Here is a 52,861-nt window from a genome sequence, read left to right on the forward strand (position 1 = left end):
CCACGGAGTCGCCCACCTCGGTGGTCACCTTGCTGCTGGTGTCCAGCTGCTCGTAATTGCCACCGCTGCTGCCGGTTATGCTCACCGTCAGGCTGCTGCCATCCTTGTACACATCGTCGCTCGGGGCATCGACCGTCACGCTGCCGCTCAGCTCGCCCGCCTTGATGGTGATGCTGGAGCCATTGGACAGGGTCAGAACCAGGTCACTCTGTGGGGCGTTGTTGACGCTGGCGCTGTAGGTGATCTGGCCCCCTTCGTTGACCTGCGCCGGGGCGCCCAGGGTCACAGTGGTGGTGTCGACAGTGTCGTTAATCTGGGTGGTCGTTGAAGGGCTGGTGATGATCTGGTTGAAACCACCGCCCAGAGTACCGGTAATCGAAACGGTGATCGTTGACGGATCGACATAAGGGCTGTCTGCCGGAGCAGCAACAGTGACCGAACCGGAACTCTGCCCGACGGGAATGGTAATCACTGCACCATTGGACAGCGAAATAACCAAGTCAGAACCAAAAACAGGTTCATCAAGTGTCGCGGTAAAGGTGATAAGCCCACCTTCGCTCACCTGTGTATCTGCACTCAAGACAAGGTTGGCGGATGTAAACAGAGGATCATCTTCTCCTGCAGCGCCAAGCGGTGGCTCGCCAGTGGCGTTATAGGTGGTATCGAAAGTGGCTTCGGCAATGGTTGCAGAACCGGTACGGTCGATGGTGACAAACCCGCCGTTGCCACTGGCTCCGGCGACACCACCAATACCGCCACCACCAGCGGCAGGTGCACCGCCTGCTGCAGAGGCTTCAAAGGCCTGGGTCGGGTCAGCGCCGCCCAAAATCGCCTGTTGCAAGGCATTGATCTCATCAGGAGTACCGGCGGCACCGTTTTGCGCCAGCTGGGGGGCATCCCCCTCTTCTGCGGGCTCACTCTGCTCGCTGGCCGGTTGCACATTGAATGACTGTCCGCCACCCATAAAGCTGGCACCATCCGGCGACATGATCACTGCACCTTTCGGCAATACATCACCTTCAGCCAACAATTTTTGACTGCCATCGGCAGCAATCTGATAAGCCTGCCCTTTGAGTTGGGTAATGGTGATGCCCTGTTCCATGGTAACGGTGTTAGTAATCATGTTCTCTCCTGAATCCTGATTTGAATGCAATAAGCCACAGCCTACTGTGCATATAGATGGCAAAAATAACCAGCTCGAAAATTCGAAAGGATAGACTGATTTGAAGCTGAATCTTTCAGCCAGGCAGGAGGGTATGAAATGGCAAGGTCGGAAGGGTAAAAACCTAATTTATCAATACATTACAAAACAGTGACAGGAGCATGACAAGGCATGCTCCTGTTTAGATTAACCCTAGGCGCCAGCCCAGAGGATAATAGCCAGCAGCTGTGGCGAGATAATCCGCAGGAACATCACCAGCGGGTAGACAGTGGCGTATGAAAGTGCACTGGCACCACTGGTCGGGTGCATGGCGTTGGCAAAGGCCAGCGCGGGAGGATCAGTCATGGAGCCTGCCAGCAAGCCGCACAAGGTGAGGTAATTCATCTTGCCGTAGAGGCGTGCCAGCACACCGACCACCAGCAGCGGGATCAGGGTGATCGCTATGCCGTAGAGCATCCAGGCCGGGCCATCACCGTTGATCAGGGTATCGATAAAACCGGCCCCCGACTTGAAGCCCACCACGGCCAGAAACAGCACGATACCGATCTCCCGCAGCGCCAGGTTGGCACTGGGGGGCATGAACCAGTAGAGCTTGCCGATGCTGCCGATCCGCGACAGGATCAGCGCCACCACCAGCGGCCCCCCCGCCAGACCCAATTTGAGGGCAGCCGGGAAACCGGGCAGATAGAAGGGGATGGAGCCGAGCAGCACACCGAGGCCAATCCCGATAAATACCGGCAACATCTGCACCTGTTGCAGTTTTTGCTGCACGTTGCCGACCACATTAGTAACCGCCTCGATCGCCTCCAGGCGTCCCACCAGATTAAGGATGTCACCAAACTGCAAACTGGTCTGGCTGGTTGGCACCAACTCGATACCGGCGCGGTTAAGACGGGAGATCACCACGTCATAGCGCTGTTTGATGTCAAGATCGCGGATCTTCTTGCCCAGAACCTGCTCGTTGGTCACCACTACCCGCTCGACACGCAGATCGGTGCCCCGGGTCGAGAGCGAGGTCTCCACTTCCTCCCCCAACACCAGCAACACCTTATGCAGCGCATGGCGTTCACCCACCAGGTGGAGCAAGTCACCCAGCTCGATGCGGGAATCAGGCCGCGGCACCATCAGCTCCTCACCCCGCTTGAGGCGAGAGCAGATCACATCCGACTCATCGAGACTCGGGATCTCGCTCAACATCAAGCCGTGCATATTGGGGTTGCGCACCGCGATGTTGATGGTCTGCAAACTCTCCTTGGTTTTACCAGTCTGTTGCTCGAACTGGGCGGCTTCATCGTCGATCTTGATGCGAAAGAACACCCGAACCAGCCACATGGTGAGCAAAATGCCACAGATGCCGAATGGATAGGCGACCGCATAGCCCATCCCCATCAGGCCGGTCGAACCGGGCGCAGCGCCCAGCTCGGCCAGGATCTGCTGGCCCGCACCGAGGGATGGCGTATTGGTAACGGCACCGGAGAAGACCCCCAGAATGACCGGCAACGGCACATCGAACAGCTGATGCAATCCGGCGGCCACCACGCAGCCAAGGATAACCAGCAGGGCGGCAAAGGCATTGAGTTTGAGACCCGAACTGCGCAATGACGCGAAGAAGCCCGGCCCGACCTGAATACCGATGGTATAGACAAACAGGATCAAACCAAATTCTTGAATGAAGTGAAGGGTTTGTGCATCCAGTGCGAGATTGGAAGCACCAGCGAAATGACCCACAATGATGCCGCCGAACAGCACTCCCCCTATCCCCAGACCAACGCCATAGACTCGCCAGTTTCCCAGCCAGAGCCCTAGCACTGCCACCAGCGACAACATGCTGATGGAAAGCGCGATATCACTCATTTCGTGCATCCTTTGCGAATTGAACTGTCCCTAGCTTGTCAGCAAACGCTGACGCCAACTGTGTGATACCGCACGAATTTATCCTTTTTACGCGCTAAAAATACCAATTAAGGGCTACTCAAGCGACATAGCCATAAATGGCCATAAAGTGACAAACACTGCCGCCCAACACAAAAAGGTGCCAGATAGCGTGGTTGTAGGGGATCTGCTTGGCCACATAGAAAATGACACCGAGGCTGTAGATCAGGCCGCCGAGTCCGAGCAGCAGCAACCCCTCCCCGGCCAGATGGATGTAGAGCTGGTAGATCACCACCAGTGACAGCCAGCCCAGCATCAGGTAGGTAAACAGCGACAACTTCTTGAAGCGGTTGATGAACACCAGCTTGAACACCACCCCGGCCAGCGCCAGGCCCCAGATCACCACCATCAACCCTTTCGCCAGCGGCGTATCGAGGGCCACCAGCAGGAAGGGGGTGTAAGTACCGGCAATCAGCAGATAGATGGCGCAGTGATCAAACACCTTGCACCAGCGTCTGGCCCGCCCTTCAGCCATGCTGTGATAGAGGGTCGATGCCAGATAGAGCAGCACCAGACTACCGCCATAGAGGCTGTAACTCACCAGCGCCTGCGTGCCCTGCCCCCAGCCCTTGATGAGCAACAGCACCAGGCCGATCCCCCCCAGCAACAATCCCAATCCGTGGCTGAGCCGGTTGGCTAACTCTTCACGGGGAGAATAATCTGTCACGCCACTCATATCGTTTACTCCAGCTTTAATGGGCTCACTCTACCCAGCACCATTTCAGAGTACAAGTGTTCGCTTAAAAAATGGGGTGGCTGCCACCTGCCAACCTTTGGTGTATGCTCTGCCGCCGATGCCCGAGACAAGTGGCATAGACACCTACCCGGTGACCTGGTCTGGAGAACCTGATGAAGTTGACTGAGCTGTTTACACAACCGGATGCCGCCTTTGGCGACGCAATGAGCGCTATGCTGGCACATTTTCACCACTCGGATGACAGTCAGGCCCCCTACCAGCACGACCAGTTCACCCACCAGCTAGATCAATCCCGCATGCCTGCGGTCGGCCTCTCCATCGAGCACTATCTGGCACGGCTGGCCACCCTGGTGCCCGGTGCCTCTCACCTCACCTCGCCACGCTACATGGGCCATATGACAGCACCACTGCCAGCCTATACCGCCGAGCTATCGCGTCTGCTGGTGATGCTGAACCAGAATCCGATGAAGATGGAGTCCTCCCGCCTGCTCAGCTTTCTGGAGCGGGAGGTGCTGGCCAAGCTGCACCGCCTCATCTATGGCAGGGACGATGCCTTCTACGGCGAGCAGATGCATGCCAAGGATGCCGCCCTCGGCGTCATGACCAGCGGCGGCACCATCGCCAACGTCACGGCGCTGTGGCTGGCCCGCAACCGCGCCTGCGGCGACAATCTGTTCGCCCTCTATGAGCAAGGCTATCGCGGCGCCGTCATTCTGGGCTCCCGGCTGATGCACTACTCCTTCGACAAGGGAATGGATCTGCTGGGACTGGGTGCCCGCAGCGTCTGGCGCCTTGAGACCGACGAGCAGAACCGGCTCAGTCTGGCTGTACTGGAGCAGGCGCTGCTCCAGTGCAAAGAACAGAAGCTCAAAGTGCTGGCGCTGGTTGGCGTGGCGGGCAGCACCGACTTTGGCTCCATCGATCCGCTGCCGGAGCTGGCGGCCATCGCCGAGCGCGAGCAGATCCATTTTCATGTGGACGCCGCCTGGGGCGGCCCGACCCTCTTCTCCCCCCGCTATCAAAACTTGCTGGCCGGGATCGAGCGGGCCGATACCGTCACGCTGGATGGTCACAAGCAACTGCTGGTGCCGCTCGGTACCGGCATGCTGCTCTGCCGCCAGCCCGATCTGATGATGGCGGTCAAGCGAGAGGCCCCCTACGCCATTCGTGCCACCTCGTTCGATCAGGGGCGCTTCACGCTGGAGGGTACCCGCCCGGCCAACGCCCTCTATCTGGATGCCGCCTTCCAGCTGTTTGGCCAGCAGGGGTACGCCCACCTCATCGAGGCCAACTACGACCGCGCCCGACTGATGGCCGAGCTCATCGCCAGCGACCCTGCCTTCGAGCTGATGTCGGCACCGGTGATGAACCTGCTCTCCTACCGCTGCATCCCGCCCCACCTGCAGGGCAAAGCGCTGGATGAAGCAGCCAACGCGCAGATCAACGACTTCAACGTGGCCCTGCAAAAAGCCCAGCGGGCCGAGGGGCACAGCTTTGTCTCCCGCACCCAGCGGGCGGTGGAGCGCTACGGTGCCCAGCCGGTCACCCTGCTGCGGGCTGTGCTGCTCAACCCGCTTATCGAAGAGCACCACATCCGCGAGCTGCTGGCGGATCAAAAACGGCTGGGCGAGCCCCTTGCCCGCCAGCTATTTGGCTAGCGCCGTGCCAGGGAACTGGACGTAAATTAGGCGGTCTTATTCATTTGCCGTTGCCCATCGGGCAGGTAAACTGGACAAAATTTTGCGGTCTATTTCTGAGGGCTATGCGCCAAACATGAAGCAATTTATTGAATTTATTCCACTTATCGTTTTCTTCGCGGTCTACAAATTTTACGACATCTATATGGCCACCGGCGCACTGGTGGTGGTGACCGGTCTGCAACTGCTCTACAGCTGGGTGCGCTATCGCAAGGTCGAGAAGATGCAGCTGTTCACCTTCATCCTGGTCGGCTTCTTCGGCGGCCTCACCGTGTTCTTCCACGATGACACCTTCATCAAGTGGAAAGTGACCATCATCAATGTGCTGTTCGCGCTGGGCCTGCTGATCAGCCGCTACGGCTTTGGCAAGAACCTGATCAAGCAGATGCTGGCCAAGGAGCTGCAAGCGCCCGATGCGGTCTGGGACAAGGTCAACCTCGGCTGGGTCGGCTTCTTTACCGTCTGCGGCCTGCTCAACCTCTACGTGGCGTTCAACATGCCGCAAGAGATGTGGGTCAACTTCAAGGTGTTCGGTCTGCTGGGGATGACGCTGGTCTTTACCCTGCTGAGCGGCGTCTACCTCTACCGCCACATTCCGGCGGATCAGAAAGAGCAACTGAAAAAATAACCCTCATCAGAAAAGGATCCTCTCATGTGGTATCTCATCTACTCCGAAGATGTCCCCAATAGCCTGCCACTGCGCAAACAGGTTCGTCCTGCCCACTTGGCCCGGCTGCAAGCGCTGCAGGATGAAGGTCGCCTGCTGACCGCTGGCCCCAACCCGGCTATCGATGCCGAGGATCCGGCCGATGCCGGCTTTACCGGCAGCACCGTCATCGTCGAGTTTGCCTCGCAAGCTGACGCCAAAGCCTGGGCTGATGCCGACCCTTATGTGACCGCCGGTGTTTACGCCAAGGTCACCATCAAGCCGTTCAAGAAAGTCTTTTAAACCCGCGTCAGATGCAAAGAGGCCGGAGTGGGTGTGCAACCCGCTCCGGCCTCTTTTTATTGGGCGCTGCGCAGCGCACCTGCAAGATCACGCCCTGGCGACAAACCAGGGGTTGAGGATGTCGGGCTTGTTGTAGGCAAGGGGTGAGCCATCGAGTTGGGTGACGCTGCCACCCGCCCCCTCCAGCACCGCCTGCGCCGCACCGGTATCCCACTCACAGGTGGGGGCTAGGCGCGGATAGAGCTCGGCGCCCCCCTCGGCGATGATGCAGAACTTGAGGGAGCTGCCCATGGAGACCAGCTCAATCTCGCCCCGCCCTATATCCCCGAAGCGGGCCAGATAATCGAGAGTCTCCTGCGACAGGTGATTACGACTGCCCACCACCCGCCATGCAGTTCCTTCTCGATGAGGCAGAGTCTGGATGGGCTCGCGCTTGCCATCGGCAATACGCCAGGCACCGAGCCCCTTGCCGCCATACCAGAGCTTGTCCAGCACTGGCGCATAGACCAATCCCCAGCGCGGCGCCCCCTCTTCAATCAGCGCGATGTTGACGGTGAACTCGCCGTTGCGGGAGACAAACTCCTTGGTGCCATCGAGGGGGTCCACCAGCCAGTAGCGTGACCAGCCGTGGCGCGCTGCCATTACCTCGGGGCCAGACTCCTCTGACAATACGGGGATGTCTGGGGTCAGTCGCGCCAGCGCCTGCACAATCACCTCATGCGCCCCCTTGTCGGCAGCCGTGAGCGGACTCTCGTCGCTCTTGTACTCCACCGCAAAAGGCTCGCGGTAGATCGCCATGATGGCCGCCCCCGCCGCGCGAGCAACAGGTTCAAGGTCGGTGATATCGGGGTGGTACAGGGGATGCGCCATAACAATCTCGTCCAGCTCACAGGGCCAACCAGTGTAACCCTTTTGACATCAACTGTTTATAGCCGATTGTGCTGGGTTATATCTCGCGCTCAGGCTTTGACTATCGCCAAACTCACCCTGCGGGTACCAACATCACATCGATTCCTGCATGGCGTAATCCCGCAAGAATATCGGCAGGCACAGCATCATCGGTGATCAGGGTATGAATACGCGGGGTATCGATAATCTTGTGCAAGCTGCGTCGGCCAAATTTGCTGGAATCGGTGACTACGATGATCCGCTCGGCGACCTGACACATGCAGCGGTTAAGGCGCGCTTCATCATCGTGATGGGTACTGATGCCACGCTCGAGGTCGATGCCATCCACCCCGAGAAACAGCAGGTCAAAATGGTAGTTTTGCAGGGATTGCTCGGCCTGCGCACCATAGAACGAGAGTGATTTGCGGCGCAGGTGGCCGCCGGTCATCAACAGGTCGACCCCCTCAGCCTCCAGCAGTGCATTGGCCACGTTCATGCCGTTTGTCATCACCAGGATCTCCTGGTGCTCGCGCAGATGACGAGCTACCTCCAGCGTGGTTGTGCCCGAGTCGAGGATAAGACGACTCCCGGGTTGCACCAGTGTGGCCGCCAGTGCGCCGATCCGCTGTTTGACCGGCGTATTGAGTATGCTTTTGTCGGCAATGGTTCGCTCTGGTACGGCCTGATTGGGTTCACACAACAGGGCGCCACCATAGGCGCGTACAGCGACCCCTTGTTTTTCGAGGAACGCCAGATCGTTGCGAATGGTGACGGTCGACACCTGATAATGGGTAGCCAATTCATTGACCTGAACGCTGCCATTGCTGCGCAGCTGCTGAATGATCCGCTCCCGCCGCTCACTGGTACCGAGTCCGATCTTTTCTGTTGTTTGCATAGTCTCTTCTGCCGGAGTGCTGTGGTGAAAAACGACTTTCACTTCATTACGGTTTCATATTAACGCGCAGTACCAGAGCCAAATCAAGCCTTCATTAAGCTTTCATATAGTAATATTTGCATTTCCCATCCCCACGAACAGTTTCGATATCTTTCTTTTTGTGATCACCTTCAAGAACCTATGACTCTTTTGTTTCGCTTTCCTTTTCTTGAGATTACCGTAAAGAAAAGGAAGCGAAAGGCTATTTTCATCTACAGCAACGAAGGAAGATCAAAATGAAATCCATGCTGGCACTGGTCGAAAGACATAAACAGGGAGAACCGGTCGGGATCTATGCCGTCTGCTCCGCTCACCCGCTGGTGCTGGAGGCCGCTTTACGCTTGGCCGCCGAAGGGGATCAACTGCTGCTGGTCGAGGCTACCTCCAATCAGGTGGATCAGTTCGGTGGTTATACCGGTATGACACCTGCCGATTTTCGTGATCGCCTCTATCAACTGGCTGCCGAGTGCCACTTTCCGGCGCACAGACTCATCCTCGGGGGTGATCACCTTGGGCCCAACCGCTGGCAAGGTGAGCCAGCCGAGCAGGCCATGGCCCATGCCGAAAAGCTGATTGCCTGCTATGTTGCCGCCGGTTTCAAGAAGATCCATCTCGATTGCAGCATGTCTTGTCAGGGTGACCCGGTGCCGCTGACCGATGAGCTGGTCGCAGTGCGGGCCGCCCGTCTGGCGCAGATCGCCGAGCAAACCTGTCTGGCCACCTTTGGCCAGAGCGATCTGGTCTATGTGATTGGCACCGAGGTGCCGGTGCCGGGCGGTGCTCATGAAGAGCTGGCCGAGCTGGCCGTCACCACCCCGGAAGCGGCACGCCATACCCTGGAAGCCCACCAGCAAGCCTTCGCTCAGGTCGGTCTGGCCCATATCTGGCCACGGGTCATTGGGCTCGTTGTCCAGCCCGGGGTCGAGTTTGACCACACCCACATCATCGATTACCAATCAGCGAAAGCGGCACCACTGAGCCGGATGATCGAAGCCTACCCCCATCTGGTGTTCGAGGCTCACTCCACCGATTACCAGACCCCCGAGGCTTATCGTCAGCTGGTTCGCGACCACTTTGCCATTCTCAAGGTCGGCCCGGCCCTCACCTTTGCATTGCGTGAAGCGTTGTTTTCCCTTGCCGCCATCGAAGAGGAGCTGGTTGTCGCCAAGGCGTGCTCGGGCCTGCGCCAGGTGATGGAAGAGACCATGCTGGATCGCCCCGACTTCTGGCGCAGCCACTATCAGGGCAACGCAAACGAATGCCGACTCGCGCGCGGTTACAGCTACTCAGACCGCATTCGCTACTACTGGCCCGATGCGCGCGTCGATGAGTGCTATGCCAGATTGCTCACCAACCTGGCCGCAGAGCCCATCCCCTTGCCACTACTCAGCCAGCATCTGCCCCTGCAGTACCGCAAGGTACGTCAAGGCACGCTGGCGGCCAATCCCCATGAGCTCATTCTCGATCAGGTGCAGGAGGTGTTGCGCAGCTATGCCAACGCCTGCGGCACAGCCTGCCCCTGTCCTTCCCAGCTTGACCCTGTTGTTTAAGGAGTTGTAGACATGATCCTTGGTTATTCAGAAGAGATGCTGCGCACGGCCAACGGCCTGGCGACAGCCCGTGAAATAGAGCAACAACCGGCCACCTGGCGAGAGACCCTTGCCATGGTGGAGGAGTGCCGCAATGCGCTGGATCGCTTTCTTGCCCCTCTGCGCTCCCATGGCAATCTGCGGGTGATCCTGACCGGTGCTGGAACCTCTGCCTTTGCCGGACGAGCGCTGGCCCCTTACCTCTCTGGCCACTTGAAGGCCCGGTTCGAGGCGATTGCCTCCACCGATATAGTCACCGATCCGGCCGAGTATCTGGCCGAGGATTGCCCGACTCTGCTCATCTCGTTCGCTCGCTCAGGCAATAGCCCAGAAAGCGTTGCCGCCGTTGAGCTCGCCAGCCAACTGCTCGGCAACTGCCATCATCTGGTGCTCACCTGTAATGGCGAAGGGGCACTCTATCGCCGCTGCCAGCAAGATGCCCACTCTCTGGCCCTGCTGATGCCGCCCCAAACCAATGATCGCAGCTTCGCCATGACCAGCAGCCTCACCAGCATGATGCTGAGCTGTCTTGCCGTCTTCCTGCCGAACCAGTTCAACCAGCAGGTTTGCGCACGACTGGCTGACGTCAGTGAAGCGATCCTTGAGCAGGTTGTTCAGCGGGTACCAGCATGGAATGAACCGCTGCCACAACGGGTCATCTATCTTGGCAGCGGCAGCCTACAAGGGGTTGCCCAGGAGTCAGCCCTCAAGTTGCTGGAATTGACTGGTGGCCGACTGGTCGCCATGTTTGACTCTCCCACCGGCTTTCGCCATGGCCCCAAATCCGTCGTCAATGCACAGACTCTGATCGTCCAGCTCATCTCCAACGACCCCTATACCCGTCAATATGATCTGGACCTGCTGCGCGAACTGCGGGCTGATGGACAGGCAGCCCGGGTGGTCGCCATTGCTGACCAGCATGATCCCCGTATCGAGGAGGGTGAGCACATCTATCTGCCCCACACCCTGCAAGGTGATGACGCCCAGCTCGCCTTCTGTTACCTGCTCTATGCCCAGTTCTATGCCTTCCATACCTCGCTGAGCCTTGGCATCAGCCCGGACAATCCCTGCCCGACAGGACAAGTCAACCGGGTCGTACAAGGGGTCAATATCTACCCGTTTCACCAAAAAGGAGCCTGATGATGCCAAACATTGTATTGAGCCGGATCGATGAGCGTCTGATCCACGGCCAGGTTGGTGTGCAATGGGTAGGCTTCGCTGGTGCCAATCTGGTGCTGGTCGCCAATGACGAGGTGGCCAATGACCCCATCCAGCAGAACTTGATGGAGATGGTGCTGGCCGAAGGGATTGCGGTGCGGTTCTGGCCGCTCCAGAAGGTGATCGACAACATCCACAAGGCGGCGGATCGCCAGAAAATTCTGCTGGTCTGCAAAAATCCTAGCGACTTCAACACCCTGGTTCAGGGAGGTGTCCCCATCTCCCGTATCAACGTCGGCAACATGCACTACGCCGATGGCAAACGCCAAATCCACAAGACCGTATCTGTGGACGAACAGGACATCACTGCGTTTCGCGCCCTGCAGGACGCCCGCATCGAGTGCTTTGTCCAGGGAGTGCCGACCGAACCGGCACAGGACATTTTCAATTTGCTCTGATTAAGGACAATTGTGATGGAAATCAGTTTATTACAAGGGCTTCTACTGGGGGTTTTGGCATTCTTTGCCGGACTAGACCTGTTCAATGGCCTGACCCACTTCCACCGGCCCGTCGTACTGGGGCCGCTGGTTGGCCTGATCCTCGGCGACCTGCCCACCGGTATTCTGGTAGGCGGTACTCTGGAGCTGGTCTGGATGGGGCTGGCGCCGCTGGCGGGCGCGCAGCCACCCAACGTCATCATCGGCACCATAGTCGGTGCCACCTTCGCCATCACTACCGGGGTCAAGCCGGATGTGGCGGTCGGGGTTGCAGTTCCCTTCGCCGTTGCAGTCCAGATGGGGATCACCTTCCTCTTCTCGGTAATGTCGGGAGTCATGTCTCGCTGTGATCGCATGGCTGAAGCGGGTGATACCCGAGGGATCGAGCGGGTCAACTATCTGGCGCTGCTGACACTGGGCACCTTCTACTTTCTCTGCGCCTTTCTGCCCACCTACTTCGGGGCCGAGCACGCCAAAGCGGCCATCGATGTACTGCCAGCCCGCTTGATTGACGGCCTCGGTGTTGCTGGCGGCATCATGCCTGCCATCGGTTTTGCCGTGCTGCTCAAAATCATGATGAAGAACGTCTACATCCCCTACTTCATCCTCGGCTTCGTTGCTGCAGCCTGGCTCCAGCTACCGGTACTGGCTATCGCTGCCGCCGCACTGGCCATGGCCCTAATCGACTTCATGCGCACCACCACCCCGCAAGCTCGTCCTGTCCAGGAGGAAACTGAAGATGGCATCTAACAACACCGCAGCCCGGGTCATCTCGGCAGTCGAACCACAACCGTCTCATGCCCCTTCTGACGACACCTATGAAGATCAGCAACTGGGCGCCGAACTGACCAAGCAGGATATCAATCGCTTTGCCTGGCGCTCCCTGCTCCTGCAGGCCTCCTTCAACTATGAGCGGATGCAGGCCTCGGGCTGGCTCTATGGGTTGCTGCCCGCACTACAGAAGATCCACACCAATCCTCGGGATCTCTCACGGGCAATGAAAGGACACATGGGCTTCTTCAATACCCACCCCTTCCTGGTCACCTTCGTGATGGGGATTGTGCTGGCGATGGAGCGCTCCAAACAGAACGTCAACAGCATCCAGAGCACCAAGATTGCTGTCGGTGCACCGCTCGGCGGGATTGGTGATGCTATGTTCTGGCTCACGCTGCTCCCCATCTGCGGTGGCATCGGGGCAGATCTGGCGCTACAAGGCTCCATCATGGGCGCCGTGTTCTTCTTCCTGCTGTTCAACGTGGTGCACTTCGGTCTGCGTTTTGGCCTGGCTCACTACGCCTATCGGATGGGGGTAGCTGCCATTCCGGTGATCAAGGCCAACACCCGCAAGGTGGGCCATGCCGCCTCCATTGTCGGCATGACGGTCATTGGCGCTCTGGTAGCCACCTATGTGCGCCTCGGCACCACGCTTGAGATCACCGCCGGTGATGCCGTCGTCAAACTGCAGGCTGATGTGCTCGACAAGCTGATGCCCGCCTTCCTGCCGCTGCTCTACACCCTGGCGATGTATGCCCTGATCCGCAAGGGCTGGAGCCCGCTGCGCCTCATCGTCATCACTGTGGTACTCGGTATCGTCGGCAAGTTCGCCGGTTTCCTCTAATCCGGAGCCGGCTGTGGGCCGGCCCCTTTGCAGTAAAGGAACAGACTATGTTGGGCATCATCATTTGCGGTCATGGCGGTTTCGCCAGCGGTCTGAATCGCGCCATGCTCCAGATCCTCGGCGAACAGGAAGCCGTTATCGCCATCGACTTTCCCGAGAGCTCCACCACCGCTCTGCTGCAGGCGCAGTACGAAGCGGCGCTGGCAGAGATCGACAAGGGGGATGGCGTGGTCTTCCTGACCGACCTGCTCGGCGGAACCCCGTTTCGGGTTGCCTCTACCCTGGCATTACGCCAAAGCAATCGGGAAGTCGTTACCGGTACCAACCTGCAGCTACTGCTGGAGATGGTGCTGGAACGAGACGGGCTCAGCGCCCACGAGTTCCGTTTGCAAGCTCTCACTTGCGGCCACCGGGGCCTCACCTCGCTGGCGGATGAAATGCAAAAAGATCGCCAAGCAGAAGCAAGCCTGGTCGAGGAGGGCATTTAAATGGCTTCACGGATCCGTGCTCACCGCCTGCTGACCGAGCAGGGCTGGCTGGAGCATCAGGAGCTCATCCACCAAGGGGGCATCATCACCGCTATCGCCCCTATCACAGATGGTGATCCGGTGCGGGATGTCGATCTGCTGGTCCCGGCCCTGATCGATGGTCATGTCCACGGCGGCGCCGGGGTGGATGTCATGGACAACGACAGCAACGCCCTCGGCACCCTGTCGATGGCCAAGGCAGCGGAAGGTGTCGGTGCGTTTCTCGCGACTACGGTCACCGCTCCGCTACCCGAGATTGAGCTGGCCCTTGCCCGCATTGCCGATGGCGTTGCCAGCGGCATGCCGGGCGCCGAGCTGCTCGGTTGCTATCTGGAAGGGCCCTATTTTACACCGGCCAACAAGGGGGCCCACGATCAGGCGCTGTTTCGGGAGCTGGACGTTGCCGAGCTTAACCATCTGCAACAGCTGGCTCGCGGCACCCTGAAAGTGGTGGCATTGGCACCGGAAAAGCCCAATGCCATCACGGCCATTCGCCATCTCGCCGCCAACGACGTGCGGGTGATGCTGGGCCACTCGGCGGCGGATCACGACACTACTATGGCGGCGCTGTCGGCGGGCGCCTCCGGGTTGGTGCATTGTTTCAACGGCATGCGGGGACTGCACCACCGCGAGCCCGGCATGGTGGGCGCGGGTCTGGTCCATCCCGCTGCCTGGCTGGAGCTGATCGCCGATGGTCATCATGTCCATCCAAGCGTGCTCAAACTCTGCCACTGCTGCGCCGGTGAGCGTCTGCTCCTTATTACGGATGCGATGCGTGCCGCAGGTATGCCAGATGGTCACTACCTGCTGGGCAACTATCGGGTCGAAATGAAAGAGGGTGTGGTGCGCACCGAGGCCGGCGGCCTGGCCGGTAGTACCCTCACGTTGCTAGATGCCGTGCGCAACATGGTCAATTTGGCAGACGTCCCGCTTGCCGATGCCATCCGGATGGCATCACTGGCCCCGGCAAAGATGCTCGGTATTGCCGATCGTCTCGGTTCGCTGGCAATCGGTAAACAGGCCAACCTGCTCGCCCTCACTACTGAACTCAATCAACAACACATCTGGGTTGCTGGTCGGGAGATAGACCCCGTCCACTTCGCCCCCCTTTTCTCAGGATCTCGCGTCAATCAGGACGCTCAGGAGTCACTATGTATCTGATCTCTTCCCATGAAATGCTTAAAGATGCCCAGCGTCGCGGTTACGCCGTGCCTGCTTTCAACATCCACAACCTGGAAACCGTCCAGGTGGTCGCTCGTACCGCAGCTCGCATGCGCTCTCCGGTGATCCTGGCTGGCACCCCGGGCACTTATCGCCATGCCGGGGTCGAGTATCTGGTCTCCATCTGTCAGGCAGCTGCCCATGAGTACCGCATTCCGCTAGTGCTGCATCTGGATCACCACGAAGACGAGCAGGACATCCATAACAAGGTCGAAGCGGGTATTCGCTCGGCCATGATCGATGCCTCGTACTTTCCGTTTGAAGAGAACATCGAAAAAGTGCGTAGCGTAGTTACCTACTGTCACCGCATGGGCGCCAGTGTCGAAGCCGAACTGGGCCAGCTGGGCGGCCAGGAAGATGACCTCATCGTCGATGCTGCTAATGCCAAATTTACCGATCCGCTGAAGGCGGCCGAGTTTGTCCGCCGTACCGGTATCGACTCGCTGGCCGTTGCCATCGGCACCGCCCACGGCCTCTACAAGGAGGAGCCCCGCCTCGACTTCGCCCGCCTCGCCGCGATCCGCGAGCAGGTTGATATTCCGCTGGTACTGCACGGCGCCTCAGGTGTGCCGGAAGCGGATGTCCGCCGCTGTATCGAACTCGGGATCTGTAAGGTCAACGTAGCGACCGAACTGAAGATCGCCTTCGCCGATGCCATGAAAGCCTTCCTTGGCAGTCACCCTGATGCCAGCGACCCGCGTCAGTATCTGGTGCCCGCCATGGCAGCCATGGAAGAGGTGGTCGAAGCGAAAATCCGCATGTGTATGAGTGATAACAAAATCTGATAACAATAAAATCACAGTAACAGGTCTGGGAGATAATAGTGATGGCTCAAACATCCTTGCGAAATAAGGTATGGGAATTTGCCCAGAGTTTAGGGAAGACATTTATGTTCCCAGTATCTCTGATGGCATTCATGGGTTTATTGCTGGGGGTGGGTTCATCCATCACTAGCCCCTCAACCATAGATAACTTTCCTTTTCTTGGTGGCGAGTATACCCAGCTCATCTTCAATCTGGTGGCAACGGTAGGAAGCTTTGGTTTTACCTATTTGCCCATCATGTTTGCCATCGGTATTCCGATGGGGTTGAGCGAAAAAAACAAGGGAGTTGCAGCCTATTCCGGTTTCGTTGGCTACATGGCGATGAATATCGGGATCAACTTTTATCTCTCCAGCACCAACCAACTTGCCGCACCGGAAAATATCAAGCTGGCAGGCCAGGCGATGGTTATGGGGATACAGACGCTGTCCATGGGTGTATTGGGAGGCATTGTTTCAGGGATTGTGACCTACTTCATTCATAGTCGTTTCTACAACCTGAAACTGCATGATGCCTTCTCTTTCTTCAGTGGCCTGCGTTCTGTTCCCATTATTACAGCACTAACCCTTTCCTTGATTGGCCTTGCTATGCCACTGTTCTGGCATTACGTCGCCATGGGCATTACTGCGGTCGGAAATGTTATTATTTCCGCAGGTTCTTTTGGCGCATTTCTTTATGGTGTGGCGATCAACCTGCTCAAGCCCCTCGGCTTGCATCACATTATGCTGGCCATGGTGCGATTCACTCCGGCAGGCGGCACAGAACTGGTCAATGGCGAGACTATTTCCGGAGCGCTCAACATTTTCTTTGCCCAACTGAAATCCGGAGAACAGATCAGCCCAGCTGCGACAGCCTTTCTGTCCCAAGGATTCATGCCAACCTTTATATTTGGCTTGCCTGCCGCAGCACTTGCTATGTATATGGCAGCGACGCCTGGCAATAGAACCAAGATAAAGAGCCTGATTATCTCTGGAGTGCTTGTCTCTATCGTGACCGGCATTTCTGAACCCATAGAGTTTTTGTTCCTGTTCGTTGCACCGATGCTCTACCTGTTTCATGTATTCATGACTGGCGCAGCACTATTTGTTGTCGCGATGTGTGGCGTGACTATTGGAAATACTGATGGTAGTGCACTGGACCTGCTTATCTTTGGCATAATGCAGGGCTGGCAGACTAAGTGGTATCTCATCATTCCGATTGGATTGGTATGGTCAGCAATATATTTCTGCGTCTTCTACTGGTACATCAAAAAATACGATATCAAGACCCCGGGAAGGGACGGCATGGAGGACTCCTTGATCCAAAAACATGACCCGGTCGTTATCCTTGATGCTTTGGGTGGTAAAGAGAATATCGTCAGTCTTGATAATTGCGTGACCCGCTTAAGACTGGTTGTGCATGACATGAACAAACTGCAAGAGAATGTGCTGAAACAAGCTGGTGCCCTCTCCGTTGTCAAAATCGATGAGCACAGTGTCCAGGTAATTATTGGTGCTCAGGTTCAAACCGTGAAGGATAATCTCGATGCTCTGCTGTAACGATCGGGAGGCTTTACGCCTCCCCACTCCCTCTGCTAACGAACGACACTCCTGTTTCGACGTACTGGCAGACCGCATCAGCGATAAATGCCGAAAGTGGGACCTCAATATGATTGAGAACAGGTTTGGCCCCGTCCCTGCCAACAGCATTCCCATGTGGATTGCCGATATGGATTTCAAATCACCGCCAGCCGTGGCTCGCAAATTCCGCGAAATCATCAGCTGGGGTACCTTCAGCTACACCCACAGCATCGATGACTTCTATGAGGCGGTCGTCAACTTCCAGGCGCGCCACCACAAGGTCGCTGTGGAACGGGAGTGGATCACCCTCTCCTATGGCACCGTCTCTACCCTGCACTACACAGTGCAAGCATTTTGCCAACCGGGCGACAGCATCATCATGAACACCCCGGTCTACGATCCCTTTGCCAAAGCAGCCGAAAGACAGGGGGTCAAGGTTATCGCCAACTCGCTAGCGCTCAGCAACGGGCGGTACCAGATCGATCTGGCGAAGCTGGAAGAGCAGATCATTAGCAACAGACCCAAGGTCTACTTCCTCTGCTCACCCCACAACCCATCGGGGAGGATATGGAGCCAGACCGAGCTTGAGGCGGTTGCAGACATATGCCTTCGTTATAACGTGCTAATGATGGTTGATGAAGTACATGCGGAACATATTATTGATGGCGATTTTATCTCTTTCCTGGCATTGGATGAAAATTACCTCAATAACATGATGTTGATGAGCTCACCCAACAAGGCATTCAATTTAGGAGGGTTAAAAACATCTTACAGCATCATTCCAAACCCCAGGATAAGAGAGATATTCAAAGCACAACTGGAACGAAATTCAATTACGTCACCAAACGTGTTTGGTCTGTGGGGAATTATTACTGCATATAACGAGTGTGATGACTGGCTGGCTGAGCTAAATAGCTATTTACGAAAAAACTACAATCTGCTTGACGACTATTTTAAGCTACATCTACCAGATTTCAAGGTCATGCCAATGAATGCCTCTTATCTGGTCTGGGTAAATACAACCGGAAGCGGAATGAATGCAACTGATATTACCAAACAATGGGCAACAGAGGCTGGTGTTATCGTTGAAGATGGATCGCATTACGTAAGCGATGGCGAGTCTTATGTTCGTATAAATATCGGCACCTCTCACCAATTGCTCAAGGAAGCACTGCATCGTTTGGGCATATGGGCTGAGCAATATAGCCAGTAGTAAGAATACATAAATCACTCTATGGCGGGAGCGCATATTGTTCCCGCCAAGCTCTCTTCAGGCTGTGAGCACCTGATGCCTGCATCATGGGCACCAAACAACCAGAAACAATGCCTCATCGGTCAAACAGGCAGAGTTCCTGATGATCCCTATTCAGGGAGGCCGCGCTTCTAGCCTCACTTATCGACTCATCGACAATTGAGCCCAACACGGCTCTACGTAAGGGGAAACATATGCAAAAAACAACGATAGCCATGATGGTCATGATGGCTCTTTCGGGAGGGGCACAAGCTGAGACTTTAATCCTTAAAGGCAACCGGATGACGGTAGAGGTTGAAACTCAAGATGGAAAATTAACCACGATTGCCTTCACCAACCATCAGAATGGAGATGTGATCCGGACAGACAAGCTGTTTGCGATTAAAGGTACCGATGACAAATTGACTCCCTCAACAGATTTTGTCGTGGACCGCTTTGAAGAAGAACATGGAAGCATCAACATCACATTAAAAAATAATGATTTCATGGTGAGCAGTGCACTATCTCTTGATGATTCCCACGCTTATTCCACCGTTTCCTGGTCACTGCAAGCCTTGCATGATGGCCAGCGGATCGGAGCGTTTAGTCTGTTACCTTTCAATACCCAGGCTCCCTTCGTGTATGGCTCGATCAACAGTTCGCCGATCATCAGTGACAGTTTTTTCATCACCCCACAAAGTCCACTGATCAATACCAGGGCCTATGAAGGTGGCGTCACCCAGACAGCGCTGGTTCCATTACCCCTGGAGGCAGATAAGCCACTTACCTACACCAGCTATATTGGCACCTTTGGCCCGGGGCAACTCAGGCGTGATTTCAATAAATTCCTGAATGTGGCAAGAGATCGGCCCTATTCCCCCTATCTGCACTACAACTCCTGGCTCGACATCGGATTCTTCAACCCATATACCGAAGCAGAAGCTCTCACCCGGATCAATCAGTTTGGGGAGGAGTTGGTCACCAAACGTGGCGTGCCCATGAGTGGTTTCCTGCTTGACGACGGATGGGATGACCGCAAAGGTAATTGGGGATTCAGCAAAGACTTTCCAAATGGTTTCAGCAAGCTGAAAACTGCCGCCGAAAAATACCACGCCCAACTCGGCATCTGGTTTTCACCTTGGGGCGGTTACAACAAACCGAGGGATGAACGGGTTTCTCACGCAGCTGAATTCGGTTATGAACTAAGCGATGGTCGGTTCGCCCTCTCCGGCCCTGTCTACTACAAAAATTTTCATCAGAAAGTGATGTCACTCATTAAGGATCAAGGGGTTACCCACTTCAAGTTCGATGGCACTGGCAATGCGGACAAATTGATCAAAGGAAGCCAATTCACCAGCGATTTTGATGCCGCCATTCACCTGATTGAAGATGCTCGAACCGCGAACAAAGATGTTTTCATCAACCTAACTACAGGCACAACTGCATCCCCTTCATGGCTGTTCTTCGCAGACTCCATCTGGCGTGGTGGTGATGACATCAATTTCTATGGTCCAGGCACAATGGTGCAGCAATGGATTACTTATCGGGATGCGGAAACTTATCGCTCCATCGTCAAGAATGGCCCCTTGTTCCCGCTGAATTCCTTGATGCTGCACGGGCTGGTCTATGCCAAGCAAGCCAAGCATCTAGATAAACAATCTCCGCAAGATTTTGCCGATCAGGCCTGGAGCTACTTTGCCAGTGGAACCCAGTTGCAGGAGCTCTATATCACTCCTGAACTGCTGAGCAAAGAGAACTGGGATCTATTGGCGCAGGCTGCGCTTTGGTCACAGCAAAACAAGTCGGTCATGGTCGATAGTCACTGGATTGGTGGTGATCCAACCCAATTGGAAATTTACGGATGGGGAGCTTGGAGTGCTGAAAAATCCTTTATTACCTTGCGTAACCCTTCGAGCCAACCCCAACAGTTTTTCCTGGAGCCAACTAGCCAACTTGAAGTACCTGATAGAGAGGCTAAAAAATTCAATATCAAGCCACTCTATGGCAATAACACCACCGTCCCCACCTCCATCAACGAGGGGGTGATCATCAAACTGGCACCACTGGAGCTCATCACAATGGAGCTGACTCCCGTCAAATAAATATCAAGGTGGTTGAACACTATGCAAAAGGGACGCCGTGGCGTCCCTTGTTATTTCTAGCAGCCGGTCTCAGGCCGCGGCCTGTCTAGCGGATCAGATCCCCTGACGGGCTTCCTGCATCAGCAGGCGCATATCGCTGACGGCCTTGGCAAGACCGTCGAAAGCGGCGCGGCCGATGATGGCGTGGCCAATGTTGAGCTCATAGAGCTCGGGGATGGCGGCGATGGCTTTGACGTTGTGGTAGTGCAAGCCGTGACCGGCATTGACCTTCAAGCCCTTGCCAGCGGCATAGGAGGCTCCGGCGGCGATGCGCTTGAACTCGGCGTTGCGCTCGGCATCCGTGGTGGCGTCAGCGTAACGGCCGGTGTGGATCTCGATAAAGGGTGCGCCGCTTTCGGCAGCCGCATCGATCTGGAGGGGATCGGCATCGATAAAGAGCGATACCTGGGCACCCACGGCAGAGAGACGGGTCACGGCGTCAGTCACCTTGGCCAGCTGGCCAGCCACATCCAGGCCGCCCTCGGTGGTCACTTCGGTGCGCTTCTCCGGCACCAGACAGACGAAGTGGGGCTTGATGCGACAGGCGATGCCGATCATCTCTTCGGTCACTGCCATCTCCAGGTTCATTCTTGTCTGGATAGTCTGACGCAGGATCTCCACGTCGCGGTCGGTGATGTGGCGGCGATCTTCACGCAGATGCACGGTGATGCCATCGGCACCAGCCTGCTCGGCCACGAAGGCGGCCTGTACCGGATCCGGATACTGGGTGCCACGGGCGTTGCGCAGGGTGGCAATATGGTCGATGTTCACACCCAGATAGATTTCACTCATTGAGAACTCCTTGAAACTCTTCATCTGTTGACTGCGCGGCTACCGCGCGAATATCCGTATATCAGCTCGTCGGTTCGATTAGCGCAGCGTAATCGGACGTAGGTAACATTCTTACCGTGTCGGGTAACGCCGCAGAGCGGTTAACCCAAGCTATTCCGGCGTTTTAAAAACAGCTCCCGGCTCTTTAACTGACGCTTGCCCAGATAGGGTTGCAGTGCCAGTCGGCTGAAACGTTTGGCCGCCTGCAGCAAGGGAGGGGCATCGAACCGTCCCTCGGCAAAGGCCAGCAGGTGGGCACCGAGAAACAGGGTACGGGGATCCGGCGCCCGCTCGCAAGCGACAAAGCCCAATTCACGCTCGAAGCCATAGAGCAGGGTCGGCTCGATAGGCGACTCATCGTCCGCCGTGTATTCGAAATCCACCGCATAGCCCAGCGCCTGCAGCAGCAGAAACTCGAAGCGGCGCAGGGGCAGCTCCGGCGTCTCGCCATCGGCCAGCGCCATGATGGCACGGGCATAGGCGTCGAACACTTCGGGGAACGGGGTGTGCGCTTCCAGCAGGTAGTAGACCAGCTCGTTGAGATAGAGGCCGTAGAAGAGGCGGTCGCCCCCGAGTCGCAGGGAGTGGTCGGGGCATTCGACCTGGGTAAGGTTCTTGAGATCCCCCTTGCCGCGCCAGGCGATGGTGAGCAGGGTAAAGGGTTGCAGCAGCCCCTTGAGAGGGGAGCGTGGCCCGCGAGAACCGCGAGCCACCAGGGTAAATCGGCCACTATCCTGGGTGAATACTTCGACCAGCTGGCTGGTCTCCCGATAGGGCCGACTGTGGATGACGAAAGCCGGGCTCAGCAATCCATCAACGCCACTTAATCGTCACCGTAGCCGAGACTCCGCAGGGCGCGCTCGTCATCAGCCCAGCCGGACTTGACCTTAACCCACAGCTCGAGGTGCACCTTGTTCTGGAACAGTCGTTCCATGTCGAGGCGTGCTTCGGTACCTATGGTCTTGATCTTCTCGCCCTTGTTGCCGATGACCATCTTCTTCTGACCATCGCGCTCCACCAGGATCAGGCCGTGGATGTGGTAGAGGCCGTTCTCTTCCACCTTGAAGCGTTCGATCTCCACCGTCACCGAGTAGGGCAGCTCCTCACCGGTGAAACGCATCAGCTTCTCACGGATGATTTCTGAGGCCATGAAGCGTGACGAACGGTCGGTCACGTAATCTTCCGGGAAGAAGTGGTTGTTTTCCGGCAGCAGATCCTTGGCCCACTCGCGGATCTTCTCCACGTTGGTGCCCTTCTCGGCACTGATGGGCAGGATGTGGGAGAAATTCATCTGCTGACCCAGCCACTCGAGGTGGGGCAGCAAGTCTTCTTTCTCTTTGACGTTATCGACCTTGTTGACCGCCAGCACCACGGGGCAAGGCAAGTGACGCAACTTGCCAAGCACCATCTCGTCATCCTTGGTCCAATGGGTACCGTCAACCATGAATACCACCATGGCCACATCTCCCAGCGAACTGGTGGCGGCACGGTTCATCAAGCGGTTGATGGCCCGCTTCTCTTCGATGTGCAGACCCGGAGTATCAACAAAGATGGTCTGATAGTTCTCATCGGTATCGATCCCCAAAATCCGGTGACGGGTGGTCTGGGGTTTTTTCGAGGTAATGCTGACCTTCTGGCCAAGCAGCTTGTTGAGCAGGGTGGACTTGCCCACGTTAGGGCGGCCCACGATGGCGACAAAGCCGCAGTAGGTAGTATCTGTCATGACAGTTGTTCCAAAGCTTGTGGTGTTAAAAGACAGCGCCTTTTTGAATCAGACGTACCTGTCATGACAATTTGTCCAGCGCTTGCTGCGCCGCGGCCTGCTCGGCCTTGCGGCGGCTGGTGCCAACCCCTTTGAGCGGACCATCCAGACCTTCCACGTCACACTGGACGGTGAACTCCTGGTTGTGGGCCTCACCCTTGACGTTAGTCACTGTGTAGGTCGGCAGGGATTTGCGGGTTCCCTGCAAAATTTCTTGCAGGCGGGTCTTGGGATCTTTCTGCTCGATACCTGGCTTGATCTCGTCCAGACGGCTGGCGTACCAGCTCAGCAGCAGTGTCCGCACCACCTCAAGATCCGTATCCAGATAGACGGCACCAATCACCGCCTCGACCGTGTCAGCCAGAATGGATTCACGGCGAAAACCACCGCTCTTGAGTTCACCTGGCCCGAGGATCAGATGATCCCCGAGGTCAAACTCCCGGCCCAGTTCGGCCAGGGTTTTTTCACGTACCAGAGTGGCACGCATGCGGCTGAGATCCCCTTCTGCCGCTTGCGGGAAGCGGTGGAACAGCGCATCAGCAATCACCAGGCTCAAAATGGAGTCACCCAGAAATTCCAGTCGCTCGTTGTGACGAGAACCGGCGCTGCGATGTGTCAATGCGCGGGTCAGCAACTCTTGATCCTGAAAGACATGCCCGAGACGGGACTGCAGTCTGTTCATCTTGATATTCATTTACTTGATTCCGCCAATGCGGTTGAAGCGCACCCCTGTCGGTACCCAACTTGGCAGCAGGGAGCCTTCTTCGCGCTCAAATTCAAAACTTATCCAGATAGCGACCGCCTTGCCGACCAGATTCTGCTCGGGCACAAAGCCCCAGAAACGGCTGTCGGTACTGTTGTCACGGTTATCGCCCATCACGAAGTACTGCCCTTTCGGTACCACCCACTCATCAGGATAAGTGCCGGGCTGGCGATAGTAACGACCAACCAGATCCGGCATCAGCGGGTTGCGCAGGGTCTCGTGAGAAACATCACCCAACTGCTCGGTATAGCGGTCAAGGGGGATCCCCATCTGGGTAAATTCGCCTCTTTGTTCAAACTTGATGTCGAGCTTGGTAAAGCCCGGGCACGTTTTCCCTTCCTGCTCCTCGCCACCTGCTTCAGCACAGCGCGGCCGGATCATCAGCTCTTTGTTGCGATAGATGATCCGATCACCCGGCATGCCAACCACCCGCTTGATGTAGTCAACGCGCGGCTCAAGGGGATACTTGAACACCACCACATCGCCACGCACCGGCTCGCCAGTTTCGAGGAATTTGGTGTTGGTCACCGGATCCCGCAGGCCATAGGCAAACTTTTCCACCAAGATGAAGTCGCCCACCAGCAAGGTGGGCATCATGGAACCTGACGGGATCTGGAACGGTTCAAAGATGAACGAACGCAGGATCAGCACAAAGGTGATCACCGGGAAGATCCCGGCAGTCTGCTCAATCCAGACCGGCACGGGGGCAACCTTGGCCAGCGTTTTTTCATCCAGATGAGCGCCACCATGGGCACGGGCCACGGCAATCTTGGCGGCTCGCTGTTTGGACCAGATCATCTTGTCCAGACACCAGATAAAACCGGTGATCACACAGACCACCACCAGGATCAGGGAAAACGTGCTTGCCATCTATTTTTAGTCCTTTCCGACATGGAGAATCGCGAGGAAGGCTTCCTGTGGCACGTCAACACGGCCAACAGACTTCATCCGCTTCTTACCTTCTTTCTGCTTGTTCAGCAGTTTCTTCTTCCGGCTCACGTCACCACCGTAGCATTTGGCGGTTACGTCCTTACGCAATGCCTTGACGGTGCTGCGCGCGATGATCTGGTTGCCGATGGATGCCTGAATGGCGATATCAAACATCTGACGGGGGATCAGCTCACGCATCTTTTCAACCACCTGGCGACCGCGATACTGGGCGTTCTCCTTGTGGGTGATGATGGCCAGCGCGTCAACCCGCTCACCGTTGATCATGATGTCCAGACGAACCATCTCGGAGGTTTCGAAACGCTTGAAGCCATAATCCAGCGAGGCGTAGCCACGACTGGTGGATTTCAGGCGGTCGAAGAAGTCGAGCACCACTTCTGCCATCGGGATGTCATAGGTCAATGCAACCTGATTGCCGTGGTAGACCATGTTGGTCTGCACGCCCCGTTTCTCGATACAGAGGGTAATGACGTTACCCATGTACTCTTGCGGCAGCAGGATGTTGCACTCGGCGATCGGCTCACGCATCTCTTTGATATTGTTAACCGGCGGCATTGCGGACGGACTGTCGATATGGATCGTATCGCCATTGTTCAGCTCAATCTCATAGACCACGGTCGGTGCAGTGGTGATCAGATCCAGATCGTATTCGCGTTCCAGACGCTCCTGGATGATCTCCATGTGCAGCATACCGAGGAAGCCGCAACGGAAGCCAAAGCCCAGTGCTGTGGAGCTTTCCGGTTCGAAGAACAGGGAGGCATCGTTCAGGGAGAGCTTGTCGAGGGCGTCACGGAACGACTCGTAATCATCGCTGGAGATGGGGAACAAACCGGCATAAACCTGCGGCTTGACCTTCTTGAAACCCGCCAGTGGCTTGTCAGCACCGTTCTTGGCTTGGGTCAGAGTATCGCCCACCGGCGCGCCATGGATGTCTTTGATACCGCAGACAACCCAACCTACCTCGCCACAACCCAGTCCTTGAGTATCCACCTGCTTGGGGGTGAAAATACCGATACGATCGACACCCCATACCTGGCCGGTAGTCATCACTTTGATCTTGTCGTTCTTCTTGAGCGAGCCGTTCTTGACCCGCACCAGAGACACCACCCCCAGATAGGAGTCGAACCAAGAGTCGATGATCAGTGCCTGCAGCGGGGCATCCGGATCACCTTCCGGTGGCGGGATACGCGCAACGATCTCTTCCAGCACCAGGTCAACACCGAGACCGGTTTTGGCAGAACAACGCACCGCATCGATCGCATCGATACCGACGATATCTTCGATCTCTTCAGCAACCCGCTCCGGCTCGGCCGCAGGCAAGTCAATCTTGTTCAGCACCGGCACCACTTCCAACGCCATTTCCATGGCGGTGTAGCAGTTGGCCAGAGTCTGTGCCTCAACCCCCTGACCGGCATCCACCACCAGCAGCGCCCCTTCACAGGCCGCCAGCGAGCGGGAGACTTCGTAGGAGAAATCTACGTGGCCCGGGGTGTCGATAAAGTTCAGCTGATAGGTGTTACCGTCTTGTGCCTGGTAGTTCAGGGTCACACTCTGTGCTTTGATGGTAATGCCGCGCTCGCGCTCCAGGTCCATGGAGTCAAGCACCTGAGCCTGCATCTCGCGGGAGGACAAGCCACCGCAAGTCTGGATCAGACGGTCCGACAGGGTCGATTTACCGTGGTCGATGTGCGCAATAATCGAAAAGTTACGAATGTGTTTCATCGAGCAAGAGTCACTCAAAATTAGTTAAGGTCAGTTATGGAGGCGCGATTTTACTGGATAACCCGGCTGACGGCCATTCTTTAGTCGCCAGCACCCGTGAAATAGCGCGTGTTCGGTCAGGAGAGGATATGGACAGGAACCACCACGCCAAGCATCTGCGGGCCGTAGCAGCCCTGATCGAGGCGGTTGGAAAAGTAACGAACCAGTAAAAAACCCAGTCCGCCCCCCAACAGGCAGCAGAGAATGGTAACTCCCTCCCCGCCCTGGAGCAGCGGTGCCAACCAGAGCTGCCCCAACAGGGCGCCTGCCAACAGGCAAAACAGCGGCAAGACGTAGACCAGGGCGGCACCGCGCAGCAGGCTCTGCTGCGGGATACCCAGCCGAATTTGCTGGCCAACACCTACCTCGGTGGTCATTTTGACCCGCAAGCGTTGTGCCCTAAGAGGAAATGCCTTGGCCACTGTGCCAGTTCCGCAGTTAGACTGTTGCTGGCAACCACTGCAGGCAGAGCGCCGCTCGCACTCTACCCAGGCATGGTCTCCCTCGATGGCCACCACGGTCGCCAACTCTTCACTCATCTCATTCACGGCAAGACCTCGGGTTCAACAAAGGGATCTGAAAAAGCATAAAGATACCTGAAGAAAACACCCCGCGCTCGGCAAGCCGGGATGTTCCGGTCATAGCCCATCAGGGGATTGCTTCGTTACGGGCCAACGGCTGGACCGACTCGGCAATTCGCTTGGCGGTCTCAGTTGGTACTTCACCCACAACAGTGATCTCGACCCCCACCTCGTTGACATAGCTCACCAGCGAGGTGGCGCCCTGGCGGATCAGCTGCTGACGCACCGCCTGTTTGGGGTCAACCCGGGAGACATAGACCGACAAATCCACCAGCCCGTCGGATAGCATCATGTAATCCACCGGCATACTGGTGGTCACCAGCTGATGGCGGTCTTGCGACAGGATCTTGAAGCCATCTGGCAGCCAGGAAATCTGCCAGTTAAGGGCTTGCTGGGGGGCAGGATAGGCATCTTCCAGCGCTAAGGCGGCAGGCTGTTTACTCTTGGCCAAAGTCACCAGCCAGGGGGCGGGTTTGCTCTGCAACGCCAGCTCAACCCCCAACACCTGCTCCACCAGATTGCCTTCCCGCTCCACCATGTCGACCCGCAGCAACAGATTGCTATGCTCATCAATCCACAGCACGAAGCCGTACTTGTCTGCCTCTTTGGGCACCAGTCTGACCACCTGCGCAACCACACCGGCAACGCGACTACGGCCAGCCAGCACCGGATCATAACTCTCCAGCACCCGCGCGATTGGCATCTTCACCAGAGTCGACCAGACACCGGGAAAACGGGCATCTTTCAGGGTATAAGGCTCGTGGCTGTTCTCAAAAAAGGTGTATTCATCCTGACGTTGCAGATATTCGATCGCCTTGCCATCGAGGTAACTGAGATGGGCGACTTCCTGGCCATCGATCACCGCATGGCTGATGCGGATCGGTTCAAGACGCCCCTGACGGGCCTTGACCATGGATAACTCAAAGTTTTGCTGCTGCACGGCACTCTGCATCTGCTGCAACAAGGCCTCGGCCGACTTATCGTCGGCCGAGGCCTTGGCACTGATCAGCAGGAGAGAGGCCAGCAAAATACGGCTGGACTGGCGCACGATTTGATCCCTGACAATACGTTATTGTTGAATCTGTCTGTCTTGCAACAGGCGCTGCTGCAACTGGTGGTCACGCAGGAAGGCATTGACGCGCTCCCGCTGATCCTGCATCTGCTGCTCGGTCAGCCCTTGCTGACGGGCACGCGTGCCATCCTGTTGCGGATAGTGAACGCTCACAGGGGAGGCACTACCACCAACAGGAATAGTAGTCAGAACCGGGTTGGTTGGTAGACCATCTTGCCCCTGATACTGCTGCACCCCGAAGATGACGGCAGCGGCAACGGAAGCGGCAATGGCATATTGACCAAGCTGCTGACCGACCCGGCGGAACAGCGGTATCACATTGGAATCTGTCTTGACCGGCGTAACGACCGGTTGCAGCACAGGCGTAACCTCAACCGGCTTGGGTGCCAGTATGGTAGGCTCATCTTCCAGCGCAGCCATGATGCTGGCGCTGAGATCCAGTTGCAGATTGACCGACAGGTCACCCCGCATGGCATTGCCTATCAGGTGGTAACGACCCCAGGTATCTTGCAAGTCGGAATCCATCTCCAACTCGTTCAACACCTCGGCATCACTCAGTTCACCATCCATCAGGGCAGAGATTTGCTCTTTATTTGCCATAAGTTAACCCGTCTTTCCCCAGTTAATTCTCGATCAGAGGTTTCAGCTTTTTATCGATTGCGTCCCTCGCCCGGAAGATACGGGATCTCACCGTACCCACAGGGCAATCCATGATTTCGGCAATCTCTTCATAGCTCAACCCTTCCAACTCACGAAGGGTGATCGCTGTCCTCAGGTCTTCCGGCAACGCCTCGATAGCGGCAAACACTGTGCGCTGGATCTCGTCGGTCAGCGCCAGGTTTTCAGGGGTAGCCACCTCTTGCAAGGCTTCACCACCACCATAAGACTCTGCGTCGTCAGCCTCCACATCACTGCTGGGCGGCCTGCGCCCCTGGGAGGTCAGATAATTCTTCGCCGTGTTCACGGCAATACGGTACAACCAGGTGTAAAAAGCACTTTCGCCACGGAATGTCGGCAATGCCCGGTAGGCTTTTATAAAGGCCTCTTGCGCCACGTCGGGCACATCACCGGGATTATTGACATACCTGGCCACCAGGTTGACCACCTTATGCTGGTATTTTTTTACCAACAGGTTGAATGCTGCTTTATCGCCGCGCTGGACCCGTTCAACCAGCTGTTCGTCCAGTAGATTCTGGTCGCTCATCAGAGCCGTAAAACCCCCATCAGGTTATCGTTCTTCTTTTCCGGCCCTTCCTAAGCGCACAAGTTCAGACAGGGAGAATCAGAGAAAGTTCGCTTCAATTGAAAAAAATGTGACACAGGCTGCATCCTCGCCCTCGCTTGGGCTACCATGGTGCCAGTTCTTAATCCAGGCCAATGATACTTATGAAAGCAAGTGTTGAATACCTTTGCGATGTACTGATCATTGGCAGCGGTGCCGCTGGTCTGTCCCTCGCGTTGCGATTGGCAGACCACGCCAAAATCCTGGTTCTGAGCAAGGGGCCCATCAGTGAGGGGGCCACTTTCTATGCGCAAGGAGGCATCGCTGCCGTTTTCGACGAAACCGACAGCATCGAATCCCATGTGAGCGACACGCTCAACGCCGGGGCAGGGTTGTGTGATCCGGCCGTGGTGGAGTTCACCGCTCGCCACGCCCGCGAATCCATCCAGTGGCTAATCCAGCAGGGAGTTCCCTTCGATCAAGAGCAGGACGCCGATGGGGAATCCCACTATCATCTGACCCGCGAAGGGGGTCACAGCCATCGCCGCATCTTCCACGCGGCCGACGCCACCGGCAAGGCGGTGCAGCTCACCCTGATCGATCAGGTCCGTGCCCACCCCAATATCCAGCTGATGGAGCGCTTCAACGCGGTCGACCTCATCACCACCCGCAAGCTCAATCTGCCGGGCAACAAGGTGCTGGGTGCTTATGTCTGGAACCGCAACGCCGAGCAGGTCGAAGTGATCCGCGCCCGTTTCGTGGCGCTGGCGACCGGTGGCGCCTCCAAGGTCTACCAATACACCTCCAACCCGGATGTCAGCTCTGGCGATGGCATCGCCATGGCATGGCGGGCCGGTTGCCGGGTGGCGAATCTGGAGTTCAACCAGTTCCACCCCACCAGCCTGTTTCACCCCGATGACCCCAACTTCCTGCTGACCGAAGCACTGCGCGGGGAAGGTGCCTATCTGCGCCGCCCCGACGGCAGCCGCTTTATGCCGGAGTTTGACGATCGGGCCGAGCTGGCGCCGCGCGATATCGTCGCCCGCGCCATCGACCACGAGATGAAGCGGCTCGGTGCCGACTGCATGTATCTGGATATCAGCCACAAGCCGGCCGATTTCATCATCAAACACTTCCCGACCATCCATGAGCGCTGCCTCGCTGTCGGTATCGACATTACCAAGGAGCCGATGCCCATCGTACCAGCCGCCCACTACACCTGTGGCGGCGTGATGATCGACAACAACGGCCAGACCGATATTCCCGGCCTCTACGCCATCGGCGAAGTGACCTATACCGGTCTGCACGGCGCCAACCGCATGGCCTCCAACTCTCTGCTGGAATGCGTGGTCTATGCCCATCAGGCAGGAGCCGACATTCTGGCCAAGCTGCCGATGAGCGTGGAGCCGCCGCGCCTGCCGGTGTGGGACGAGAGCAAGGTGGACGATTCCGACGAACTGGTGGTTATCCAGCACAACTGGCACGAACTGCGGTTGATGATGTGGGACTACGTGGGGATAGTGCGCACCAATAAACGTCTGGCCCGCGCCAAGCGCCGCATCGACCTGCTCAAGCAGGAGGTGCAGGAGTACTACGCCAACTTCCGCGTCTCCAACAACCTGCTGGAGCTGCGCAACCTGCTGCAGGTGGCCGAGCTTATCGTCAACTGCGCCCTGCTGCGCAAGGAGTCCCGTGGACTGCACTACAACCTGGATCATCCGGATATGCTGCCAGATTCCAAACCGACCGTGCTGACCCCGGATCGCGATTAAGCCCTCTTCCATCGTACTGTTTGGCAGTAAACCTGACCCCGCTTCGGCGGGGTCTTTTTGATGCTGCGACTCTGTGGCAGCACGCAGCAGATAGCCGACACATCGAGCAACATTTATTCAACATAACAACCAGATAACTCCGCTTGACTCCCTGCTAAACAGTTCGTGCCATACTGACAATTGATGCAAGTGATAAATCAATCAATGCCGAGGTCATCATGGATGGGAAGCTTTTCAACGCCGACGCCGAGGCAATGTTGAGCCAGCTGTCAGATCACACTGTCCTGGAACAGCTGATGGATAACGCCCCTCTGGGCATCGGCGTCTTTGACCGCGAATTTCGCTACCGCAAAGTCAATCAGGTGCTGGCCGACATCAACGGCAAGAGCATTGAGGAGCATCAGGGCAAGCACCTCAGAGAGGTACTACCCAAGCTGGCACCGACGCTGGAACCCATGTTTCAGCAGATCATGCGCAGCGGCATTCCCTACGTGGATATCGCCATCACAGGTCAAACGGCGGCATACGACAGCAGCTCCCGCCGCTTTCAGGCCACCTACAGCCCGATGCGTGATGAGAAGGGGGAGCTGAACGGCATCCTCGCCATCGTGCGGGACATCACCGAGCAGTACGAAACCGAACAACGGCTGCAACTGGCGATGCGAGCGGCCCAAATCGGTGTGTGGGAGTGGCACGTGGCGGAGGACAGATTGCTGTTCGACGGCCAGATTGAGCCGCTGCTGGGCATCGAGGCCAACCAGTTCCACGGCGGACTGCAAGCGTTCGTCGACTGCTTTGAACCGGAATCCGGCAGCCAGCTCAAGGCAGCACTGCAAAGCCATGACCCCATCCATCTCACCCTGAGCTACCTCACCGTACTCAAAGAGCGGCACTGGGTCGATATTCATGCCGACCATGTCCCCGCCACCGAGTCGGTAGGCCACCGGGTCATGGGGGTCATTCACAATGCCACCGCCCGCCGCCGTCAGGAGGAGCGACTCCATCAGGCCAACGTGGTATTCGATACCACGGCCGAGGGGATCATCATCCTCGACAGCGAGCACCATATTCTGTCGGTCAACCCGGCCTTCACCATGCTGACCCAATATAATGCCGAGGAGGTGATAGGGCGCACCCCGGATATCATCATGCACCCCAGACGCTACACCGACCTCGACTATCCCTGGTATCACCTGCGCCCCGGCAACAACGCCTGGCATGGCGAGATGGTTTGCCTGCGCAAGGATGGCAGCTACTTCTCCTCCTGGCAGCAGATCAGCGCTGTCTATGACAACTTCAACAACACCACTCACTATGTGATCGCCCTCTCCGACATCAGCGCGATTCGCAAGGTGGAGGCCGAGCTGAATCACCTTGCCTATCACGATCCCCTGACCGAACTGGGCAATCGCCATCTGTTGCAGGAGCGGTTGGCCCTTGAGCTGAAAACCGCGCAGCTCAATCGCAAACGGTTGGGACTGCTCTTTATCGATCTGGATGGCTTCAAGCTGATCAACGACAGCCTGGGCCACGGGGTTGGCGATGAGCTGCTCAAGCGGCTGGCTGAACGGATCCGCGGCTGCCTGCAACACAACGATCTGGCGACCCGCCTCGGTGGCGACGAGTTTCTGGTGCTGATCCCCTATCTGGAGGAACCGGACGAGCTGGCAACTCTCGCCAATACCCTGCTCACCGTGTTGCGTGAACCGGTTGAGCTGGCCCATGAACTGGTGGCTATCTCGGCGAGCATAGGTATCGCCATCTATCCGGATCATGCAGATAGCCCGGAAACTCTGGTCAGCGCCGCCGACAGCGCCATGTACGAGGCGAAAAATCAGGGACGCAACGGCTTCCAGTTCTATAACCCCGGCATGGCGGCACAGGCTCGCGAGCGGATGCAGATTGAGCAGGGACTGCTCAAGGCCCTTGAGCTCGAACAGCTCTGCATCTTCTATCAACCCATGACCAATCTGGCCAACGGCCACCTGAGCGGGCTGGAAGCCCTGCTGCGCTGGCAGCACCCGAATGAGGGGATGATAGCGCCAACCCGCTTTATTCCGGTGGCGGAGGAGTGCGGCCTGATCGAGAAGATTGGCGAGTGGGTGATGCGCAACGCCTGCGAGCAGGGGCAAAACTGGCTGGCCGCCGGACTGCCGGTGCCCCGCTTGTCGGTCAATGTGTCGGTGCGGGAGATGCGCTCCCCCGGCTACGTTGAGCGGGTCGCCGCCATCTTGGACGAGACCGGATTTCCGCCAGAGCGGCTGGAGATAGAGGTGACGGAGAGCATTATCCAGCGGGTCGAACAGAGCCTTGATCTCTTTACCCGCCTGAAAAGTCTGGGCGTTCAGATTGCCATCGATGACTTTGGCACCGGCTTCTCGTCACTGAGTCTGCTCAAGACCCTGCCGATTGATCGCATCAAGATCGACCGCGCCTTTGTGCAGGCATTGCCGGAAGACAAGAACAGTCGGGAGCTCTGCCGCACCATCATCAATCTGGCCGACAGTCTGGATATGGAGGTCACCGCCGAGGGGATTGAAACCCGGGCACAACATGCCTTCTTGCAATCACTCAACTGCGGCGAAGGACAGGGCTATCTGTTCAGCAAACCACTGCATGTCGAACATATGGGGGATCGGCTGCATCAGCGCTATGTCTCATAGCGGCAGGCCATCATCACCAGCCGGGAGGCATCTGCCTCCTGGCTGCCAACCGGATTACCACTCAATCTGCAAGCGGGATTCCCAACCATCATCACGGTCATTGAGCATCCGCGTCAGCGGTGATTCGCCAGCATAACGGGGGGCAGGCTCGCTGAAGGTGAGTCTGGTGCCGGGCTCTTTGGCCTGCCATGCATGACCAAGCTGATCGGCAACCCGATCCCGCAGCGCGGGTGAGGCCTCCTGATGGGTGATCGCAAACTCTTTCACAGGTTCGCCAGCCGGCACTGGCGCATCAAACTGCCAGAGGGATGCACAGAGCAACAGAGAAAACATAATCACCTCCAATTAATCAACACACCCCCTTTTACCCGCTCACTGATTAATTGTCACTCTTTGCCCTGTAACCAACTGTTGCCGCCTATCCAAAAGTCTAATTGCCCCCATCAACCAAAGGTATAAGTTGTTACTTAATCATTAAGGGAATGTATGCAAAGGAGTGAGTAATGAGCGAGAGCAAGGTCTACCCAGTAAAGCCCCATATCAGTAACAACGCCCTGCTCGACAAGGGCGACTATGCCGCCATGTATCAGGCCTCCATCGAGGATCCCGATACCTTTTGGGGCGAACAGGGAAAGATTCTCGACTGGATCAAGCCCTACAGCAAGGTTAAAAACACCTCCTACGATCCGGGCCATGTCTCCATCAAGTGGTTTGAAGATGGCCAGCTCAACGTCTCGGCCAACTGCCTCGATCGCCATCTCGCCGAACGGGGCGACAAGGTCGCCATCATCTGGGAAGGGGACAACCCGGCCGAAGATCGCAAACTCACTTACCGCGAGCTGCACAGCGAAGTGTGCAAGTTTGCCAACGTCTTGAAAGCACAAGGGGTTCACCGCGGCGACGTGGTCTGCCTCTATATGCCCATGGTGCCCGAAGCCGCCATTGCCATGCTGGCATGTACCCGCATCGGCGCAGTACACAGCATAGTCTTCGGCGGGTTTTCGCCGGAAGCGCTGGCCGGTCGCATCATCGACTCCGGCTCTCGCATCGTGATCACCGCCGACGAGGGGCTGCGGGGCGGCCGTCCGGTACCACTGAAGAAAAACGTGGATGAGGCGCTCACCAACCCGGATACCCAGGTCAACAAGGTGATCGTACTCAAGCGCACCGGCGGCAATGTCGCCTGGCACAACCACCGCGACATCTGGTGGCACGAAGCGACCGCCGCCGTCAGCAGCGACTGTCCACCCGAGGCGATGAACGCCGAGGATCCGCTGTTTATCCTCTACACCTCCGGCTCCACCGGCAAACCCAAAGGGGTGCTGCACACCACCGGCGGCTATCTGGTCTACGCCACCCTCACCTTCAAATATGTGTTCGACTACCACGAGCAGGATATCTACTGGTGTACCGCCGACGTGGGCTGGGTCACCGGCCACTCCTATCTGGTCTACGGGCCGCTGGCCAATGGTGCCACCACCATCATGTTCGAAGGGGTGCCCAACTACCCGGCCACCAACCGTATGAGTCAGGTGGTAGACAAGCACCAGGTCACCATCCTCTATACCGCCCCCACCGCCATCCGCGCCTTGATGGCCAAGGGCAACGAAGCGGTCACCGGCACCTCGCGCCAGAGCCTGCGCATCATGGGATCGGTGGGCGAGCCCATCAACCCGGAAGCCTGGGAGTGGTACTACCGCACCATTGGTGACGAGCGCTGCCCCATCGTCGATACCTGGTGGCAGACCGAGACCGGCGGCATCCTGATCACCCCGCTGCCCGGCGTGACCGACCTGAAACCGGGTTCAGCCACCAAACCCTTCTTCGGGGTGCAACCGGCGCTGGTGGACAACATGGGTGAACCGCTGGAAGGGGCAACCGAGGGCAACCTGGTGATCACCGACTCCTGGCCGGGCCAGATGCGCACCGTGTTCGGTGATCACGAGCGCTTCGAGCAGACCTACTTTTCTACCTTCCCCGGCCGCTACTTCACTGGCGACGGCGCCCGTCGCGACGCCGATGGTGACTACTGGATCACCGGTCGGGTGGATGATGTACTGAACGTCTCCGGCCACCGCATGGGGACCGCCGAAATTGAATCGGCGCTGGTCTCCCATCCCAAGATCGCCGAAGCGGCGGTGGTGGGAGTGCCCCACGAGATCAAGGGTCAGGGGATCTATGCCTATGTCACCCTGATCTCCGGTGAAGAGCCAAGCCGCGAGCTGCATAAAGAGGTAAAAGAGTGGGTGCGCAAAGAGATTGGTGCCATTGCCACCCCGGATGTGATCCACTGGGCAGAGGGGCTACCGAAGACCCGCTCCGGCAAGATCATGCGTCGCATCTTGCGCAAGATCGCCACCGGTGAGACCGACAGTCTGGGGGATATCTCCACCCTGGCGGATCCGGGCGTCGTGGACAAACTCATTCGCGAGAAGTCGGAAGCGGCATGATCCTGCTTCCTTTGCAACTGAGTAAAGCCGGCATTGTGCCGGCTTTACTCTTTTCAGGAAGCCGCAAAGGCAAACGCTGTCGTGGATATACCGAGCAAACAAGATTGGGCAATAAACAGGCAGATGTAGAGATTAGACCAGTAAAATGCTGCTAATTTTCACGAAATCAATATAATTGCGAAATCTGTGTGCCAGGGCACACCGATTTGCGCAGAAAATGGCTAGATTTCTGGTAGTCCACAAGATAGCTGATAGATCGCAGCATTATCATCGAGGATGTACTCAATATGTCGCAAAATCACCGAATTCTCCTGCTCAACGGGCCAAATCTGAATCTGCTGGGCAAACGGGAACCGGGCATCTACGGCAGCAAGACGCTCGATGAGATCGTCGCCGATCTGAAGCTAAACGCCAGCGAACTCGGTGTCACTCTGGAACATCTGCAATCCAACGCCGAACATGAGTTGGTCAGCCGCATCCATCAGGCCATGGGCCAGGTGGATTTTATCATTATCAATCCAGCCGCCTTCACCCACACCAGCGTCGCCATCCGCGATGCGCTGCTGGGTGTGGCTATCCCTTTTATCGAGGTACACCTGTCAAACGTCCATGCCAGGGAGCCTTTCCGTCATCACTCCTATCTGTCTGATGTCGCCAAAGGGGTCATTTGTGGTCTGGGGGCCGATGGCTACCAATTCGCTTTAACCGCGGCCGTGCACCATCTGCGCGCGGCTTGTTAATCACTGATCAGATAAAGAAGAAAGAGAATGCTAATGGATATCCGCAAAATCAAGAAGCTGATTGAACTGGTTGAAGAGTCCGGCATTGCCGAACTGGAGATCTCCGAAGGTGAAGAGTCCGTTCGCATCAGCCGCAACTTCTCCGGTCAGGTGACCACCGCCATGCCGCAGATGATGATGCAGCAAGCCGCTCCGGTTGCCGCCGCACCTGTTGCTGCCGCCGCACCGGCCGCTGATGCCGCCCCGAGCGGTCACCTGATGCGCTCGCCAATGGTTGGTTCCTTCTACCGCTCCTCCAGCCCGGAAGCCAAGCCATTCGCGGAAGTGGGTCAACAGGTCAACGTCGGTGATACCCTGTGCATCATCGAAGCCATGAAAATGATGAACCAAATCGAGTCTGACAAGGCCGGTGTGATCAAAGCGATCCTGGTTGAAAATGGTCAGGCCGTCGAATTTGACGAGCCGCTGTTCATTATCGAATAAGGGAAATTGCCACCCATGTTGGACAAAGTAGTCATCGCCAACCGCGGTGAAATTGCCCTGCGGATCCTGCGTGCTTGTAAAGAGCTCGGGATCAAGACAGTGGCCGTTCACTCCACCGCCGACCGGGAGCTCAAACATGTGCTGCTGGCCGACGAATCCATCTGTATCGGCAAACCGGCCAGTACCGACTCCTACCTCAATGTTCCGGCGATCATCGCCGCCGCCGAGGTAACCGGTGCCGTGGCCATCCACCCGGGTTACGGCTTCCTCTCCGAGAATGCCGATTTCGCCGAAGTGGTCGAAAAATCCGGTTTTGTCTTCATCGGCCCCCGTGCCGAGACCATTCGCCTGATGGGTGACAAGGTCTCTGCCATCGAAGCGATGAAGAAGGCGGGTGTACCCTGCGTACCAGGCTCTGACGGCCCGGTTGACAGCGATGCCAAGCACAATGCAGCCGTTGCCAAGCGCATCGGCTATCCGGTGATCATCAAAGCCGCCGGTGGCGGTGGTGGTCGCGGCATGCGCGTAGTGCGCAACGAAGCAGAGCTGGCTGCGGCCATCGCGCTGACCAAATCCGAAGCAGGCCAGTTCTTCAAGAACGACATGGTCTACATGGAGAAGTACCTGGAAAACCCGCGCCACATCGAAATTCAGGTGTTGGCAGATGGCCAGGGCAATGCTCTCTATCTGGGCGAGCGTGACTGCTCCATGCAGCGTCGCCACCAGAAAGTGGTGGAAGAAGCACCTGCGCCGGGTATCACTGCCGAAATGCGCAAGTTCATCGGTGAGCGTTGCGTACGTGCCTGTGTCGAGATCGGCTACCGCGGTGCGGGTACTTTCGAGTTCCTGTACGAAAACGGCGAGTTCTATTTCATTGAAATGAACACCCGTATTCAGGTTGAGCATCCGGTTACCGAGATGGTCACCGGTATCGATCTGATCAAGGAGCAACTGCGCATCGCTGCCGGTCAGCCCCTGTCGATCACCCAGCAGGATATCCGCATTCATGGCCATGCCATCGAGTGCCGGATCAACGCCGAAGATCCGGCCACCTTCATGCCCTCTCCGGGTCTGGTACAGCGCTTCCACGCGCCGGGTGGTCTGGGTGTGCGTTGGGATTCCCATATCTATGCCGGTTACAAGGTACCGCCTTACTACGATTCAATGATCGGCAAGCTGATCTGCTACGGCGAGAATCGTGACATTGCCATCGCCCGCATGCGTCATGCGCTGGACGAGCTGGTGGTGGAAGGGATCAAGACCAACGTACCGCTGCAAAAAGAGATCATGAAAGACGAAAACTTCCAGCACGGTGGCACCAATATCCACTACCTGCACAAGAAGTTAGGTCTGTAAGGATCGCTGATAGAGACCCGATGACATTGCACGGTGGCAGTACCAACGCCCACTACCTGCACAAGAAGTTGGGTCTGTAAGGATCGCTGATAGATATAGGACTTCCGTTAGAAGTCAGCTCCGAAAGGAGCCTCTGCTGAAAAAGGGCCATGGCGACATGGCCCTTTTTTGTTATCCTTGCGCCCCTCAAATTCGTCGGAGGCCAAGGTGAACCGTTTTGCTCTCGCCCGCCGGGAAGCCGCTTTCTGCCTGCTGCTGACCCTGCTCTACTTCTTTGCCTGGTATGGCACCGCCTATTTTACCCCCCTCCAACTGGAGTTATGGGGGCTGCCACTGTGGTTCCTGCTCAGCTGCATGGTGATGCCGTTGCTGTTCATCGTGCTGTGCGCCCTGATGGTGAACCGGCTGTTTGTGGAGATCCCTCTCGATACCCTGCCCCACCAAAACGAGGGGTCATCCCATGAATCTTGAGCTGATGCTGCCGCTGATTATCTATCTGGTGCTGGTGCTGGGAGTGGGCTTTTGGGCCAGCCGTCATCGGGCGGAAGGCAACTTCGTACAGGAGTACTTCATCGGCAACCGCAGCATGGGCGGGCTGGTGCTGGCAATGACGCTGGTGGCCACTTACACCTCGGCCTCCTCCTTTATCGGCGGGCCGGGTGCGGCTTACAAAATCGGTCTGGGCTGGGTGTTGCTGGCGATGATCCAGCTGCCCACCGTCTGGCTCACCCTGGGAGTGCTGGGTAAAAAGTTCGCTATCATCGCCCGCCGGGTCAATGCGGTGACCATCAACGACATGCTGTGGGCCCGTTACCAGAGCAAGGCGGTGGTGATCCTCGGCTCCGTCACCATCATTCTGGCCTTTATCGCCACCATGGTGGTGCAGTTTATCGGTGGTGCCCGCCTGCTGGAGACCGCCACTGGCCTCTCCTACCACCACGGGCTGCTGCTGTTTGCCAGCTGCGTACTGCTCTACACCATCATCGGCGGTTTTCGGGCTGTGGTGATGACCGATGCCCTGCAGGGGATCATCATGCTGATTGGCACCGGTGCCCTGCTGGCAGGGATCCTGATTGCAGGGGATGGATTGCCCAATCTTATCCATCAGCTAAAGGAGATCGACCCCAAGCTGGTCAGCCCGCAAGGGGCCGATGACATGCTGACTCAGCCCTTTATGCTGAGCTTCTGGATCCTGGTCTGTATCGGCGTGGTGGGGTTGCCCCACTCGGCGCTGCGCTGCTTTGGTTATCGCGACAGCAAGGCGCTCCATCGTGGCATGTTGATCGGCACTGTGGTGAGCGCCCTGCTGATGTTTGGCATGCATCTGGCCGGTGCGCTGGGCCGTGCCATCCTGCCGGGCATGGACAGCCCGGACAAGATCATGCCCTCCCTGATGATGGAAGTGCTGCCCCCCTGGCTGGCCGGAGTCTTTCTGGCCGCACCGATGGCGGCCATCATGTCCACCATCGATTCCCAGCTGATCCAGGCTTCCGCCACTCTGGTGAAGGATCTCTACCTCAACTACCTCAATCCGAAGCAAGAAAAGCTGGAGGTGCGCATCCCTCGCCTCTCCCTGCTCTGCACCCTGATCCTCGGCACCCTGGTGCTGCTGGCAGCGCTGCAACCGCCAGATATGATCATCTGGCTCAACCTGCTCGCCTTCGGCGGTCTGCAGGCAGTGTTCCTCTGGCCGCTGGTGCTTGGCCTCTACTGGTCGCGCGCCAACGGCCCGGGCGCACTGGCCAGCATGGTTAGCGGCATCGTCAGCTATGGCATCTTGAGCCAGTGGGGGATCAAGCTGGCGGGCCTGCACGCCATAGTGCCGAGTCTGGGCTTGGGATTGGGTGTCTTTCTCGTGGTAAGCCTGCTGACGGCACCGCCCTCGCGGGAAGTGCAGGAACTTTTCGAGCAGAAATAACAAAAAGATAAATTAAGGGTTCCAATACTATCCCCAAAGAGGTGTTTTACGGGTAAACTGTGCGCCAAGTCACAAAAAGTTGCCGCTGTATGCCCGTAAAAGCCACTCGACACATAGTTACCCAAGCCCTGCAGCGGCTCGGTTATGCCCTGCTGCTGCCCGTCTCCATCCTGCCGATGGCGGCGTTGATCTACCGGCTTGGGCAACCCGACGTACTCGATTTGGCGGTGCTCTCCCTCACCGGGCAGGCGATCTTCAGCCAGATGCCGCTCATCTATGCGGTGGCAATTGCCTTTGGCCTCAGTCGACAGGAGCTGGGCGGGCAAACGCTGGCGGGAGCCGTCAACTTTCTGCTGCTCAGTACCGCCTTCAACACCCTTGCCCCCAACCTGCACGCAGAGATGATCTGCGGCCTGCTGGCGGGGCTCACTACCGCCATCATCTACCCTTGGATTCACCAGCAAACACTGCCCCGCTGGCTGCAAATCGCCAAGGGGGAATTTCCCAGCCTGCTGATCTCGGCGCTCGCCTGCCTGCTGATCGCCATCCCGCTCTCGCTGCTGTGGCCGCCGCTGGAACGGGGGCTGACCCTGCTCACCTCCGAGCTGCTCACCACGCCGTTTGGCGCCTTCTGCTACGGCACCCTCAACCGCTTGCTGATCCCGCTCGGGCTGCATCAGGTGCTGGGCAGTGTCATCGGCCTTGGCGAGAGCAACCTGCAAGCGCTGGCCGCCGCCAAGCCGCTCCATGAAGGGTATGTGGCCGGTCTCTACCCCATCATCATGTTCGGCCTGCCCGGCGCCTGTTTTGCCATCTGGCTGCACCGCCAACGGATGCAGCGGTTGCCACAGGGTGGACTGCTGCTCACTCTGGCGCTCACCTCGGCACTGCTGGGCATCACCGAGCCCATCGAGTTTCTGTTCGCCTTCACCGCCCCTTGGCTGTTTCTCGCTCACGCCTTGCTAACCGGATTGTCGTTGGCGGTCTGCAGTGGGCTGGGGATCAAGGTCGGCAGCTACTTCTCCGCCGGTCTGCTGGATCTGGTGTTGAGCTATCAGTACGGTGAGCGCAGCTTCTGGCTGATTCCGGTCGGCATCCTGTTCTTCGTCGCCTACACCTTGCTGTTCTATCAGCTGCTGGAGCGCGCCCCTCTCAGCATGCCGAGTAAACCCATTGCCAAAGAGCATCCACGGCTGGCGAACGTGGCCCCCTCTGATCCGCAGATGCTGGCGATCCAGTACCTCAAGGTGCTGGGCGGGATGGACAACCTGCAAGCAATGAGCGTCTGCCTCACCCGTCTCAGCCTGCGGGTGCGCGATATTTCACTGGTGGATCAATCCCGCCTGCTGGGGCTGGGTTGCCTCTCCTGGATCGAGCTCAACGACCACCAGCTGGTACTGGTGCTGGGTCCCAGCGCCAGTCTGGTCGAAGGGCAGATCCGCATGCTGGCGGAACGCCAGTCGGTCCCCCTCGGCCTCAAACCCAATCAGGAGTCGGCCAGCGAAAGTAGCTGGTAACTCAGGCAAACGGCAGCCGCTCGGCTACAAAGTCCATCAGGGTGCGCAGGGCGGGGGCCAGATGCTCCCGACTGGGATAGATCAAGTAAAACGGGTTAGCCGGAATGGGCTGATCCGGCAACACCTTCTGCAGCCGCCCTGCCGCCAAATCCCCTTCACAGACATGGTGGGGCAACAGGGCAATCCCCCCGTCATGGAGTGCCATCTCCCGCAACGCCAACAAGCTGTTGCTGACACAGGCCCCCTGCGGCCGCCAGCCCCCCTCCTGCAATGGCCACACCGGCATGGCCGAGTGCACCAGACAGGCATAACGGCCCAGCTCGCTCAGCTGTTGCGGCATGCCGTGGGCCGCCAGATAGGCGGGCGCTGCCACCAGATGGCGCGCCACCTGACCGATGCGCCGACAGATAAGGCTGGAGTCTTTTAGCGGTGCCGCCCGCAGCGCCAGATCGTAACCCTCCCCCACCAGATCCTCCTGCTCATCGCTCAGGGTGAGCTCCAGCACCACCTCGGGATAGAGGGCGCGAAACTCGGCGAGGATCTTGCCAAGCAGCAGGGTGCCGGTCGCTTCGGGGGCGGTGATCCGCACCCGCCCAGCCGGGGCCGAGCGCAGCCGCGCCATCGCCAGATTGGCGCTACGGGCCAGTGCCAGCAGCCCCTGACAGTGCTCCACATAGAGCTCCCCCTGCGGCGTCAGGCTCAACCTGCGGGTGGTGCGCTGCAACAGCCGCACCCCGAGCTGGGATTCGAGCCGCGAGATCTTCTGGCTCACCGATGACTTGGGCATGCCAAGCAACTCGGCGGCCCGGGTAAAGCTCCCCTGCTCCACCACGGTGGCGAACAGTCCCATCAACTCCAGATCGACATTGTTCATATATTCAAACAGTCTTTACCAATTACCCATCTTAATCTTGATAATTAACCAGACTAGAGTGAGTGGCAATCCCGAACACAGCGATTTGAAAGGAATAACCATGAAAGCCATTGCCCTGACTCACTACCTGCCAAGCGACCACCCCGACTGCTTTATCGCCGCCAACCTGCCCGATCCCGTTCCGGGCCCGCGGGATCTGCTGGTGCGGATCACCGCCACCTCCGTCAATCCGGTTGATACCAAGGTGCGCTCCCCCAAGGCAAAAATTGAAAGCGCGCCCCGGGTACTGGGCTGGGATGCGGTGGGGGAAGTGATCGCCACTGGCAACGAAGTGACCCTGTTCAAGGCGGGCGATCGGGTCTGGTATGCCGGCGACATCAGCCGCCCCGGTAGCAACAGCGCCCTGCAACTGGTGGATGAGCGTATCGCTGCGATCGCCCCCACCACCTTGAGCGATGTGGAGGCCGCCGCCCTACCGCTGACCGCCATCACCGCCTGGGAGACCCTGTTTGAGCGCTTCGCCCTCACCCGCGAAAGTCGTGGCAAGCTGCTGATCATCGGCGGCGCCGGTGGCGTGGGCTCCATCGCCATCCAGCTGGCTCGCCAGCTCACTGGCATGGAGGTGATTGCTACCGCTTCCCGCCCCGAGAGCCGCGAGTGGTGCCTCGAGATGGGCGCCCATCAGGTCGTAAACCACCACAAGTTGCAGGCCGATCTGACCGCCCTTGGCATCACTCAGGTCGATGCCATCTTCTGCACCAACGCCACCGCCGAGCACTGGGCCACCATGGCCGGGCTGATCCGCCCGTTTGGCCATATCTGTACCATCGCCGAATCGAGCGAGCCGTGGGATCTCTCCCTGCTCAAGAGCAAGAGCGTCACCTTCAGCCAGGAGTTCATGTTCACCCGCTCCCTGTTCCAGACCCCGGACATGATCGAGCAACACCGCCTTCTCGGCCAGGTGGCGGCACTGGTCGATGAAGGGGTATTGCAGACCACTCTGACCAGCACCATCCCCTCGCTGACCCCGGTCACGCTGGCTCAGGCCCATGCCGAGGTGGAAGCAGGCCGCATGGTAGGCAAGCTGGTGATCGACATGAGCGGCTTTGCCAACTAAGCCCTCAAACGCACCATGATGGGATAAGTTCACCAAGGAGATGCCCCAAACGGGCACAGCAACCGGCACTCCTGCCCGCCAGTGGCAGGCCAACGTCCAACAATTCAGCCAAAAAAGAGGCCATTTCGCGAGAAATGGCCTGAATACCTGAACATTGGGGTAACAATCACACACATATCCTTATGCAGGACAATCTAGTCTTTGCATCTGGCGTGCCAACAGCAGCATGAATGCGCCAAACAGGCGCCAGCCAATCCTTGAGCAAGGTGTCGACCTTGCTCTTTTTTGTCTGGCAGACTTTTTACCAGGCAAACAAGTTCAGATAAAAAAATGCCACCCGGGGGTGGCAGTGAAAGATGACGGAACTTGAGCAAAGCATTCAGCGAAAACCGGTCGCCTTCGCCTCCATAGAGCAATACAGGAACCGTGCCAATCCGACAAAATCCCTCATATAACCCCACGCCATGGGCAAACCACGACAGCACTGCCCCATGATGGTAGAATCTCGCGGTTTCACATTTATGAAGAGTCGACGCCATGCCCTGGATACAAATTCGAATCAACGCCACTGCCAAGACCGCAGACAAGGTGAGCAACATGCTGCTGGGGCGTGGAGCCCAGGCGGTGACCTTTATGGATGCCCAGGATGTCCCTGTCTATGAGCCGCTGCCCGGTGAAACGCCGCTCTGGGGTGAGACTGAAGTAATGGGCCTGTTCGATGCCGAAACTGATCCGGCTCCCACCATCGCCTTCTTCCAGCAAATCTTCGGTGAAGACGTCGGCTATAAGGTCGAGCAGCTGGAAGACAAAGACTGGGTGCGCGAGTGGATGGATCACTTCCACCCGATGCAGTTTGGCGAGCGCCTGTGGATCTGCCCGAGCTGGCGCGATGTGCCGAACCCTGATGCGGTCAACGTCATGCTGGATCCGGGTCTGGCCTTCGGTACCGGTACCCACCCCACCACAGCCCTCTGCCTGCAGTGGCTGGACGGGCTGGATCTGACCGGTAAAACCGTGGTCGACTTTGGCTGTGGCTCCGGCATTCTCGGTATCGCCGCCCTGAAACTGGGTGCCGCCCGGGTCATCGGCATCGACATCGACCCGCAAGCCATCCAGGCCAGCCGCGACAACGCCGAGCGTAACGGTGTTGCGGGCCAGATCGAACTCTACCTGCCTGCCGACCAGCCGCAAGACGTCGAAGCGGACGTCGTCGTCGCCAACATTCTGGCCGGCCCGCTGCGCGAACTGGCACCACTCATTGCTGGTCACGGCAAACCGGGCAGCCTGATGGCCCTCTCCGGCGTACTGGAGAGCCAGGCGCCGGAGCTGGAAACCATCTATGGCCAGTGGTTCGACATGGACCCGACCGCCGTCAAGGAGGAGTGGTGCCGCCTCTCCGGCCGCAAGCACGGCTAAGCGCGGTCAGCATTGACGCCAGCCTCATGCCATCAGGGCTCCCGTTTGGGGGCCCTGACTATTTTGGCCTGCCGGGCCCTTCCCCGTCCGTGGACATGGGCTTGATCGCCCTCCCTTCGAACTGTGTTCATTTGAAAACAACAGGCCCCTTTATTCCGGTAAGATAGCGGTCCGAGCCAACGCAACCGAGAGGGACTTCTTATGCGGATTGCCATTCTGGATGACTATCAGGATCAGGTGCGTCACCTCCCCTGCTTTGCCCTGTTGGCGGGCCATGACGTCACCATCCTCAACCAGAGCGAACCCGATCCCGCGCGCCTCGCCGCCATGCTGGAAGGGATAGAAGCACTGGTGCTGATCCGCGAGCGTACCCCCATCGACGAACAACTGCTGATGCGGCTTCCCACCCTGAAACTCATCAGCCAGACCGGCAAAGTCAGCCAGCATATCGACCCGGCACTGTGCCAGCGGTACGGCGTTGCCGTAGCAGAAGGGATCGGCAGCCCCATTGCCCCCGCCGAGCTCTGCTGGGCGCTCATCATGGCTGCCTCCCGTCATATTCCTGCTTACAGCCAAGCGTTGAGCCAAGGCCAATGGCAGCAATCAGGCCCCCTCGGCTTGGGGCGCACGCTGCATGGGCTGACACTCGGCATCTGGGGCTACGGCAAGATAGGCCAGTGGATCGCCCGCTATGGCAAGGCATTTGGCATGTCGGTACTGATATGGGGCAGTGACGCTTCGCGCAGGCAGGCCGAACTGGATGGCTATGCCAGCGCCTCCAGCAAGGAGGTGTTCTTCAGTCAGGCCGATATCCTCACGCTGCATCTGCGCCTGAGCGAGGCAACCCGCGGCTGTGTGACACGCGCAGATCTGACCCGCATGAAGAGTGACTCTCTGCTGGTCAATACCAGCCGGGCCGAGCTTATCGAGCCGGGAGCCCTCTATGCAGAGCTAAGCACCCATCCTGGGAAACGGGCCGCGCTCGATGTATTTGACACCGAACCGGCAACGCCACAAAGCGAGCCCCTGCTGCGCCTGCCCAACGTATTGGCGACGCCCCATCTGGGCTATGTGGAGCAAAACAGCTACGAACTCTACTTTCGCGTGGCGTTCGAGAATGTGCTGGCCTTTGCCGAAGGCAGACCTGCCAATCTGGTTCTGCCCGTATCGGGTGGATGATCACGTTACTCCTTCCGCATTGGCGCCAATATCCAATCCCTTGGCCGATAAAGGAAAGGAACCTCCATGACTGAATACCAGAAGATGATCAGCAGCCAGCCTTACAACTGCATGGCACCCGAGTTGGCCCAGTTGCGCCGGGAGGCAGCACGGCGCTATCGCCGTTTCAATCAGGCGGAAGAGGAAGCAGAGCAACGGGCACTGCTGGCGGATCTGGTTGGCGAGCTGGCAGAGAATGCCTTTATCTGCCCGCCCCTCTACTGCACCTATGGTCGCCACATCCAGCTTGGCAAGGACTCCTACATCAATATGGGGGCGACCCTGCTGGACAATGCCCCTATCCGCATCGGCGCCCACGTGATGATTGGGCCAAACGTGCAGATCTATACCGCAGCCCATGCACTGGAGGCCGATGAACGGATTCTGGGAGCGGAGACGGCGCTGCCGGTCACCATTGAAGAGAAGGTCTGGATTGGCGGCGGCGCCATCTTGCTGCCCGGAGTCACCATAGGGCGGGAGGCGATCGTCGGAGCCGGTGCTGTCGTTACCAGAGATGTACCGCCCGGGGTCAGAGTAGCGGGCAATCCGGCCCGGATCCTGCCCGCCAAAAACAGGGCATAAGGTGCCCAACCGGGTTGCATGCCAATACCGCCATCAGGCCATCTGCTGCCCTGACACCCCATAAAAAAATAAAGCCCAATGTCACGAAGACGTTGGGCTGTTAAAAGGTGCTACGGAATTGCGACTCTCATCGCAGAAAAATTAGAAGGGATACCCTTCTAAACTGGCGAGGGAGATATTAACGAATGCGCAAACGTTTTACGTAGTGAAATACAACAGGATTGCGAGGTACATCGCACTATTTAAATAATTACCTGCTACGGCGCGCGAAGCCCGTTTGACCCATTTATTTTCCCCAACCACTCTGGTTACTATTCAGGGTTAAACAGCAAAGCCCCGATTTCTCGAGGCTTTGCTTTTCTCAACCAAACGTGACCGACGAGTCAGAAACGGCGGACAAACTCATCGAGCGGCAGTTCGCGCAGTTTGCGTGCTTCCAGCATGGGGGTGCCGAGGTAGAGGAAGCCCACCAGCTGATCCTCTGCCGCTAATCCCAACCCCTTGTTGATCTGCTCATCGAAGATAAACCAGCCGGAGCGCCAGATGCCGTTGAAACCCTGCGCCTGCGCCGCCATCTGCATCGCCATCAGGGCGCAACCGGCAGAGAGCTCCTGCTCCAGCTTCGGCACCTTGGGGTGATCCTGATAACGGGTGGCGACGGCCACCAGCAAGGGCGCGCGCAGCGGTGCCTCCTGGCACTTCTTGACGCTATCTTCATCCTCGCCACGGGCGCGAGCTGCCTCGGCCAGCAGGTTACCCAACCGCTCGCGGCCCTCCCCTTCAAACAGAATGAACTGCCAGGGAGTCAGGGTACCGTGATCCGGCGCGCGCAGACCCGCCTTGAGGATATTGTCGAGCACCTCACCGCTCGGGGCGGGATCGGCGAGACGGCCACAGGAGTGGCGGTTGAGCAACAGGGTGAGGGCATCCATGGGCAATTCCTTCTCTGGGGCAATGATGGCGCTACCTTAGCACAGCACCGAATGAAGAAAACCCCTGAGGCTCAGGGGTTTATCGCACAATAAAGGGCAAGAGGGGTGAGGACAAGAGAGCACAGCTGGCTAGATGACCGCAGCCAGCTCGGCCCCTTGCCGGATGGCGCGCTTGGCATCCAGCTCGGCTGCCACGTCGGCACCACCTATGATATGCACCGGCTTGCCCGCCGCCTGCAATCCAGCCTGTAGCTCCTTGAGAGGCTCCTGCCCGGCGCAGATGATCACCTGATCCACAGGCAGACACTGTTTGGTCTCGCCCACCTGAATGTGCAAGCCCTCGTCATCGATCCCCAGATATTGCACCCCGGAGAGCATCTGCACCTTGCGGTTCTTGAGCACGGTACGGTGGATCCAGCCGGTGGTCTTGCCAAGACCGTCACCCACCTTGCTCTCCTTGCGCTGCAACAGCCAGACCTGGCGCTCGGGAGCGTCGATCTCGGGGGCGATCAGGCCGCCACGCTGGTCGAGTTGCTTGTCGATGCCCCACTCCTTGAGCCAGTGATCACGGTGCCCATCGGCATCCATCTCCACCTTTTTCTCAACCAGGTATTCGGCCACATCGAAACCGATGCCACCGGCGCCGATCACCGCCACCTTCTGGCCAACCGGTTTGTGATCCCGCAATACATCGAGGTAGTTCATCACCTTGGGATGCTCAATCCCCGGAATATTTGGAGAGCGCGGGCGGATGCCGGTGGCGAGGATCACCTCGTCAAAACCGCCGCCGAGCAGGCTCTCGGCACTCTGGCGCTGGCCAAGGTAAAGCTCGACACCGCACTTCTCCAGCCGTTTGGCGAAATAGCGCAGGGTTTCGTGAAACTCCTCCTTGCCCGGGATCTGCTTGGCGAAGTTGAACTGGCCGCCAATCTCGCTCGCCTGATCGAACAGGCTCACCTGATGGCCGCGCTCGGCGGCGTAGCAGGCAAACGCCAGCCCGGCCGGGCCCGCTCCCACCACCGCCAGCTTCTTGGGCTGGGGCACGCGACCGAACGTCAGCTCGGTCTCGAAACAGGCGCGGGGATTGACCAGACAGGAGGCGCGCTTCTGCTTGAACACATGGTCGAGGCAGGCCTGATTGCAGGCGATGCAGGTGTTGATCTCGTCCGCCCGATTTTCGGCCGCCTTGATGACAAACTCCGGGTCAGCCAGGAAGGGGCGCGCCATGGAGACCATGTCAGCCCCGCCGCCCGCCAGAATGCGCTCGGCCACCTCCGGAGTGTTGATCCGGTTAGTAGTGATAAGCGGCACCTTGAGGTGCTTTTTCAGCTCGGCGGTCACCCAACTGAAGGCACCGCGCGGCACGCTGGTGGCGATGGTGGGAATGCGCGCCTCGTGCCAGCCGATGCCGGTGTTGATCAAGGTCACCCCCACCGCTTCCAGCGCTTTGCCAAGGGCGATAACCTCTTCCAGGGTAGAGCCCTGTTCCACCAGATCCAGCATAGAGAGGCGGAAGATGATGATGAAGTCGGTGCCGACCCGCTCGCGGATGGCGCGCACTATCTCCACCGGGAAGCGCATGCGGTTTTCGTTGCTGCCGCCCCAGCCATCGGTGCGCTTGTTGGTGCGCTCACAGATGAACTGGTTGATGAGATAGCCTTCCGAGCCCATCACCTCGACGCCGTCATACCCGGCCGCCTTGGCCAGCGCTGCGGTAGCAGCGAAGTCGCGGATGGTGCCGCGGATCTGCCGCTCACTCATGGCGCGCGGCTTGAACGGGGAGATGGGGGCCTTGAGGGCGCTCGGTGCCAGGCTGAACGGATGGTAGGCATAACGACCGGCATGGAGGATCTGCAGCGCTATCTTGCCCCCCTCCTGATGCACGGCGCTGGTCACCTTCTTGTGCTTGCTCACCTGCCAGGGAAAGCTCAGCTGCGAGCCGTGAGGCACCAGCCGCCCGCGCAGGTTGGGGGCAATGCCGCCGGTGACGATCAGGCCAACGCCACCGCGGGCCCGCTCGGCATAAAAGGCGGCCAGCTTGTCAAAACCGCCCTTCTCCTCTTCGAGACCGGTGTGCATGGAGCCCATCAACACCCGGTTGCGCAGCTGGGTAAAACCGAGGTCAAGGGGGGTCAGCAAAGTAGGGTAAAGACTCACGAGGCCTCCAGTTAATTTTTTGTTATCAAACTGAAGCTAGAGTAAAGAATCGAAAATCCTTTTTCAAACAAATGTTTGGACAATTTTTCAGCGAACAGCCGTGCCCTGAACGAAGATAGCCGGGATCCGCCAGTCGGAAATGGCAATTTCGCCCGCAACTGGTTAATAATGACCCTTCTCTACCCATTAACAGGGCGATAACGCGACTATGTCTATTTTCAAAGGTCTGGGTTGGTTGTTCCGCAGCCTGTGGCGCCTGCTCAATTTCACCCGGCTGATGCTGGTCAATCTGCTGTTTCTCATCGTAGTGCTGGTCATCGTCTTCAGCGTCAGCCAGAAAGAGGCCCCAGAGGCCCCCATCGAAGGGGCGCTGACCCTCAATCTCAACGGCGTACTGGTGGAGCAACGCTCCCAGACCGATCCCACCGTACAACTGCTGCGCCAGATGGACAGCAGCGACGAGCAGCCGAGCGAGATCGTCCTCTCCGACCTGCTGTGGGCCATCAAGAGTGCCAAGGATGACGAGCGCATCAAGGCGCTGGTGATCAAGCCACAAGGGCTGCAGGGAGCCAACTTCACCAAACTGCAGGAGGTGGCGAGCGCCATCGACTCCTTCCGGGAGAGCGGCAAACCGGTGATCGCCATGGCCGACTTCTACACTCAGGGCCAGTACCTGCTGGCGGCCCACGCCGATCACGTGCTGCTCAACCAGAGCGGCGCCGTGGTGATCGAGGGGCTTGGGGTCTACCAGACCTACTTCAAGTCGGCGCTGGAGAAGCTCAATATCACCCCGCACGTGTTCAAGGTCGGCACCTACAAATCCTTCGTCGAACCCTATACCCGCGACGAGATGTCCCCCGAGAGCAAAGAAGCGAACCAGCGCTGGCTGGATCAGCTGTGGCAATCCTATGTGGCCGATGTCGCCGAGCAGCGGGAGATCGAACCCGATGCGGTCGCGCCGGGTAAGGAGCGCTTCCTCGAGCTGCTGCGCAAGGCCGGTGGCAATGCCGCCAACTACGCCCTCGACAACGGTCTGGTGGATCAGCTGGCCACCCGCGACGAGATGACCCAGGCGGTCATTAAAGAGGTGGGTGAAGCGGATGACCACGGCTGGAAAGGGGTCGGCCTGAAAGAGTATCTGGCCGCAGTGCCCGAACAGTATCCCCAGAGTGGCAAGGATGAGGTGGGTCTGGTGGTCGCCAGCGGCGCCATCATGGATGGCGTCCAGCCTGCCGGTACCATCGGCGGTGATAGCCTCTCCGACCTGCTGGCCGATGCCCGCCGCGATGACAAGGTCAAAGCCGTGGTCCTGCGGGTCGACAGCCCGGGCGGCAGCGCCTTCGCCGCCGAGCAGATCCGCGCCGAGCTGCTGGCCCTGAAACAGGCTGGCAAGCCGGTAGTGGTCTCCATGGGCAGCTATGCCGCCTCCGGTGGCTACTGGATCTCCGCCGATGCGGACAAGATCTTCGCCTCCCCCACCACCCTCACCGGCTCCATCGGGGTGTTCGGCATGTTCGCCACCATCGACAAGGCGTTGGCCCAGTTCGGCGTGTATACCGACGGGGTCGGCACCACAGATTACGTCGGCGTCGGCCCGACCCGCGCCCTGCCGGATCACGTCGGTCAGGCTATCCAGCTGAGCGTGGAAGATACCTACCAGCGCTTCATCGGTCTGGTCGGCAAGGGCCGCGGCCTGAGCCCGCAAGAGGCCGAGAAAGCGGCCGAAGGTCGGGTCTGGACCGGTGAAGATGCCAAGAACCTCGGTCTGGTGGACGAGTTCGGCAATCTGGATGACGCCATCAAGGCAGCAGCCGAACTGGCCAACCTCAAAGAGTGGCAGGTGACCCCCATCGAGCAGGAGGAGTCCACCAGAGACAGGTTCCTGCGTCAGCTGTTCGACAGCAGTGCCAGCGTGCTGGCTCCACAGTTGCAAAGCTGGCTGCCTGCCGGGCTTGGCAAGGCTCTGCTGGAGATGAATCGCAGCCTGGATCCGCTGACCCGCTTCAACGACCCGCAAGGCACTTACGCTTTCTGCCCAGTCTGTGTGCAGTAACCCTGTCCTGATAAAGCGCTGAATCGAGCCAAAAAAAAGGCTCTGTCCCAAT

47 protein-coding genes are annotated in these 52,861 nt (G+C 58.1%); 28 read left to right on the forward strand and 19 right to left on the reverse strand.

The window, feature by feature from the left end:
* The 3 genes from BN1135_RS10530 to trhA form a co-directional block, all read right to left on the reverse strand.
* On the reverse strand, positions 1–1,123 hold a 1,123-nt coding region (locus tag BN1135_RS10530; protein WP_052443826.1), incomplete at its 3' end, for a retention module-containing protein.
* A gap of 231 nt (positions 1,124–1,354) precedes the next feature.
* On the reverse strand, positions 1,355–3,016 hold the full coding sequence (locus BN1135_RS10535) for a putative transporter (RefSeq protein WP_042020909.1): 1,662 nt from the start codon (positions 3,014–3,016) through the stop codon (positions 1,355–1,357).
* 118 nt (positions 3,017–3,134) lie between these two features.
* Positions 3,135–3,770 carry a PAQR family membrane homeostasis protein TrhA gene (gene trhA / locus BN1135_RS10540; RefSeq protein WP_042020911.1) on the reverse strand — a complete coding sequence of 212 codons (636 nt, stop codon included), beginning with the start codon at positions 3,768–3,770 and terminating at the stop codon, positions 3,135–3,137.
* Positions 3,771–3,943: 173 nt separating this feature from the next.
* On the opposite strand from trhA, the gene BN1135_RS10545 reads away from it, so the two are divergent.
* The 3 genes from BN1135_RS10545 to BN1135_RS10555 all read left to right on the forward strand — a co-directional run bounded on the left by BN1135_RS10545 (position 3,944) and on the right by BN1135_RS10555 (position 6,437).
* On the forward strand, positions 3,944–5,449 hold the full coding sequence (locus tag BN1135_RS10545; RefSeq protein WP_042020913.1) for a pyridoxal-dependent decarboxylase: 1,506 nt from the start codon (positions 3,944–3,946) through the stop codon (positions 5,447–5,449).
* Between the two features lie 115 nt (positions 5,450–5,564).
* Positions 5,565–6,116, forward strand: a complete 552-nt coding sequence (locus BN1135_RS10550) for a septation protein A (protein ID WP_042020915.1) — start codon at positions 5,565–5,567, stop codon at positions 6,114–6,116.
* A 24-nt stretch (positions 6,117–6,140) separates the two neighbouring features.
* Positions 6,141–6,437, forward strand: a complete 297-nt coding sequence (locus tag BN1135_RS10555) for a YciI family protein (RefSeq protein ID WP_042020917.1) — start codon at positions 6,141–6,143, stop codon at positions 6,435–6,437.
* An 87-nt stretch (positions 6,438–6,524) separates the two neighbouring features.
* Here BN1135_RS10555 and cysQ read toward each other — a convergent pair whose 3' ends face one another.
* The gene (gene cysQ / locus BN1135_RS10560; protein ID WP_139245268.1) at positions 6,525–7,307 is read right to left on the reverse strand and encodes a 3'(2'),5'-bisphosphate nucleotidase CysQ; all 783 of its coding nucleotides are present in this window, start codon (positions 7,305–7,307) and stop codon (positions 6,525–6,527) included.
* Between the two features lie 112 nt (positions 7,308–7,419).
* Positions 7,420–8,220, reverse strand: a complete 801-nt coding sequence (locus tag BN1135_RS10565; protein ID WP_042020919.1) for a DeoR family transcriptional regulator — start codon at positions 8,218–8,220, stop codon at positions 7,420–7,422.
* A gap of 275 nt (positions 8,221–8,495) precedes the next feature.
* Between BN1135_RS10565 and kbaZ the strand changes: the two genes are divergently transcribed.
* The 11 genes from kbaZ (at position 8,496) to BN1135_RS10620 (ending at position 20,582) form a co-directional block, all read left to right on the forward strand.
* A complete protein-coding gene (kbaZ, locus tag BN1135_RS10570; RefSeq protein ID WP_042020920.1) occupies positions 8,496–9,809 on the forward strand; it encodes a tagatose-bisphosphate aldolase subunit KbaZ in 1,314 nt (437 codons plus the stop codon).
* A 12-nt stretch (positions 9,810–9,821) separates the two neighbouring features.
* Positions 9,822–10,988 carry an SIS domain-containing protein gene (locus BN1135_RS10575; RefSeq protein ID WP_042020922.1) on the forward strand — a complete coding sequence of 389 codons (1,167 nt, stop codon included), beginning with the start codon at positions 9,822–9,824 and terminating at the stop codon, positions 10,986–10,988.
* Positions 10,989–10,990: 2 nt separating this feature from the next.
* Complete coding sequence (gene agaV / locus BN1135_RS10580) at positions 10,991–11,464, forward strand: PTS N-acetylgalactosamine transporter subunit IIB (protein WP_042020923.1); 474 nt, start codon at positions 10,991–10,993, stop codon at positions 11,462–11,464.
* Between the two features lie 15 nt (positions 11,465–11,479).
* On the forward strand, positions 11,480–12,253 hold the full coding sequence (gene agaW / locus BN1135_RS10585; RefSeq protein WP_042020924.1) for a PTS N-acetylgalactosamine transporter subunit IIC: 774 nt from the start codon (positions 11,480–11,482) through the stop codon (positions 12,251–12,253).
* Positions 12,243–13,121, forward strand: coding sequence for a PTS N-acetylgalactosamine transporter subunit IID (agaE, locus tag BN1135_RS10590; protein WP_042020925.1), 879 nt, complete (start codon positions 12,243–12,245; stop codon positions 13,119–13,121). Before agaW ends, agaE begins: the two co-directional genes overlap by 11 nt.
* A gap of 47 nt (positions 13,122–13,168) precedes the next feature.
* Positions 13,169–13,609: a PTS galactosamine/N-acetylgalactosamine transporter subunit IIA gene (agaF, locus tag BN1135_RS10595; RefSeq protein ID WP_042020926.1), complete on the forward strand. Its 441-nt coding sequence runs from the start codon at positions 13,169–13,171 to the stop codon at positions 13,607–13,609.
* Positions 13,610–14,809, forward strand: a complete 1,200-nt coding sequence (gene nagA / locus BN1135_RS10600; RefSeq protein ID WP_042020927.1) for an N-acetylglucosamine-6-phosphate deacetylase — start codon at positions 13,610–13,612, stop codon at positions 14,807–14,809.
* Entirely contained in the window at positions 14,800–15,654 is an 855-nt protein-coding gene (locus BN1135_RS10605) for a tagatose bisphosphate family class II aldolase (RefSeq protein WP_042020928.1), read from the forward strand. The genes nagA and BN1135_RS10605 overlap by 10 nt, the downstream gene beginning before the upstream one ends.
* Positions 15,655–15,695: 41 nt before the next feature.
* A complete protein-coding gene (gene malX / locus BN1135_RS10610) occupies positions 15,696–17,228 on the forward strand; it encodes a maltose/glucose-specific PTS transporter subunit IIBC (RefSeq protein ID WP_042020929.1) in 1,533 nt (510 codons plus the stop codon).
* The gene (locus tag BN1135_RS10615) at positions 17,215–18,462 is read left to right on the forward strand and encodes a MalY/PatB family protein (RefSeq protein ID WP_082186776.1); all 1,248 of its coding nucleotides are present in this window, start codon (positions 17,215–17,217) and stop codon (positions 18,460–18,462) included. Before malX ends, BN1135_RS10615 begins: the two co-directional genes overlap by 14 nt.
* A 233-nt stretch (positions 18,463–18,695) precedes the next feature.
* Positions 18,696–20,582 (forward strand): alpha-galactosidase, encoded by a 1,887-nt coding sequence (locus BN1135_RS10620; protein WP_042020930.1) that lies wholly within the window; start codon positions 18,696–18,698, stop codon positions 20,580–20,582.
* A gap of 93 nt (positions 20,583–20,675) precedes the next feature.
* Here the strand turns inward: BN1135_RS10620 and pdxJ are convergent, their stop codons facing one another.
* From pdxJ to rpoE, 10 genes are all read right to left on the reverse strand, one after another.
* A complete protein-coding gene (pdxJ, locus tag BN1135_RS10625; protein ID WP_042020931.1) occupies positions 20,676–21,413 on the reverse strand; it encodes a pyridoxine 5'-phosphate synthase in 738 nt (245 codons plus the stop codon).
* A 140-nt stretch (positions 21,414–21,553) separates the two neighbouring features.
* On the reverse strand, positions 21,554–22,261 hold the full coding sequence (gene recO / locus BN1135_RS10630; protein WP_042020932.1) for a DNA repair protein RecO: 708 nt from the start codon (positions 22,259–22,261) through the stop codon (positions 21,554–21,556).
* Between the two features lie 14 nt (positions 22,262–22,275).
* Complete coding sequence (gene era, locus BN1135_RS10635; protein WP_042020933.1) at positions 22,276–23,175, reverse strand: GTPase Era; 900 nt, start codon at positions 23,173–23,175, stop codon at positions 22,276–22,278.
* A 61-nt stretch (positions 23,176–23,236) separates the two neighbouring features.
* On the reverse strand, positions 23,237–23,908 hold the full coding sequence (gene rnc, locus BN1135_RS10640; RefSeq protein WP_042020934.1) for a ribonuclease III: 672 nt from the start codon (positions 23,906–23,908) through the stop codon (positions 23,237–23,239).
* Positions 23,909–24,847: a signal peptidase I gene (gene lepB / locus BN1135_RS10645; RefSeq protein WP_042020935.1), complete on the reverse strand. Its 939-nt coding sequence runs from the start codon at positions 24,845–24,847 to the stop codon at positions 23,909–23,911.
* 6 nt (positions 24,848–24,853) lie between these two features.
* Positions 24,854–26,647 carry a translation elongation factor 4 gene (gene lepA, locus BN1135_RS10650; protein WP_042020936.1) on the reverse strand — a complete coding sequence of 598 codons (1,794 nt, stop codon included), beginning with the start codon at positions 26,645–26,647 and terminating at the stop codon, positions 24,854–24,856.
* Between the two features lie 116 nt (positions 26,648–26,763).
* Positions 26,764–27,225, reverse strand: coding sequence for a SoxR reducing system RseC family protein (locus BN1135_RS10655; RefSeq protein WP_042020937.1), 462 nt, complete (start codon positions 27,223–27,225; stop codon positions 26,764–26,766).
* A 109-nt stretch (positions 27,226–27,334) separates the two neighbouring features.
* Complete coding sequence (locus BN1135_RS10660; RefSeq protein ID WP_042020938.1) at positions 27,335–28,315, reverse strand: MucB/RseB C-terminal domain-containing protein; 981 nt, start codon at positions 28,313–28,315, stop codon at positions 27,335–27,337.
* A 21-nt stretch (positions 28,316–28,336) separates the two neighbouring features.
* Positions 28,337–28,939 carry a sigma-E factor negative regulatory protein gene (locus BN1135_RS10665; RefSeq protein WP_042020940.1) on the reverse strand — a complete coding sequence of 201 codons (603 nt, stop codon included), beginning with the start codon at positions 28,937–28,939 and terminating at the stop codon, positions 28,337–28,339.
* Between the two features lie 22 nt (positions 28,940–28,961).
* The gene (gene rpoE, locus BN1135_RS10670) at positions 28,962–29,543 is read right to left on the reverse strand and encodes an RNA polymerase sigma factor RpoE (RefSeq protein WP_042020941.1); all 582 of its coding nucleotides are present in this window, start codon (positions 29,541–29,543) and stop codon (positions 28,962–28,964) included.
* 182 nt (positions 29,544–29,725) lie between these two features.
* Between rpoE and nadB the strand changes: the two genes are divergently transcribed.
* Positions 29,726–31,333 (forward strand): L-aspartate oxidase, encoded by a 1,608-nt coding sequence (gene nadB / locus BN1135_RS10675; protein WP_042020942.1) that lies wholly within the window; start codon positions 29,726–29,728, stop codon positions 31,331–31,333.
* A gap of 218 nt (positions 31,334–31,551) precedes the next feature.
* Complete coding sequence (locus tag BN1135_RS10680) at positions 31,552–33,996, forward strand: sensor domain-containing protein (protein WP_042020943.1); 2,445 nt, start codon at positions 31,552–31,554, stop codon at positions 33,994–33,996.
* Between the two features lie 54 nt (positions 33,997–34,050).
* Here the strand turns inward: BN1135_RS10680 and BN1135_RS10685 are convergent, their stop codons facing one another.
* Entirely contained in the window at positions 34,051–34,329 is a 279-nt protein-coding gene (locus BN1135_RS10685; protein WP_042020945.1) for a hypothetical protein, read from the reverse strand.
* A gap of 170 nt (positions 34,330–34,499) precedes the next feature.
* Here BN1135_RS10685 and acs point away from each other — a divergent pair, with 170 nt between their 5' ends.
* The 7 genes from acs (at position 34,500) to BN1135_RS10720 (ending at position 42,460) form a co-directional block, all read left to right on the forward strand.
* Complete coding sequence (gene acs, locus BN1135_RS10690) at positions 34,500–36,446, forward strand: acetate--CoA ligase (protein WP_042020947.1); 1,947 nt, start codon at positions 34,500–34,502, stop codon at positions 36,444–36,446.
* A 287-nt stretch (positions 36,447–36,733) separates the two neighbouring features.
* Positions 36,734–37,186: a type II 3-dehydroquinate dehydratase gene (aroQ, locus tag BN1135_RS10695; protein WP_042020948.1), complete on the forward strand. Its 453-nt coding sequence runs from the start codon at positions 36,734–36,736 to the stop codon at positions 37,184–37,186.
* 33 nt (positions 37,187–37,219) lie between these two features.
* Positions 37,220–37,669, forward strand: coding sequence for an acetyl-CoA carboxylase biotin carboxyl carrier protein (gene accB / locus BN1135_RS10700; RefSeq protein WP_042020950.1), 450 nt, complete (start codon positions 37,220–37,222; stop codon positions 37,667–37,669).
* 15 nt (positions 37,670–37,684) lie between these two features.
* On the forward strand, positions 37,685–39,025 hold the full coding sequence (accC, locus tag BN1135_RS10705; RefSeq protein WP_042020951.1) for an acetyl-CoA carboxylase biotin carboxylase subunit: 1,341 nt from the start codon (positions 37,685–37,687) through the stop codon (positions 39,023–39,025).
* A 207-nt stretch (positions 39,026–39,232) separates the two neighbouring features.
* A complete protein-coding gene (locus BN1135_RS10710) occupies positions 39,233–39,496 on the forward strand; it encodes a YhdT family protein (protein WP_042020952.1) in 264 nt (87 codons plus the stop codon).
* On the forward strand, positions 39,486–40,943 hold the full coding sequence (gene panF / locus BN1135_RS10715) for a sodium/pantothenate symporter (RefSeq protein WP_042020953.1): 1,458 nt from the start codon (positions 39,486–39,488) through the stop codon (positions 40,941–40,943). The genes BN1135_RS10710 and panF overlap by 11 nt, the downstream gene beginning before the upstream one ends.
* Positions 40,944–41,032: 89 nt before the next feature.
* Entirely contained in the window at positions 41,033–42,460 is a 1,428-nt protein-coding gene (locus BN1135_RS10720) for a PTS transporter subunit EIIC (protein ID WP_042020954.1), read from the forward strand.
* A gap of 1 nt (position 42,461) precedes the next feature.
* Here the strand turns inward: BN1135_RS10720 and BN1135_RS10725 are convergent, their stop codons facing one another.
* Complete coding sequence (locus BN1135_RS10725; RefSeq protein ID WP_042020956.1) at positions 42,462–43,334, reverse strand: LysR family transcriptional regulator; 873 nt, start codon at positions 43,332–43,334, stop codon at positions 42,462–42,464.
* A 100-nt stretch (positions 43,335–43,434) separates the two neighbouring features.
* On the opposite strand from BN1135_RS10725, the gene BN1135_RS10730 reads away from it, so the two are divergent.
* The 4 genes from BN1135_RS10730 to BN1135_RS10745 all read left to right on the forward strand — a co-directional run bounded on the left by BN1135_RS10730 (position 43,435) and on the right by BN1135_RS10745 (position 47,667).
* The gene (locus BN1135_RS10730; protein ID WP_042020958.1) at positions 43,435–44,451 is read left to right on the forward strand and encodes a zinc-binding alcohol dehydrogenase family protein; all 1,017 of its coding nucleotides are present in this window, start codon (positions 43,435–43,437) and stop codon (positions 44,449–44,451) included.
* Positions 44,452–44,988: 537 nt separating this feature from the next.
* Positions 44,989–45,867, forward strand: a complete 879-nt coding sequence (prmA, locus tag BN1135_RS10735) for a 50S ribosomal protein L11 methyltransferase (RefSeq protein ID WP_042020960.1) — start codon at positions 44,989–44,991, stop codon at positions 45,865–45,867.
* Between the two features lie 201 nt (positions 45,868–46,068).
* A complete protein-coding gene (locus tag BN1135_RS10740; protein ID WP_042020962.1) occupies positions 46,069–47,046 on the forward strand; it encodes a D-2-hydroxyacid dehydrogenase family protein in 978 nt (325 codons plus the stop codon).
* Between the two features lie 66 nt (positions 47,047–47,112).
* Positions 47,113–47,667 carry a sugar O-acetyltransferase gene (locus BN1135_RS10745; RefSeq protein WP_042020963.1) on the forward strand — a complete coding sequence of 185 codons (555 nt, stop codon included), beginning with the start codon at positions 47,113–47,115 and terminating at the stop codon, positions 47,665–47,667.
* Between the two features lie 383 nt (positions 47,668–48,050).
* On the opposite strand, the gene BN1135_RS10750 is transcribed toward BN1135_RS10745, so the two are convergent.
* Positions 48,051–48,599: an NAD(P)H nitroreductase gene (locus BN1135_RS10750; protein WP_042020965.1), complete on the reverse strand. Its 549-nt coding sequence runs from the start codon at positions 48,597–48,599 to the stop codon at positions 48,051–48,053.
* Positions 48,600–48,728: 129 nt separating this feature from the next.
* Positions 48,729–50,756, reverse strand: a complete 2,028-nt coding sequence (locus tag BN1135_RS10755; RefSeq protein WP_042020967.1) for an NADPH-dependent 2,4-dienoyl-CoA reductase — start codon at positions 50,754–50,756, stop codon at positions 48,729–48,731.
* Between the two features lie 208 nt (positions 50,757–50,964).
* Between BN1135_RS10755 and sppA the strand changes: the two genes are divergently transcribed.
* Entirely contained in the window at positions 50,965–52,809 is a 1,845-nt protein-coding gene (gene sppA, locus BN1135_RS10760) for a signal peptide peptidase SppA (RefSeq protein WP_042020969.1), read from the forward strand.
* Positions 52,810–52,861: the final 52 nt, after the last annotated feature.

The organism is Aeromonas sobria (assembly GCF_000820145.1).
In the GTDB taxonomy this organism is placed as follows: domain Bacteria; phylum Pseudomonadota; class Gammaproteobacteria; order Enterobacterales; family Aeromonadaceae; genus Aeromonas; species Aeromonas sobria.

What these genes read in the sequence shown, in the direction of transcription:
- BN1135_RS10535 (WP_042020909.1), bottom strand. Translation starts at nt 3,016, where the DNA reads ATGAGTGATATCGCGCTTTCCATCAGCATGTTGTCGCTGGTGGCAGTG.
- trhA (WP_042020911.1), bottom strand. Translation starts at nt 3,770, where the DNA reads ATGAGTGGCGTGACAGATTATTCTCCCCGTGAAGAGTTAGCCAACCGG.
- BN1135_RS10545 (WP_042020913.1), top strand. Translation starts at nt 3,944, where the DNA reads ATGAAGTTGACTGAGCTGTTTACACAACCGGATGCCGCCTTTGGCGAC.
- BN1135_RS10550 (WP_042020915.1), top strand. Translation starts at nt 5,565, where the DNA reads ATGAAGCAATTTATTGAATTTATTCCACTTATCGTTTTCTTCGCGGTC.
- BN1135_RS10555 (WP_042020917.1), top strand. Translation starts at nt 6,141, where the DNA reads ATGTGGTATCTCATCTACTCCGAAGATGTCCCCAATAGCCTGCCACTG.
- cysQ (WP_139245268.1), bottom strand. Translation starts at nt 7,307, where the DNA reads ATGGCGCATCCCCTGTACCACCCCGATATCACCGACCTTGAACCTGTT.
- BN1135_RS10565 (WP_042020919.1), bottom strand. Translation starts at nt 8,220, where the DNA reads ATGCAAACAACAGAAAAGATCGGACTCGGTACCAGTGAGCGGCGGGAG.
- kbaZ (WP_042020920.1), top strand. Translation starts at nt 8,496, where the DNA reads ATGAAATCCATGCTGGCACTGGTCGAAAGACATAAACAGGGAGAACCG.
- BN1135_RS10575 (WP_042020922.1), top strand. Translation starts at nt 9,822, where the DNA reads ATGATCCTTGGTTATTCAGAAGAGATGCTGCGCACGGCCAACGGCCTG.
- agaV (WP_042020923.1), top strand. Translation starts at nt 10,991, where the DNA reads ATGCCAAACATTGTATTGAGCCGGATCGATGAGCGTCTGATCCACGGC.
- agaW (WP_042020924.1), top strand. Translation starts at nt 11,480, where the DNA reads ATGGAAATCAGTTTATTACAAGGGCTTCTACTGGGGGTTTTGGCATTC.
- agaE (WP_042020925.1), top strand. Translation starts at nt 12,243, where the DNA reads ATGGCATCTAACAACACCGCAGCCCGGGTCATCTCGGCAGTCGAACCA.
- agaF (WP_042020926.1), top strand. Translation starts at nt 13,169, where the DNA reads ATGTTGGGCATCATCATTTGCGGTCATGGCGGTTTCGCCAGCGGTCTG.
- nagA (WP_042020927.1), top strand. Translation starts at nt 13,610, where the DNA reads ATGGCTTCACGGATCCGTGCTCACCGCCTGCTGACCGAGCAGGGCTGG.
- BN1135_RS10605 (WP_042020928.1), top strand. Translation starts at nt 14,800, where the DNA reads ATGTATCTGATCTCTTCCCATGAAATGCTTAAAGATGCCCAGCGTCGC.
- malX (WP_042020929.1), top strand. Translation starts at nt 15,696, where the DNA reads ATGGCTCAAACATCCTTGCGAAATAAGGTATGGGAATTTGCCCAGAGT.
- BN1135_RS10615 (WP_082186776.1), top strand. Translation starts at nt 17,215, where the DNA reads ATGCTCTGCTGTAACGATCGGGAGGCTTTACGCCTCCCCACTCCCTCT.
- BN1135_RS10620 (WP_042020930.1), top strand. Translation starts at nt 18,696, where the DNA reads ATGCAAAAAACAACGATAGCCATGATGGTCATGATGGCTCTTTCGGGA.
- pdxJ (WP_042020931.1), bottom strand. Translation starts at nt 21,413, where the DNA reads ATGAGTGAAATCTATCTGGGTGTGAACATCGACCATATTGCCACCCTG.
- era (WP_042020933.1), bottom strand. Translation starts at nt 23,175, where the DNA reads ATGACAGATACTACCTACTGCGGCTTTGTCGCCATCGTGGGCCGCCCT.
- rnc (WP_042020934.1), bottom strand. Translation starts at nt 23,908, where the DNA reads ATGAATATCAAGATGAACAGACTGCAGTCCCGTCTCGGGCATGTCTTT.
- lepB (WP_042020935.1), bottom strand. Translation starts at nt 24,847, where the DNA reads ATGGCAAGCACGTTTTCCCTGATCCTGGTGGTGGTCTGTGTGATCACC.
- lepA (WP_042020936.1), bottom strand. Translation starts at nt 26,647, where the DNA reads ATGAAACACATTCGTAACTTTTCGATTATTGCGCACATCGACCACGGT.
- BN1135_RS10655 (WP_042020937.1), bottom strand. Translation starts at nt 27,225, where the DNA reads ATGAGTGAAGAGTTGGCGACCGTGGTGGCCATCGAGGGAGACCATGCC.
- BN1135_RS10665 (WP_042020940.1), bottom strand. Translation starts at nt 28,939, where the DNA reads ATGGCAAATAAAGAGCAAATCTCTGCCCTGATGGATGGTGAACTGAGT.
- rpoE (WP_042020941.1), bottom strand. Translation starts at nt 29,543, where the DNA reads ATGAGCGACCAGAATCTACTGGACGAACAGCTGGTTGAACGGGTCCAG.
- nadB (WP_042020942.1), top strand. Translation starts at nt 29,726, where the DNA reads ATGAAAGCAAGTGTTGAATACCTTTGCGATGTACTGATCATTGGCAGC.
- BN1135_RS10680 (WP_042020943.1), top strand. Translation starts at nt 31,552, where the DNA reads ATGGATGGGAAGCTTTTCAACGCCGACGCCGAGGCAATGTTGAGCCAG.
- BN1135_RS10685 (WP_042020945.1), bottom strand. Translation starts at nt 34,329, where the DNA reads ATGTTTTCTCTGTTGCTCTGTGCATCCCTCTGGCAGTTTGATGCGCCA.
- acs (WP_042020947.1), top strand. Translation starts at nt 34,500, where the DNA reads ATGAGCGAGAGCAAGGTCTACCCAGTAAAGCCCCATATCAGTAACAAC.
- aroQ (WP_042020948.1), top strand. Translation starts at nt 36,734, where the DNA reads ATGTCGCAAAATCACCGAATTCTCCTGCTCAACGGGCCAAATCTGAAT.
- accB (WP_042020950.1), top strand. Translation starts at nt 37,220, where the DNA reads ATGGATATCCGCAAAATCAAGAAGCTGATTGAACTGGTTGAAGAGTCC.
- accC (WP_042020951.1), top strand. Translation starts at nt 37,685, where the DNA reads ATGTTGGACAAAGTAGTCATCGCCAACCGCGGTGAAATTGCCCTGCGG.
- panF (WP_042020953.1), top strand. Translation starts at nt 39,486, where the DNA reads ATGAATCTTGAGCTGATGCTGCCGCTGATTATCTATCTGGTGCTGGTG.
- BN1135_RS10720 (WP_042020954.1), top strand. Translation starts at nt 41,033, where the DNA reads ATGCCCGTAAAAGCCACTCGACACATAGTTACCCAAGCCCTGCAGCGG.
- BN1135_RS10725 (WP_042020956.1), bottom strand. Translation starts at nt 43,334, where the DNA reads ATGAACAATGTCGATCTGGAGTTGATGGGACTGTTCGCCACCGTGGTG.
- BN1135_RS10730 (WP_042020958.1), top strand. Translation starts at nt 43,435, where the DNA reads ATGAAAGCCATTGCCCTGACTCACTACCTGCCAAGCGACCACCCCGAC.
- prmA (WP_042020960.1), top strand. Translation starts at nt 44,989, where the DNA reads ATGCCCTGGATACAAATTCGAATCAACGCCACTGCCAAGACCGCAGAC.
- BN1135_RS10740 (WP_042020962.1), top strand. Translation starts at nt 46,069, where the DNA reads ATGCGGATTGCCATTCTGGATGACTATCAGGATCAGGTGCGTCACCTC.
- BN1135_RS10745 (WP_042020963.1), top strand. Translation starts at nt 47,113, where the DNA reads ATGACTGAATACCAGAAGATGATCAGCAGCCAGCCTTACAACTGCATG.
- BN1135_RS10750 (WP_042020965.1), bottom strand. Translation starts at nt 48,599, where the DNA reads ATGGATGCCCTCACCCTGTTGCTCAACCGCCACTCCTGTGGCCGTCTC.
- sppA (WP_042020969.1), top strand. Translation starts at nt 50,965, where the DNA reads ATGTCTATTTTCAAAGGTCTGGGTTGGTTGTTCCGCAGCCTGTGGCGC.